Below are 54,462 nucleotides of genomic sequence, written 5' to 3'. Positions count from 1 at the left end.
CCCCTGCCGGCACCAGGTTCGGCCCGGCGGCCACCAGCGCTTCCACCACATCCGGCCGCATCGCCGCCATCAGCAGGGCCAGGTTGCCGCCGTCGGAAAACCCCACCGGGACCGCTTTGGCGATCCCCAGCCCCTCCAGCGCATCCAGCGCATCGGCGGCGAGCTGCTGCGGGGTCATGGGCAGTTTTCCCCTTTTGGACGCGCCGTGCCCCCGGCTGTCCAGCGTCACCACCCGGTACCCCGCCGCGGCAAAGGGTCCGATCTGGCGCTCAAAGCAGCGCCAGTCCTCGCCGTTGCCGTGCAGCAGCAGCAAGGTATGCGGCGCCGCGTTGTCGCCATAGTCCCGATAATAAAGATAAGTGTCCCCTGTCTGCAGATAGCCCGACTCGCGGGGCTCGATCGTCTGTTGTGCCACTGAGTAGATCCCCCCTCCTTTTGTTCTCCGACGCCCATCCAGGCACTGCGCGGCCTGAATTACTAGGTCACAGGATCGTTTTCAGTATAGCACATTGCCAGGCGATAGGATAGGCCCCGAAATAGGAAAGCCGCAGCCGTCCTTTCCGGGGCCTTTCCCTCAAAGGGTTGTTTTAAATTCCCGATATCTCTCTTTCATCATCTCCAGAGTATAATCCACATTGAATCTCACGTTAGGAGGAAGAAAGGGCTCGATCATCCCGACCCGGTAACCCAGTTCCATCATGCGCCCACTTTCTTCAAAGCGCTCCCAGCGGGGGAGGTCAGCTCCGTTGGGATCTCCGGTCTTTACAAAGTTTGCCCAGTACTCCGCCATTAAGTTGGACAGGTCGTAGTCCGTGCCGTCATAAGGTCTCCAGTCCCTCTCCAGTGTCTGAAAAATATAGTGATGTTCAGCAGAATGGAATGCCCCGCTGTCATCTCCTGGGGCTTTTTTCGTGAAATAGTACTGGTATCCGCTCTTACCGCTCCGCCATAGCTCAAACTCGTTCCAGGACAGACAAGAGGCAAACATACTTTCTCCAAAAGTGTCCACAGCGTCCTTAGATGAGCTGGAGAGAGATACTCCACAGGCTTTGAGATAGTCCTCTGCTCTGTCGCCATAGTGCACGGCCTGGGCAAAAACATCTTTTTCAAACGCATAGCCCTCATTGGCTGTGCAGCCGATCATAAAGGGAACCACATGGTTATGCCCGGAGATAAGGCAGTCCAAAATGGATTCCCGCAGGACATAACCGTCCTGATTGGGCCTAAACCCAAGCGCATCCCCCGTGCGGTCCATAGAGTACAGCTGGTCGATCAGCTGTTCCCCATCCATGGCCCGCGCCGCAGCGATATCGGGCAGACCCAAAGCTTCCAGTGTTTCCACACCTCTCTGTTCAGCTTCTGCCAAAGAGTCCAGATTCTGGATTCCCGTCACGGAAAAACCGCCGCCACTCTCATAGATCGCCCGTTGAAACAGCCCCTTGGCAAGTGGGCTGCAGTCAAGACACATACAGCTCCCAGCTCCGGCCGACTGCCCAAAAATCGTAATCTGATCCGGATCCCCTCCAAATGCGGCGATGTTTTCTTTTACCCATCGCAGGGCGGCAAGCTGGTCCAGCAGGCCATAATTTCCCGACACGCCGTTTTCATCCTGCGCGCTCAATTCCGGGTGCGCAAGGAAACCAAATGGCCCTACTCTGTAGTTGAAATCGACAAAAACACAGCCTCGTTTGGCAAATCCTTCCCCGTCAAACTCAATCTTATTTCCGTATCCGGTCGTATACCCTCCGCCAAAGATCCAAAAGGCAACCGGCAACCGCTCCTGGGCAGACTCGGCCGGAGTCCAGATATTGAGATAGAGAGAATCCTCGCTGCGGGGCAGAGATACCGGAAAAAATGATCGCGTATAAAAAGAGTCTTTGGGACGCCGGGGTTGCATGGGAATAGATGAAAACACGTAGCATTCCCGCTCGCCCTGCCAGGGCTCCGCCGGCTGCGGGGCTTTCCAACGCAACTCTCCAACGGGGGACTTTGCGTAGGGTATTCCCTTGAAAACAGACACGATATGGTTGCCAGCTGGTTGTCCTTTTACAACTCCCAGAGTTGTTTCAGCCCTTAAAATCGCCATTTTTTCTCCTTTCTTGTCAGGTCCTGCCACAAAAGTTCAATGTGCGCCGGTCCCCATATAAGCGGACACCACTCTCGGGTCATACCGCAGCTCTTCTGCAGGCCCCTCTAACAGGATACATCCCTGCTCCAGCACATAAGCGTAATTGGACACTTTCAGTGCCAGTTTTGCATTTTGCTCCACCAGCAGGATCGTGATACCGCGCTCCCTGTTAATCTCCACTATCTTTTCAAAAAGCTCTGCCACCACCAAGGGCGCCAGCCCCATCGACGGCTCGTCCAGCATCATCACTTTCGGCCGCCCCATCAAGCCACGCCCGATTGCGAGCATCTGTTGCTCTCCGCCGGACAGGGACCAAGCGAGCTGATTGCGGCGCTCCTGCAGACGCGGAAAAAGTTCGTACACCTCTGCCAGATCCTGGTCGTATCTCCCCTTGCCGAACAGACCGTGCCAGTTGACAGTACCGGTAAGTAGGTTCTCCTCCACTGTAAGGCCCGGAAAAACTCCGCGCCCTTCCGGGACGTGAATGACTCCTTGCCTGGCGATCTGAATATCTCTCAAATGTGAGAGGTCGACACCATCATAAATAATACCTCCAGTGCGGCACACCACGTTGGAGATGGACTTCAGGGTGCTGGTCTTCCCCGCGCCGTTGGAACCGATGAGGCAGGTGATGGCGCCGTCCTCGATCTTCATGTTAATGCCTCTCAACGCCTCAATCGCCCCATAATAGCAATGCAAATCGCGGATCTCAATCATCGTCGGCCCTCCCCAGATAAGCGGCAATTACCTCTTTGTTGTTGGAGACCTCTTGCGGCGTGCCGGATGCGATGATCTTTCCGAAATTGAGCACCTCGATCTGGTGGCAAGTGTTCATGACCAGATGCATGGCATGCTCAATAAAGAGTACGGCAATCCCCTTGCTCGCTACCAGCCGCAGCAGAGCCATGGCGTTTTCTCCTTCATTCTCATTCAGCCCAGCCGCGGGCTCGTCCACCAGCATGATTTTGGGGTTGGCAAGCAGGGAACGGATGATCTCCAATATCTTGCGCTGCCCAAAGGTCAGCTTAGAGATGTCATCTTCCAAGTCGATCGAAAAACCTGCAATTTCCATGTATTCTTCCAGTTCTTTTTCAAACGCTCGGTCTCTGCGGCTGAAGAAGCTTTTGGCATAGCCCATATCCTGTGCCACATCGGTACCTACCAGCAGATTGTCCCGAATATTCGCCCCTTTCAGCAGGCGCGGACTTTGAAAAGTGCGCCCAATCCCCATAACCGATCGCCGATGGGCGGGCATCTCCGCGATACTTTTTCCCGAAAGAAAGATCTTGCCGCTGTCCGCTTTATAGATTCCGCTGATGATGTTCATCATTGTGGTCTTTCCGGCCCCATTCGGCCCTATCAGGCCGTGGATCTCTCCGGGCATCACCGAAAAGGTCACATCACTGGCGGCAATCACCCCACCGAAAGCCTTGTTTATGTGCTCTAGCTCCAATACAGGTTTCATGGTTGCCTCGCCTCACTCTTCTTTTCTTTCGCCTTGCGTAGCCTACGCCCGGCTTTTTCCGCCGTGGACGACGCCAACCCCGCCAGACCTGTGGGCATAAAGATCATCAGCAGCACCACGATCACGCCAAAGATTAAGCGCAGGTAAGATTGTAAACTTCGCAGCGTTTCAGGCAGAACCGTGACAACAAAGGACCCAAAAACGGAACCTGCAATGCTGTTCAGGCCGCCGATCATAGTCATCATCATCATGTCAGTCGCCTTGGTGAACGTGAACATGGTGGATCCCACATAACCGTTCATAAAGGCATACAGAGCGCCGCATAGGCCACAGATGATCCCTTGGATGGTAAACGCATATACCCGCGTCATAAAAACATTCACGCCCAGCGTGACAGCAGCGGTCTTGTTGTCGCGGATACAGAAAAGCGAGCGGCCAAATTTCGTCTTTTTCAGCCGCGCCGTAAAAGCACCGACCACGAGGAGGAAAAACACCAGCACATAAAACCAGCTTTTATAATCCTCTACTTTAAATCCGAACAGCTCCAACTTAGCCACACCACTGATGCCATCCGGGCCTCCAAAAAGCGGCCGATACTGCGAAAAAAATGCCGCACAGACCTGGACGACGCCAATTGTGGCAAAAGTGAAAAAGGTTCCATCCAGTCTTTCCAGAAGAAGCCCCAGCAGAAAAGAGACTAGTCCCACCCCGACGACGGAGATGACGAGCGCCAGCAACGTATTAAAATTTTTGATTCCCATATGGCTGGAGCAAAGGTTGGCGGTGACGTAAGCCCCCAGGCCAAACATCGCCACGTTCGCCATGGACATCTGTCCGCCCATTCCCAGCACGATCACCGTGCTCAACACCATGATGCCGTAAAGAAGGGAAAGGTTGATGACTTTAAGGGTATAGCCGGAAAACAATTGGGGCACCAGAACGGCGCACAGCAGCACCAGAGCAAATAGCAGCAGAGTCGACACCCGAAATCGCCTCAAAGGCTTCTGAATCAATTTCATATCCACACCTCACGCCTTATCGCCAATCTTGCTGCGTACCAAGCCATCCGGTTTGACCAGCAAAAATACGATTAGGAGAATAAATACCACTGCATCTTTGTAATTGGACAGGTTGACTGTGGCAAAAGCTTCCACCAGCCCCACCAGCAGCGCACCGATCACAGCGCCTTTGATGCTGCGCGTGCCGCCGATGACCACCGAGGCGAAAGCCCGCAGCTGGAGAGAGCTGAGGCTCACGGAACAGTAGGTCACCGGGGAGACCATAAACCCACCGATGCATCCCAGCGAGATGGCAATCGCATAGGTGATGGCGATCGTGACCAACTTGGGGATTCCGATCAGCGAGGCAGTGTATTTGTCCTGCGCGGCCGCTTCCATCATTTTCCCCACGTACAGCTTGTCGAACAGTACATAGACCAAAAAGATCAGCACGACGCCCACGATGGTGGTGAGGATGTATTGCCATTGGATTGAAACGCCGCCGATCGTCAGATAGGCGCTCTTGCCCTCTCCGTTGGTAACCAGGTACGGCACCGACAATGCCTCGCCTCCCCAGATCAGAGTACAGGCTTCAGAGAGGATGGAGGAGGTCCCCATCGTGGCCACGACAATCGCCGCAGGGAATTTTGTATCTTTCAGCGGCAGATAGATACAAGCCATAAAAATGAGCCCGAAGACCACATAGGAAGCCAGACAAAGAGGGATCGCCGCATAAAGCGGCAGATCCGCCTGTACCTGGGTGGCGTAACTGATATATGCGCCGACGGCCAACATCATCCCCTGGGCGAAGTTCATAACGCCGGCAGAGCGAAAAAGCATGATGAGCCCCATCGCCAACAACGCGTATACCATTCCCATCGCCAAGCCGTTTACCAGCAGTGAAACAAATAAATTAAAGTTCATAATGACCCCGCTTTACCGGTGTTTCCACCGCATCTGTTTATCGATTACAAACCCTCTACGGCCTTCCACCGCGGTCTTTACGGCCTCCGGCCCTCCGCCAAAAGAATGCCCGTTCGCTGTTCAAAAGCGTTCCTCTGTCAGCGATACTCTACCGAGTTTAAAATCTTTGCCACGCCGTCCTCGACCACGCAGACATACATGTTGTTTCGCAGATTGCTGTCTCCCTCGCCCCAATATTTGTAGATGCCAGAGGGGGTGTCAAATTCCACCTCTTTGATGGCTTCATTGATGTAATCACGATCATAAGGATCCCCGGCTTTTTCGCAGAGAGCTTCAAGATAGAACAGGAAATATCCGCCGTACAGGTTGGTGGTAGGATAGTGTCCCGTCGCCTCATTGTAGATCTCTCGAAATTCCTGGTTCAGCTTGCCCTCATCCTCCGCGTAGGACTCCGCTACCGAATACCAGCCGTTGATCGAGGCGCCTGCCAGACTGAGGGTGGTCTCATTGATCACCTGTGCGTTGCCCATGCAGGGTACATCGCAGCCGGCGGCGTCCAGCGATTTTGCGAGCGCCGCAAGATCGGTTTGGTTGCCAAAGCAGAGGATGCCGTCGCACTCGCCCGCATCGATCAGGCTCTTGACCTGCGCTGCGTAGGTGTCAAAGTTTTTTTCCTCATTGGAATAGCCAAAAGTGTGTGCGTCGTCCACTTCGATGCCGCGATCTCCCAAGTATTCGATCATATACTCAGCGCCCGCTTGGGTGGAAGCCAAAGTGTTGTAGCAGATCACCGGCTTGGTATATTTCAACGTGTCTACCGCATAGGTGACGATGGTAGCCGACGCGGAGCTGTCCAGCGGTCGGTTCATCCAGATATAGTCGGCCCCCGTATTAATCGCGTCACCTGAGCCGCCCATAAAGGTAGGTATCTTGGCGGCGGTAGCTGCGTCCAATACGGCCAGACAGTTCTGCGAATAAGTGCTCATGACGATCGTTGAGAGTCGTTTGTCCTCTGTCGCCAACTCAAAGGCATTCATTGCGGTATCGATGCTGTCGCCCAGATCAAACCACACGACCTCCACTTCGTGGCCCATAATGCCGCCGTTGGCATTGAGATAGCTCAAGCAGACATCAAAAGATTCTTTGGCGTACTCATAAAGATAAGAATAGCTGCCGGAAAGGTGGCTGCAAACGCCCACATAAACCTTTTCGTCCTCCGCCACCGCCAGGTTTCCTGACCCGGTCGCGCCACCACTCCCGCTGACTTCTGCAGAGGAAGAGCTGCCTCCGCAGGCCGCCAAACTGAACGTTAATGTCAGTGCCATGATGAATGCCATGATCTTTTTCATTTTTCTCTCTCCATTTCTTCTGTCTGTTTTTTATTTCACAAGACGGAGTTCCCTCCGCTTGCCGGGTTCTTGCTATTTTCCCGCCCTGCGGGCAGCGGCGAGCGCGCTGCGGATCATTTTTTCAAAGGTTTGTGCCTGCCAAGCGCTGCGGCCCACGAACATCCCGTCAATCTCTGCGCAGGTGATGAATTCGTCGGCGTTGTCCGGGTTGACGCTGCCGCCGTAAAGGATCGGCACCTGTGCGCCGGCCTCACCCAGCAGCGCTTTGAGACAACACCGGATCACCCGGTGTTTCTCAGCGGCATATTCCGCCGTGGCGGGAACCCCCTCTACCCCAATAGCCCAGACCGGTTCATAGGCGATCCAGAGGTCCGGGGCCTGGCCGGGCCATATACCATCCAACCCGGCAAGCAGTTGGCCTCTCAGCGATGCGTCGCTGAGTCCGCACTCTTTTTCTTCCGCTGTCTCCCCGATGCAGAGCAAAGCCGTGAAACCGTGTTCCAAAGCGCTTCGCACTTTGCAGTTCTCCTCTTTATCCGTCTCACGAAAGACATGTCTCCGCTCTGAGTGGCCAGCCATCACCAGATCCAACCCCAGTTCCTGCAGCATCAGAGGACTGACCTCGCCTGTAAACTGGCCCTGCTCCTCCCAGCACATATTCTGTGCGCCCAACCGGATGAGCCGCCGGTCCGTATTGCGACAGGCGTCTGGCAGAGAGGTGAAAGAGGGCAGCACAAACAGTTCTATCTCCGCCCGAGAAATGTCCCGGGTGCGTGCCTCCAGGTCCGAGAGGTAGCGCTTGGTCTCGCGGATATCCTTGTACATTTTGAGATTTGTCCCAAAATAGATCTTTTTCATCTTTTCATCCTCGCGCTTCTTTCCCGTCCCTACTCAATGTCGCTGTTCATATTCGATGATAGCATCCACCTTTTTGCCGGAACGGTCGTTATAGATATAGGTGCATTCCAGATACTCGTGGATGAGTGCTTCCGCTTTTTTTTCTCCGGTGACCTGGGATCCCAGAGTAATGATATTGCAATTGTTGGACAGGCAGGCTCTCTGAGCGCTGTACACATCCCCCACCACTGCGGCGTAGGCGCCTTTCACCTTGTTCGCAGCCAGCATCATCCCAAGGCCGGTGCCGCAGAACAGGATGCCCCTGTCATACTTTTTTGCAGCCACTTGTTCTGCTACCTGGATGGCCACATGCGCGTAGATGGGGTCGTCTGAACCAAAATCCATCACCTCATGGCCCAAGCCCACCACATACTTCATCATCTTTTCCTTGTATTCGGTGGCGTTAGGATCACTTCCAAATGCAATTTTCATCTTATCTCCCCTCTTTCTGAAGCTCAGGACATCCGGCCAGCCTCTTTAAAAATCCTATCCACGATCACACAAGCAGCCTCGCTGCTTCCAGTCAAACCGCCTTTGCCAACAATGGGCATCCCCGCATATCTCCCCCGCAACCGCGCCAAATCCGCCTGCGGAAAGACGTAGTCCACCATCTCTAAGCAAGGTGATCCTAACGCCCGGCACACCTGTACCTCCGTATCGCCCCCGGTGCAGTAGAGCCCGGCGACGCGGTCCGCCCGTTCGTCCAAGATCCGGGCAACGATCCACCCCAGGCCCTTATTGATCAGTTCTGCACTCCTGCCCTTGGGGTATCCATGCTCTTGGTCCACCTGGTCCAGCTGCAGCCGTGTCCCGTGCAAAGCTGTCTCCAGCAGGACTACTTCCGGTGCATCCGCTCCTTTCAAAGCCGCCATCGCCTTTGCGGCCGCGGCCAGGCCCTCTTCCCGCGCCTCGCGGCCGTCAAAAGCCAGTCGGGCCGGGTCTATGCTGATTTGGAGGGTTCTTTTACGCTTCGTCAACACTTCCATCTGTTCCCGTGTGACCGGTGTGGCAGACCCCGCCGCCACCAGCACCGCCTGCCCTGGTGCCGCCTGCCCTAGTATCGCCGCGGGCCGGATGGGGACGGAACGTTCCTCCCCCAGCAGGCTTCGGCAACGCATCAGCTGCACCGTAAACGGGCCGGGATCAGCAGACAATATCCGCCACTGGAGATCGGCGCAGGCCCGGGCCACCGTACCTATATCCTCCAAGGTAACAGCGTCTACCACCAGGATCTCACACCCCCGCGCCCTCTGGCTGCGCAACGCTTCTGCCGTTTCCTCCGGACCTGTGAGCACTGATTTCAGCGGCACCAGCCCCACCTTGCGCTTGCTCTGCTCCTGCAGCAGGTCGGGTACATAAGCCTCCCTCACCGGGGTGAGGACATCCTGCGCCACAGGGGTCTGGGAAAGCACGACGCCGTCTATCACAGAATATCCGCCTACTAGGATGCGCCTTGACTGGGGCATGGCCGGTACGACGATCGCCACCGTACTGTCCCCCAGCATATCCAGCATAGCGTCGAGCTCCGCTCCGATCTGTCCGCGCAGGGTTGTGTCAATGCGTTTCGAAAAATACTGGGCTCTCGCCTCACGCAGGGCGCGGGTCGCCTGTGCGGCCTGGAAATAGGCCTGTTCCCGACGGAGCGAACGGCTGGAAGTGCTGATCAGTACCGCATCCGCCCGTTCTCCCTCCTCGCCCAGTTGGGACTGCCCATCATAAAAGACTGTGGCGCGAGCCCCGGAGCGAGCCAGCAGCACACCCGCAGTCGTCGCCCCAGTGAGATCGTCTGCCGCCACACCCAGAAAAGGCATTTTCCTCATCCCCCTTTAGCAAGCAGATCCTGCCGTTCGGCCCATCTCCTCTTTTTCATGTTGAAGAGCGGCATACTCTGAGACTACTTTGGTGGATTCGATCATAGATTCACCCTGGGCCAGCCCTTTTCCGGCCAGATCAAACGCCGTGCCGTGGTCTACCGAACTGCGAATAAAAGGGAGACCAAAGGTCAGGGTGACAGACTTTTCAAAATCCAGTGTCTTACAGGCGATATGGCCCTGATCGTGGTAAAGGGAAAGGATCGCGTCATACTTTCCCGATTTCCCAAGGTTAAACACCGAGTCCGCTGGGCAGGGTCCCACACAGTTGATCCCCAACTGGCACGCCTCTTCCACCGCCGGGATCAGGTCTGTCTGCTCTTCGGTGCCGAACAGTCCGTTGTCCCCTCCATGGGGGTTCAACGCCGCCACCGCGATCAGCGGCCGCGTGATCCCGATCTTTTTTAGCTCAGTATCAATATCAATGACATCCTGCAAAACATTTGCCTTATTGGCAAAGTGGCAGGCGTCAATCAGACTCATATGCCGGCTTACAAAAAAGACCCGCAGCTTGTGGCAGCTGAACATGGTCAGGGCATAGCGGCTGCCCGTCCTTTTCTGATAAATCTCGGTGTGTCCGGGCTCTTTGCAGCCGGCCAGTTTGATCGATTGCTTGTTGATGGGACTGGTGGAGACCGCATCGATCTTTTTGGCAAGCCCCAGTTCGATCGACTTATAAATGAAATCCAACGACATCCGACCCGCCAGCTTCTGCACCTTTCCCCAGACGATGGAATCCGTATCATAGTCGCCCGTCTCCAGGATATCGCAGACGCCTGGCAGATATTGAGCCTCTCGCGGATCGCTGATGCGGCGAAACTCCAGATGGGCCCCTTTACAGTCGGCCGCGCGCTGCAAAATAGGAAGAGAGCCTATCACAAAGGGGCGGCAGAGCTTGTGGACTCCCTCGTCCAACATCGTATCCACGCAGATCTCCGGCCCTATCCCGGCCGGGTCTCCCATCGTGATGGCAGTAATCGGTCTCCATTGTTCTGACATAGCGGCCACTCCTTACGCTTGATATCTTACAGTTTGTACAAGGTCCCAAAGACTCTCTTTCGACCTTTTTTAAAAAAGTTAAAAAAGAAAATTTTTTGTCTTTTAAAAAATAGCAAATTTTTTATTTTTGAATTCAAAAAACAATTTTTTATTTACTCTCATTTTAGCAATACAAAAGCAAAATCGCAATATTAAACAGTTTATTCCAACTATTTTCATTATATTTGTTATTTTTTATTTTATTTTTTTGAGCTTTTTCCCAAATAATATTTCTTTTCATTTTCGTTTTTTTAAAAAATCGCAAATATTCGACATTTTATCGAAACATCACCTCCTTTTTTAAACAAAACAGAGAGCCGCCCAGGATAAAAAACTTCCTGAGCGGCTCTCTGTTTTGTTTTGCGGAGGCAGGTTATACGATATCTATATAGATTCCCCGCTCCTTTGTCTCTTTTATGATCTCCTCGCTCACCTTGCTGTCGGTGATCACTCTGGTGACCTCGTCCATCCCACAGATATTGAACAGATTGCCGCCGTCAAATTTCGTGTGGTCCGCAAGGACATACACCTCGTTAGAGACTGAGATGATCGCTTTCTTCACATCCCGCTGGGGTGCCCCTAGCGAAAATAATCCGTCTCGCAGGCTGATTCCATTGGCACCGATAAAAGCCTTGGAAACTTTGAACTGATGAAAGGCGTCGATTGTAAAATTGTCCAGCGCCGCCGGAGGCGCCCCGATCACATGCCCGCTGACGACAAAAAGTTCCACGTGCTTTGCCGCAGACAGCTCCGCAGCCGCCAGAAGCGAATTGGTAATCACAATAATGTGCTTTTGTGGGTGCTGCCGGATCACTTTTGCCAGATAACCACCAGTGGTGGAATCATCGATGATGATGGAATCCCGATTGTTGATGTATTCATATGCGCAGGAGGCGATGCGCGCCTTTTCCTGTTGATTCCACATGTATTCGCCCGGCTCACACAGTACCTCTAACATGCGCACCTTATTGATCGCGCCCCCGTGGGTCCGTTTGAGCAGTCCCTCCCCCTCTAACCGCCGAATGTCACCCCGTATTGTCACCTCGGAACAGTTGAGACAGGCACTGAGTTCTTTCACCCGTACTTCCCCTAACTGTTCAAGCTGGTTCAAAATAAAATCCGCGCGTTCCTGATAGGATGTCATATCAAAACCTCAAATTTGATTTTCATACGAAATGATTTTCTTCTGGATAATTATACCAAACAAAAGAAATCAATACAATCCAAACAGAGAAATTATTTCTTTCCTGTACCTGTCGGGCCGCGCAGCATCCCGCCGGGAGCACGGTTAGAAATTGCCGCCGTCCCAGCCCCAATAGGGGGTCTGCGCATACCTCACATACACGCGCCCGGGCGCAAGGCCCAGCTCTTTTTCCAGCACGGCGGTGAGGCGGGCGGTCATGGCTTCATACGCTTCGGGGGCCGCTTTTCCGTACAGGTCCACCTGTACCATCGCGGCGGGCTCCCCGCTGCCCGCCATCCAAAGGCGGCAGCTGTCCTCAAAGCGCAGCATCAGCCAGTTTTCACTTTTGCCGATCAGGGCCGCCGCCTCGCCGTAAGCGGCTTTCAGTCTTTTTTCCGTTTCCTCCGGGATGGGCAGGTTGGTCATGGTATGGATAAAGGGCATTTTCAGTTTCCTCCGTTCTTCTGAAGTGCAGATCGCCGGCCGTCCGGTCGACCCGGGCCGGCAGAGCGGGCCGGACGCACGCCTCACCCGGGCCGGGAAACCAGCTCGTCCAGAGGCTTGCGGGTCTTGGGCCGCAGCGGATCCCCCTCACTGGGGTAGCCCAGCGCCAACACCAGCCGCACCCTTTTGTCGGTGTGCAGCAGACGCTGGAGCTTTTTTTCATCAAACCAGCCCAGAATGCAGCTGCCCAGCCCCAGATCCGCGGCCTGCAGCGTGAAATGGGCCGCCATGATGCCGATATCCACCGAGCGGTAATCCTGATCTTTGAGCTTTGCGCCCGCGGCGGCAGAGGGGTTGTAGCCCTCCTCTGTGACCACCGCGAAAACCGGGCAGCCGGCGGTGAATTTATTCATCCCCATGCTGCGCAGGCACTCGCCCACCTGCGCCGCCAAGCTGCCCTGGGCCAGCGTGATGTGCCAGGGCTGGCTGTTGCAGGCGGAGGGGGCCAGCCGCGCAGCCTGCAGGCAGGCCTCCAGCTTTTCCGGCTCCACCTGCCGGGCGGGGTCATAGGCGCGGCAGCTCTGCCGGCGCGCAGCCAGTTCTGCGAAAGAATCCATCTCTGCAAACACCTTTCTTCTCTCGGCCGCAAAAGCGGGGGTTCCGCCTTTTTTCGCCCCCCTACAGGGGACCTGCGGGCACTGCCGCATCCTCCAGCGGGGGGCGGGGCGCGGCCGCTTGCTTTTTTATCCAGTATATCATATTTTCAAAGCATCAAAACGCCAAAAACGACGAAAATTCTGCTCTTCGTTTACAATCCGCCCTGCGGCAGGTATAATTTTAGGCAGTTTACGGCGTCTTTCTTTCAGACGCTTCCTCTTCTGCCCGCGCCCGCTTTTGCCGGGCTGCCTGCGCCCCATCCTTTATCCTGTCCCGATAGGAGGTCTTTTTCATGCGCCATTTTCTCACGCCGCTCGACCTTTCCGTGGAAGAGCTGGACGGCCTGCTCGCCCTCGCGGACGATATCGCGCGGGACCCCGCCGCTTACCGCGGCGTCTGCGCCGGCAAAAAGCTGGCTGTCCTTTTTTATGAGCCCAGCACCCGCACACGGCTCTCGTTTGAGTCCGCCATGCTGAATCTGGGCGGCTCGGTGCTCGGCTTTTCCTCGGCCAGCTCCAGCTCCGTCTCCAAAGGCGAGACGGTGGCCGACACCATCCGCATCCTGTCCTGTTACGCGGATATCTGCGCCATGCGCCATCCGCTGGAGGGCGCGCCTTTCCGGGCCGCGCTCTACTCCCGCATCCCGGTGATCAACGCGGGCGACGGCGGCCACCAGCACCCCACCCAGACCCTCACCGATCTGGTGACGATCCGGCGGCGGCTGGGGCGGCTGGACCATCTGACCGTGGGCCTGTGCGGCGACCTGAAATACGGCCGCACGGTGCACTCGCTGATCGCCGCGCTCTCCCGCTATCCCGGCAACCGCTTTGTCTGCATCAGCCCGGAGGAACTGCGCCTGCCCGCTTTTGTCAGCGAGGAGATCGCAGACGCGCCCAGCAGCGCATTGACTGAGACCCGCTCCCTGGAGGAAGCCCTGCCCGGGCTGGACCTGCTCTATATGACCCGCGTCCAGCAGGAGCGGTTCAGCGACAAAGCCGTTTATGAGCGCCTCAAGGACTGCTATATCCTCACCGCGGACAAACTTGCGGCGGCCCGGGCTGCGATGCCGGTGCTGCATCCGCTGCCCCGGGTGAATGAGATCGCACCGGAGGTGGACGACGACCCCCGCGCCGCCTATTTTGAGCAGGCGCAAAACGGCGTTTACGCCCGCATGGCCCTGATGATGACCCTGCTGGGCCTGGGGCCCGTCCAGCTGGGAGAGGGCGCGCCGCTACTGCCGGCGGAAACGCAGAAAAATCTTCTGCGCTGCGGCGACAAGCGCTGTATCACCGCCGCCGAAGCCGGGATCGATCATCTCTTCGTCCCGGCCAAAGGCGGGACCTGCCGCTGCTTTTACTGTGGGCGGGAGGGGGAATAGAAAGCACTAATCCTAAATCATTTGGCTGAGACCCCAATACATTATTTTGCTTTTTTACCATTTTTTAATAAATAATAAAACGGATTCGCCTTTCTGGCGAATCCGTTTTATTTTGTCCCACTCCATTTTAATCCTTGACGTTTAGTTCCCTTTCTATTCTGTTTTTACCAGACAATAAGAAACTGGAAACAAAAACAAATTTCTATTTCATTTCAGTAATAGCGAACATTTGTTTTTTTCCATATCCTAATAATGCAAATTCCGGCCTTTTTCTCAGCAAAATTTATAAGACACCCCCTAATTGTATGTACAACACGATGAAAAATTAGCTGTTATAAAAATTTATACCAAAAACTATTGTATGTATCCTTTTTATTTTATATAATTTATTCGTACAAATTGTCTTTGCTATCTATTTCTCCCCATTTGAAAGGAGCGTTCTTCATGCTACATCAAAAAATTTATTTGACTGATGAAAAGGATGCCTATCTTATTACTTATCTTCACGATCGTTATGAGCAAGACTGGGAAGACGTAGGAGAATGGTTGCCTCCTAAGCGTCCCGCTCTTATCCTATTGCCCGGCGGTGGCTATAGCTACTGTTCAGACCGCGAGGGAGAACCGGTTGCCTACCCTTTCCTTTGCGCTGGTTATAACGTTTTTGTTCTGATTTATCGTACAGGTGACAAATCAGTCTGGCCTGCGCCATTGGAGGATGTAGCCAAAGCCGTCTGGACCGTCCGTCAGCACGCGGACGAATGGAACATCGATCCATGCAAAATTGCAGTCGGTGGTTTTTCTGCCGGTGGAAACCTAACTTCCATCCTTGGCACACAATGGCATCGCGGTGTGGAGGAACGCCTCGGGATTCCTCGGGGGGGAAGCCGTCCCGATGCCATGCTCCTTGCTTACGCACCGGTAGAAATGGAGCAACGTCCGTCTTCCAACACCCAACTTGGCACATTACTGAAAGATCGCCCAGAGGAGCTTAGCTCGGTTCGCTACGTAGACAACCAGACTCCGCCTGCTTTTATCTGGCACACGGTGAACGATGAAAAGGTTCCGGTTAAAAATGCGCTCCTATTTGCAGCAAAATGTTTAGAGTTCCAAATACCTTTCGAGTTGCACATTTTTGAACACGGTCCGCATGGACTTTCGCTTAACAGCGATCTCACAGCTTACCATCTGGAACATCCGGTAAACGTCAGCAGTTGGGTTCCTTGCTGTATCGATTGGCTGAATAAATTGTTCGCATTTTGAGATCTCCTTATTTCTCAATTCTAATCGTCCCTCATGCTCATTTTCGGAGGTGATAAAATGGAAAAAAGCGAAGAAATCCTAACAGTCGAAAACCTCACAAAGTCCTTTGGGCCTGTTAAAGTGCTGGATAATGTTCAACTCTCCGTAAAGAAAGGAGAGGTCCACGCTCTAGTGGGAGAAAACGGCGCAGGCAAATCCACCATGATGAATATCGTGTCCGGGGTATACCAGCGGGACAGCGGTCGTATTTGTTTAGATGGGGAAGAAGTTAATTTTATCTCACCTCGTCAAGCCTGTATGGCCGGAATTGGCTTTGTCCATCAGGAGATGTCTTTGTGTCCCCATATGAGTGTAGCGGAAAATGTCTTCATGTGGAACATTCCCACCAAGCGTGGCGGTGCGGTTGATTTTGTACGGCTATATGAAGAAACCAACTTGCTTCTGCGTCGCTTCGGTGCGGGCTTTGATGCCCGTACACGTACGGGAGAACTAAACGTGGCTCAGCAACAGGTTGTTGAGATCGCACGCGCCCTTTCCATGAATGTAAAACTCATTATTTTTGATGAACCAACTTCCTCTCTCACCGAAAGTGAGACGGAAAATCTTTATCATTCTATTGAAATGCTGAAAGACAGTGGCGTCGGCGTGATTTACATCTCACATCGTATGCCGGAGATTTTTCGCATCTGTGATCGCGCCACAGTATTGCGAGATGGAAAATATGTGGATACTTTGTCAATCCATGAAGTCACGCCAGATGATATCGTACTCAAAATGGTAGGACGTAGCCTTGGGGACTATTATCCTCCCAAAGCCTCTGTCCCGCCCGGTAAAGAACTGCTTCGTGTAGAAAATCTTTCTGGCAAACGCTTTCAAAACATCTCTTTTACTCTTAAAAAGCATGAAATTCTCGGTTTTTCTGGGTTGGTGGGCTCTGGACGTACAGAGGTAATGCAGGCTTTATGCGGTTTTTTGCCCTACACTCAGGGACAAATCTGGTTGGAGGGACAAAAATTCTGTGGCAAAGTAAAAAGTTCCGAGCTCATTCGTCTGGGCCTTTTTTATCTCACCGAAGACCGAAAAGCTAATGGCCTGTTTTTGAACATGACAACACGTCGCAATATCTCCGTCACCGTGCTAGAGGAGTTCTGCCATCACGGCTTTTTAAATAATGAGGAAGAAAAAAACCTTTCTTCTGCCATGATCCACGAGATGGATGTGCGTGTAGCTTCCGACCTTACCCCCGCAGGTGCAATGTCTGGAGGCAATCAACAGAAAGTCATGATCGCCAAATGGCTTGTCGCTCATCCTCGGGTGCTGATCATGGATGAACCTACCCGAGGCATTGACGTGGGTTCCAAAAGCGAGATCCACCACAAGCTCCGCAAACTAAGTGAAGAGGGAATCGGTGTGATTGTTGTCTCTTCCGAACTGCCAGAGATCATCGGAGTCTGCGACCGGGTAGTCGTGATGCACGAAGGCTCCGTGGTTGGAGAAGTCGTCGGTAAGGATATCAATGAGGAGACCTTGATGCTGATGGCCTCCAACCGAAAAAAAGGAGTTGATGCAATATGCGAAATGTAAAAAAATTTTTCGCTAACTTCCGCGAAGCCACTGTCCTCCTTATTGTACTTCTTGCGGGTTTGGTGCTCTCTTTAATTTCCCCTCATTTTTTTACATGGGCAAATCTTCGCTCGGTATTAATCGGCTTGAGCTGTACCGCCATTCTTGCAATCGGAACGACAATTGTTATGGCTGGAGGTGCTATCGATATCTCTCTGGGTGCACAACTCGCTATGTCCGGTTCAATCGTCGGTGTTCTCTTTATCAAAGGGGTTCCTATCCTGCTGGCTATCCTCATTGCTCTTCTTTCCTGCGCCGCAGTCGGTCTTTTAAATGGCATCATTATCAGTTATACCACCCTTAATCCCATGATTTGTACTCTTGGCACCCAATTTGTATGCCAAGGTATTGCCAATGTCATCACAACGGGGTCCCCCCAATCGCTCCGTTCTGCGCCAGAATTTTTTTCTTTCATCGGCAAAGGATTTGTCGGTGGATTTTTCCCGATGATTTTTTTAGAATTTCTCATCCTTGGCATTATTGTAGATGTCCTCATGCGTCGTTCCTCTATGGTACGTAAGGTTTATTACGTAGGGTCTAATCCTCAGGCGGCCACCTACTCCGGCATTAACGCCAAAAAGGTTAAGACCATGACCTTTGTGTTTGCAGGCGTTATGGCGGGTATTGCGGGGGTTTTGACCACCGCCCGTCTTTCAGTCGCGTCTCCCGCTGCCGGAGGGACCGTCACAATGACCGCTATGTCCGCCGCAGTTATCGGTGGTGCTTCTGCATCGGGAGGATCCGGGACGATTCTTGGTACTACATTGGCGTTGATCTTGCTCAGTCTTGTCGACAACGCACTGGTTCTTATGAGCGTGAGTGTCTACTGGCAGAATTTAATCAGTGGTGTAATTCTGCTTGCCGCCGTACTTCTGGATTACTTTTCTCATACAAAAAAAGGTTAACCATCTACAGTTTTTGAGGCGCAAGGCACAAAGCGCTTAAAATAAAAAGAAAAAAGGAGTAAAAAATGAAAAAATTATTGTCAGTATTATTAGCGTTCACGATGGTTTTCAGCCTGACGGCCTGTGGAGGGGGGCAGAGCGCTTCTGGTAATGCAGGGACTGAACCTGCCACTTCCGGTGCGTCTGATACAATTAACTCCCCCTTAAGGGCGCAAGAGGACGAGGTCTATTATATGCTGGCATTTTATTCCGGTATTGAATATTGGAAAGGGTGTTATAACGGCTTTACCAAGGCAGCGGAACTCTATGGTGCCAAAACGGAGTTTGGCGGCCCCACCGACAGCGATATCGCTTCTTATGTTAACTACATCCGTTCTGTGATCGCTAAGAACCCCGCCGGTATCGCTTTGACATGTAATGATTCCACAGGTCTTATTGATGTCATCAACGAAGCCCGTGCAGCCGGAATTCCTGTCGTGACCTACGACTCTGACTCTGCCCAGTCCGATCGATTGGCCTATTTGGGTACCGGCAACTATAACGCCGGTGCCGCTGCCGCAAAATTTATCGCTGAGCAAATCGGCCATGCCGGTGAGGTCGCTATTGTCGGCAGCCCTTCCGGCAGTGAAAGCCAGATTGACCGCATCGATGGTTTTGTGGAGTATATGGAAAAAAACGAACCTGATATTCAGGTGGTCGCGATAGAAGACGGCAAAGCCGACTCCGTTGAATCTTCTAAAGCAGCTGCTTCGATCATGCAGGCCTATCCTGGAGTGAAAGGATTTTATACTACCAGCGCTCAGATGGGTGCGGGCGTTGCCACCGCTGTCGAGGAATCCGGCAACACAGGTGAGATCAAAATTTGTGCCTTTGACACTGATAATGCGACTTTAGACTTCATCAAAGCGGGAGTCATCACCGGTTCAGTGGCACAAGGAGTTGAACTGATGGGGTATTGGTCTTTCCAATTTTTGTTTCAGACCCAGCACGATCTGGTCGTAGATGAATGGGAAGAAAATCGTCTTACCCCTCTCCCTACAACTGTCGACACCGGCGTTTCAATCGTTACTAAGGAAAATGCAGATCTCTTCTATGCAGAAAGCTAATCAAGTCTCACAGATATTTTTAAACAGCCTGGGGAATTCCCCAGGCTGTTTAAAAAATGATTGATACATAATAGTTTTATATAGGAAAGCATTCGCTTTAAAATTGCATTTTAATACTTTGGGCTGAAAACGGATTGAAAAGGTGGAGACCGCTTCGCGACCTGCGAGACAGCTGTCTTTCATTGCTACCAAGGTGGTCCGCAATTGAAAAAAGCAAAGAATATGGTACAATGGTAGAAAACGGTAAATAGGATGTAATTATATGAAACAGCAGCCCAAATACCAACTTCTCGCTTCCCAAATCAGTGATGAAATTACCCGAGGAATTTATAAAGAAGGGGATCGTCTTCCCACCGAAAATGAATTGACGGCAACTCATTGCTTAAGCAGGCAGACTGTGCGCCAAGCGCTCTCTATCCTGGAACGGGATGGACTTATTGAACGCCGCCAGGGCAGCGGTTCTGTTGTTCGGCATTCCCATGTGCAGTCTACACCCAGTTACAATATTGCCGTTATCACTACCTATATCAGCGAATATATTTTCCCCGATATCCTGCGCGGAATCGAGGAGGTCCTCTCTGCAGAAAATTACTCCCCCCTTGTGTTTGCTACCCAGAACCGAATCGACAACGAACGCAAAATACTGTTGGACGTTTTATCACGGCCGTTGGACGGACTGATCGTGGAGGGCACCAAGACAGCCTTGCCCAATCCAAACCTAGACTTATACCAGAGATGGTATGACATGGGACGTCCCATTGTCTTTGTTCATAGCTTCTATCCCGGCCTTGTCTCTCCTATTTACGTAGCTACTGACGATCGCAAAGGTGGCTATAACGCTACTCAGTTTTTGATGAGCAAGGGGCATCGCCAGATCGCAGGTATTTTTAAAAGCGACGACATTCAAGGACATCGACGCTGTACGGGTTACTATGAAGCGCTATTGCAGGGGGGCCTTTCCGTATCTGACGATCACGTCCTCTGGTATACAACTGAGGATAAAAAGAACATCGCCTCTCTTCAACTTATGGAAAAGTTGGAAGGCTGCTCCGCAGTGGTCTGTTATAATGATGAGATTGCCGTGCAGGTATTAGATGCTCTAAAGGCGGAAGGAATAGCAGTGCCCCAGCAGATGGCTTTGATCAGCTTTGATAATAGTTCCTACAGTAACTATGCCTCAGTAAAAATCACTTCATGTTCACAGCATAAAAAACAAATCGGCGAAACCGCTGCACAAAAGTTACTTTCTCTTATAGCTGGCATCCCTCAAGAGCCTACTGTTGTCCCCTGGAAAATTATTGAAAAGGAGAGCACTTAAACGCTTGAGAATACGCCTTGGGAGTATATGACACTTTATCACACAAATTATCCTAACGGGTGAAAGAGAAAAAAGACGAGGTGGCAGGACATTATAACCCGTTTTCTGTTCTCTGGTAAATCTGAATCTTTAATAGAAGAAATGACGTGGATCAACTTCTTTGGTGAAGTTGATCCACGTCATTTCTATTTTTTGCAAGAATTAAAAGCTGTCACTTTTTATCTTTTGGGGAAGTTCGTTATTATTAAAATAAAAGCATTCTAAAATTTGTATTACTATTATAATACGTATTTATTTTTTCATTTTTAGGAAAAGTTAAAAATATTTTTTGTGAAAACGATAAAAAAGCAAAAACATAGTTTTATTCCGCCGAAACTATGTTTTATTTTTTGTAAAATATGTATATTGCTAAAATAGAATAGATCATGTAGACTAAATTTATAATTGTTCGTACAATTTTGTTATTTTAGTTTTTTGTTTAATTTGTATGTGTCTTTTGTCAAATTGTCTATACTACCAGCACCTTATATGCTTCATCGTTTTAGTTCTTTTGCACCGCTTTTCCTGATTAAAAATCGTTCATAAAAATTTTGTAGTTTACTTCCAATCCAAATGTTAAAACCGTAATTAAAAAGGAGAGAGAAAAGTGTCTCACCCCCAGAAATTAATTAGATGCGGCGATACCGTTCTGGGCCTTGAGTTGGGGTCCACCCGGATCAAGGCCGTGTTGATCGGTCCGGATCACGCCCCGCTGGCTTCCGGCAGTTATGAGTGGGAAAATCGGCTGGAAGACGGGTACTGGACCTATCGTCTGGACGATGTCTGGACCGGCATTCAAAGTGCATACGCCAGCCTTGCCGGGGCAGTGGAGGCCAAATACGGCGTTCCCCTCTGCAGTGTCAAAGCGATGGGCTTTTCGGCAATGATGCACGGTTATCTGCCGTTTGACCGCGATGGGCGCCAACTGGCGGCTTTTCGCACCTGGCGCAACACCACCACCGGCCAGGCCGCGGCTGAACTGACCGGCCTGTTCGGCTTCAACATCCCCCAGCGCTGGAGCATCGCTCATCTGTATCAGGCGATCCTGAACAGAGAGGAACATGTCAAGGAACTCGCCTTTCTCACCACGCTTGCAGGTTATGTGCATTGGCAGCTGACCGGTGAAAAGGTGCTGGGCGTCGGCGAGGCCTCCGGCATGTTTCCCATCGACAGCGCAGCCTGCGATTTTGACGCGGGGATGAAAGCAAAGTTCAACGCGCTGCTGAAAGAGCGCGGCCTGCCCTTTCTCCTGGATGACGTGCTGCCGCAGGTATTGCCCGCCGGCGCGCCGGCGGGTCGGCTGACCCCGGAGGGGGCCCGCCTGCTGGACCCCAGTGGCCGCCTGCAGCACGGCATTCCCCTCTGCCCGCCCGAAGGGGACGCCGGCACCGGTATGACCGCCACAAACTCGGTCGCGGCGCGCACCGGCAATGTGTCGGCCGGCACTTCCGTCTTTGCGATGGCTGTGCTGGAGAGGCCGCTTTCCAAAGTTTATCCTGAGATCGACCTCGTCACCACCCCTACTGGTAAGCCTGTAGCTATGGTGCACTGCAACACCTGCACCTCCGATCTGGACGCCTGGATCAAGATGCTTGGGGAGATGGCGGACGCGGCCGGTGCGCCGCTTGAAAAGCCCCGTCTCTATGACCTGTTTTATGCCAAAGCACTGGAGGGGGAGCCGGACTGCGGCGGACTTGTCAACATAAATTATTATTCAGGCGAGCCCGTTACCGGATTGGAAGACGGCAGGCCGCTTTTTCTGCGGCGTCCGGACGCGCGCCTCACGCTTGCAAACTTCGCCCGCGTACAGCTTTACTCCACCATGGCCACCCTCAAACTGGGCATGGACCTGCTGTTCGATCAGGAACAGGTCCGTTTGGAGCGGCTTTTGGGACACGGAGGACTATTCAAAACGGCGGAGGTCGGCCAGCGGCTGTTGGCCGGGGCTTTAAAAGTACCAGTGACCGTGATGGAAACTGCTGGGGAAGGCGGCCCCTGGGGAATGGCCATACTGGCCGCCTATATGTGCGGACGCGATCAGGAGGAAACGCTGGAAGCTTATCTCGACTCAAAAGTTTTCAGCCAGACTTCCGGGATCATCTCTCAGCCCCGGAGCGAGGACGCAGCGGGTTTTGACTGCTTTATGGAAAATTATAAAAGCGCCCTTGCCGCGGAGAGGGCCGCCGTGACGGCGCTGAAATAAAAGCGGGGTTATCCGCAGAGATCGGATACCGTTCCCTCTGAGCCCGGGCCGGCAGGTGCATCCGACTTTCGCCGCAGGGCTTTCCGCGCCTGCTGAAAAATACCGCTGTTTTTCTGACATGATAACACCTGAAAAGGAAACGGCCAAACATCCCCATCACAGACGGGGCATCTATCATAACAAGGAGGATACATAAATGAGCATGAAAGATTATGAATTTTGGTTTGTAGTGGGCAGCCAGTTTTTATATGGGCCCGAGGTTCTTGAAACCGTGGCCGCCAGGGCAGAGGAGATGACGGAAAAGCTGAACGCTTCCGGCAATCTGCCGTGCCGCCTGGTCTACAAGGTCACCGCTAAGACCAACAAAGAGATCTCGGAGGTGGTGCGTGCGGCTAATTTCGACGATCGCTGCGCAGGCATTATCACCTGGTGCCACACTTTCAGTCCCTCTAAAATGTGGATCAACGGCTTTACGGACCTGCAAAAGCCCTGCTGCCATCTCGCGACGCAGTACAACCGGGAAATCCCCAATGAAGAGATCGATATGGATTTCATGAACCTGAACCAGGCCGCTCACGGGGACCGGGAACACGGGTTTATCGCCGCCCGGCTGCGGATGCCGCGCAAGGTGATCGCAGGCTATTGGCAGGACAAAGAGGTGCAGGACCGGCTCAGCCGCTGGATGCGTGCCGCCGTCGGCGTGGCTTTTTCCAAGCAGCTCAAGGTGATGCGCTTTGGCGATAACATGCGCGAGGTGGCAGTCACCGAGGGCGACAAAGTAGAGGTGCAGGCCAAGCTGGGCTGGCAGGTAAACACCTGGCCGGTGGGACAGCTGGTCGAAACGATGGACGCTGTCACAGACCAGGAGATCGACGCCCTCATGGAGACTTATCGTTCTTTGTATGACCTTGCGACCGATGATCTGGAAACCGTGCGCTACCAGGCCAGGGAAGAGATCGCCATGAAAAAGATGATGGACGCCGAGGGCTGCCGGGCTTTCAGCAATACTTTCCAGGATCTGTACGGTATGCGGCAGCTGCCCGGCCTTGCCAGCCAGCACTTGATGGCGCAGGGCTACGGTTATGGGGGCGAAGGCGACTGGAAAGTGGCGGCGATGACTTCGATCCTCAAGGCGATGAGCGAGGGCCAGACCGGCGGCACCGCATTTATGGAGGATTACACCTATCATCTGGTAAAAGGACAGGAGTACAGCCTGGGCGCTCATATGCTGGAAGTCTGCCCCAGCGTGGCAGCCACCAGACCCCGCATCGAAGTGCATCCGCTGGGCATCGGTGACCGGGAGCCGCCCGCGCGTCTGGTCTTTGAGGGACATGAAGGGCCGGCCATCGTGGTCAGCCTCATCGATATGGGCGGCCGCCTGCGGCTGATCTGCCAGGATATCGAGTGTGTCAAACCGATCATGGAAATGCCCAATCTGCCGGTCGCCCGCGTGATGTGGAAAGCCTATCCCGATCTCACTACCGGCGTAGAGTGCTGGATCACAGCGGGCGGCGCCCATCACACAGTGCTCAGCTACGACGTCACCGCCTCACAAATGCGGGATTGGGCCCGTATGATGGAGATCGAATTTGTCCATATCACAAAAGGCACTACCGTGGAGGCGCTGGAGCACGATCTGTTCCTCTCCGACCTGGCCTGGAAACTGAAATGAGGCGGCCTGTATGCTGGAAACATTAAAAAGACAGGTGTGGGAAGCAAACCTGCTGCTGCCGAAATACGGGTTGGTGACCTTCACCTGGGGGAACGTCTCGGGCGTTGACCGCAGCCGGGGGCTGATGGTCATCAAGCCGTCCGGGGTGGACTACGAGGACCTGAGGCCCGAGGACATGGTGGCGGTGGACCTGGAGAGCGGACGGGTGGTGGAGGGAAGCCTCAACCCCTCCTCCGATACCAGGACCCACCTGGAGCTGTACCGCGCCTTTCCCGCGCTCGGCGGGGTGGTACATACCCACAGCCCGGCCGCCGTCGCCTGGGCCCAGGCCGGCAGGGATATCCCCTGTTACGGCACCACCCACGCGGATTATTTCTACGGCCCGGTGCCCTGCGCCCGGCAGCTCACCCAGGCGGAGATCGACGAGGACTATGAAAAGAACACCGGGGCCGTGATCGCGGAGACGTTCCGCGCACGCGGGCTGGATCCGGCGCAGGTGCCGGGTGTGATCTGCAGCAGCCACGGGCCTTTCACCTGGGGCACGGACGCGGCCCAGGCGGTGTATCACGCGGTGGTGCTGGAGGAGGTGGCCAAAATGGCCATCCTCACCCGGGAGGTCGACCCCAGCGCAGCCCCCGCCCCCCGGCGCGTCCAGGACAAGCATTTCCTGCGCAAGCACGGCCCGAACGCTTATTACGGGCAGAACAGCGGCTGATCGCCTTTCTCCGGCGCCCGTTTTAATGCGCCCGTTTTAAAAAGTTTTTCCTTTTTGGTTTACCTTTCTCTCTGCCCTGGTCTGAGGCCGCCGCACCGGCGCCCCGGCCGGGGCCTTTTTTATCCGAGCGCTGCGCCCTTGTGCCCCATCCTTAAATATGATATGATGAGTCGTCAAAAAATTCACAGAGCCGCGGTGTTCCGCACCGCTGCCGGAGCAGGAGTCATCGCATGCCCGATCCCTGGCATCGCCGCCCTGTGCGGCCGCCACCGGCGTTTCCCGTCCGCCGGCATAAAAAAAATAAAACGGCGCGGCCAATGCCGCGCGATGGGAGTTAAAATTTAATATGTGGTTTGTATTCACCCTTGTCACGATCCTGTTCTGGAGCGGCTCGGACCTGTTCTCAAAGATGGGTTCCGCGCCCGACGACAAAAACAGTCACTGGAAGATGGTGCTGGCCGTGGGCGCCGTGATGGGCCTGCACGCCATCTGGCAGGTCACGGTCGGCGGCGTTGCGTATGACCCGATCAACCTGCTGAAATATCTGCCCGTCTCGGCCATGTACATCCTGTCGATGATCTTCGGCTACGCGGGCCTGCGGTATATCGAGCTGTCGGTCTCCTCGCCCATCTGCAATTCCTCCGGGGCCATCACGGCGCTGCTCTGCTTTCTGTTTTTGGGTCAGCGGATGACCGGCCTGCAGCTGGGGGCCGTGCTGCTGATCAGCGCCGGCATCCTGGCGCTGGCCGTGCTGGAAAAACGGCAGGCCGACGCCCAGCGCCTTCTCGCCGGCGAAACGCCGGACAAAAAATACACCCGCAGCGTTCTCGCCATCCTTTTTCCCATCCTTTATTGCCTGATCGACGGCCTGGGCACTTTTTCAGATTCTTTTGTGCTGGACGTGGTGATGGACGAGATCACGGCAAATCTCTCGTATGAATTCACTTTCCTGCTCATGGCTGTGTTTGCTTTCTGCTGGCTGACCTTTGTGAAAAAGGAGCGGTTCCACCCCCTGCGGGAAAAGACCAAATTCGCCGCCGCCCTCTGCGAGACCGCGGGCCAGTTCAGCTATGTGTTCGCGCTGTCCGGCAACGCCATCGTGGCGGCGCCCACCATCGCCTCTTACAGCATCTTCTCCGCCCTGTGGGCCCGGCTGTTTTTGAAAGAGAAACTCACCAAGGCCCAATATGCCGTGATCGCGCTGGTGATGGTGGGCATCGCCATCCTCGGCGTGGAGTGATGCCCCGGCCTCTGCGGGAAAGGCTGCGTTTTTCCCCGCTGTCCTGTTTTTTCGCGGCGCCCCGGCCGCCCGCCTCAGCGGCTTGTCCCGGGAAATCAAAAAGACCATCCCCGCGGGGATGGTCTTTTTTTCAGCCGGAGGCAGCCGGCTTTTCACTTTTCAGCCGGAGGATAGGGCCTCCGTTCCCCGGTCCGCCCCATGAGATAATCCACGCTGGTATTAAAAAATCCAGCCAGAACGATCAGCTCATGGTAATTGGGCCAGCGGTCGCCGCGCTCGTATTTGGAAATCATGCTTTGGTCGATCCCCACGGCCAATTGCAGCGCCACCTGCGTCATTTTTGCCTCTAAACGAAGCTTTTTCAAGTTTTCCATGCCATCTCCCCTTTATGACATTCTGTCATAAAAGGCCTTGACTTATAGGTCAAATAGCACTATTATGGAAACACCAGGGCAAAAGGAGACACATGTTTTTGGAGACCCGATCTGCAGCCCTTGTCCTCCGCGGGCCATCGGGCCTCTTCCGCTCCAGACGATCAAAAATCTGCGGATGAGATCGAAAAGCGCCGGAAAAACCCGCATCCTCTGACAGCTCCTCTTTCTCCCTGCCGGAAGAACTTGCGGACGCCTTTGGCCGTCAAAGCGCCGACTTCAGGGATGCCGCTTCTCGCCAGGGCCTGCGGGATGGGGCGCGCCGGTTCGGCGGACCGGCTGTGCTGCCGGGAAAATCAGCCTCAGGCGCGGGCGGTGACTCCCTGCTTGACCGCCCCATAAACCGGGGGCAGCATGCTGCTGCCGGCGCCTGCGCCGCCCAGCGCCCGGCCCGCGTTTTTCTTCAGGCGGGCGTTACCGGCTTGCCCGCTCTGCCGCGGCCGCGCGCAGGTGTCTCCTGCACGCTGGCCCGCAGCGCATCCCCCAGCTCGATGACATTGCTGGGCCGCTGCGGCCGGCTCAGCTTGGGCCGCTTGCCCGCGATCTTGTCCTCGATCATCCGCTTGAGCCGTTTGCGGTACTCATCGTGATACTGCTCGGGCTGAAAGGGCGCTTTCATGCGGCCGATGAGGGTCTTTGCCATCTTCAGCTCCCCCGCGCCCGGGGCCTCGGTGGGGGCGATCTTGGGCAGACGCCGCACTTCCTCGTCGTAAAAAAGCGTCTCCGCAAGGATGCCCTCCTCATCCGGCACCAAAAGGACCAGGGTGTCCCGATGATCCATCACCGTGCGGCAGAGGGCCGCCGTGTGGGTCCCGCGCATGGCGTCGGCCAGCACGCGGTAAGCTTTTTCGCCCCCCGCTGTGGGCGCGGCGTGAAAGGTGCGGTCAAAATAGACCGGCGACACCGCGCCCCGGTCCACAAACTGCAGGATGGTCACCGTGCGGTCGGCGGGCGTTTTGACGCGGGCCAGGTCCTCGTCGGTGATGATGACGAATTTATCGTCCGCGTACTCAAAGCCGCGCACGATATCCTTGCCGGTGACCTCTTTCTGGCAGTGGCCGCACACCTTTTTATAGCGGATGCGGCGGTGGTCTCCCCGGTGCAGCTGGTTGAAGCGCACATCCAGGTCGCGCGTGGCGGTGTGCAGCGTCACCGGGATCTGCACTAGCCCAAAAACGATGTTGCCCTTATATGCGACAGCCATTTTAAAGCGCCTCCTTTTTGGGGGAGGCGCACCGCTGCCGGCCGGGCAGACCGCAGGGCATAAAAAAGCCTCCCGGGGGTTAGCGTTCCCCGGAAGGATCTTTTTTATGTGCGATACACAGGCGGCGGGCCGTCCTCCTCTGCCCGGGCGGCGGCCGGGCTGCCGGCGCAGACGGCCCTCTGCCCGGCGCAGCCGCTGCGCATCGCTTCCGGGTCTTATACCGCGCGCCCGGCGCAGGAGCGCTTCCGCCCCAAAACGGTCCTGACGTTCCCGCGCGGTCCGCCGCGCTGCCCAGGGTGGCCGCTGCTGATCGCCGCCGTTAAGGATGCTCCGCGCTGGCGATCAGATACTTGAAGATCTGCGGTTTATATTTTTCATACAGGCCCAGGTTGGTATAGAGATCGCGGTAATAGCCGAACAGGTTCCGCTTGGTCTCCAGCGCGCTGCGCCAGTGGATCTGGGTGGCGGTGATGCTCTTCTCATTCTTTACATAATAGTAGATGGGGACGGGCAGCGCCGCAAACCGCTGCGCATAGCGGATATACTCCAGATTGAAGAGGAAATCCTCGCTCCAGCCCAGGTCCACATTGCACTGGATGCCGTAGCGGCGGATGATCTCCTGCCGGTAGAGCTTGTTCCACATGACGCCATAATAAAAGCTGGCGGGCTCCTCCATCAGGTTTTTGGCAAATTCCAGCTGGTCCATCACCGCGTCTTCACACAAAAAGCCGTGCGCGGTCTTTTCTTCCCCGATCACCCGCCAGTAATGGGAGATGACCATGTCCGCCCCCGTCGCCTGCGCCCGGTCCACCAGCAGCCGCGTGGCCTGCGGGTCAAGATAATCGTCGCTGTCCACAAATTGCAGATACTCGCCCTCCGCCTGGGCCAGGGCGGCGTTGCGGGCGGCCGACACGCCGCTGTTGGGCCGGTCGATCACCCGCACCCTGCCGTCCACCCGGGCATACATCTCGCAGATGGGCAGGCTGGCGTCCCTGCTGCCGTCGTTGACCAGCAAGACCTCGATCCGCTCATAGCTTTGCCGCCGCACGCTCTCAATGCAGCGCGCCAGATCGGGCGCGGCGTTGTACACCGGCACGACGATACTCACCAGCGGCTTCGTCATCTTTTATCCCCCTTTCTCCGCGCGGCAGAGCGCGCTTTTTCCGGCGCCCGCCGGCTGTGCCCCGCAGCACTTCCGGGCACAGGGCCGCAAGGCCCGGCCCGGGACAAAAGGCGGCGGTGGGCTTTGCGGCGTCCCCCAAAAGCCGGTTTTTCTCCGGCGGCCGCACGGGGAACGCCTGCCCGCCGGTCGGTATGGGGGCTGCCCTGCTGTCCCTGCGCCGGGGTGGCTCCGCTCCAGGCCGCTCGCTCCGGGCCGTCCTGGTGCAGATGCGCCACCGGCGTTTTGCTCCTGTCTCCCCGCAGCAGCGCCGCAGCGCGCCCGGCCTCAGCAGCCGAAGACCTCCTCAAACAGCACGCAGAACTCCTGGTACATCCCCGTGTCCTGCAGCGGTGCAAACGCGCGCAGCAGCCCGGCATAATACCAGCGCTGCTGGGCCCGGCCGCGCCTGAATCGGTCCCAGACCGCCTCTCCCTCGCTCTCATGATCCGCCGCGATACTGCGCAGGTTGGACAGCTTGTCGGCGCAGGCCAGCAAAAGTGCCTCATAGGGCGCGTCCCTCTGCAGATATTCCACTGTGTGGGCTTTGCGCTCCTCCCAGCTTTTTGTCTTGTCCTCCGACGCAGACAGCACCAGCAGGGCCACGGCGCGGCCAAATTCCTCTTCGATCTGCTCGGGCGCGATATGGGCGTCTTCCAGCGTGTCGTGCAGCAGCCCGGCGAGGATGAGCTCCTCCGGCGCGCCCTCTGCAGTGAGCAGCTGCGCCACCTCAAAGGGATGGACCAGATAGGGTATCTCGGTTCCCTTTCTCTTCTGCTGCCCGTGCGCCAGCGCGGCGAACTGGATCGCCGCGTGGATCTTGTTGACCGGCATTTTATCTCCTCCTTACAGACATTTTTCCATAACAAAATTGGGGAGCGTGACCCCGCCGCGCTCCACCTGCTGTGCGCGCAGCACCCGGTAGCCTCTGGCCTCAAAAAACGGCCGGGCTGTGACAGAGGCATGGGTGGTGACGGCCCGGCAGCCCGCATAACAGGCGCGGGTCTCCAGCGCGGTGCAGAGCACGGCGCCCACGCCTTTTCCCTGATGTGCGGCGTGTACGTAGAGCCGGTCCAGATACCCCGCGGCCTCGTCCAGGTCGGCAAATCCCAAAAGGCCGCCGGCCCCGTCCTCCGCCACCAGGGAAAAATGCGCCTCCAGCGTTTCATGCCAGCGGGCCGCGTCGATCTGCCCCGGCGCCCAGGCGTTCAACTGCTGCGGGTCATAGTCCCCGGCGTTTACCGTATGGACCGTATCATAAAACAGCTGTGCCAGCGCGGGCAGGTCCCGGTCCTCATAACTCCTCAGCCGTATCTCCACCTCTTCCGCCTCCCCCGTCTGCGGTCCCTTCCTGTTTAGTTTACCGCACCCCGGGGCCGGGCTCAAGCAATTTTTCCAAAAAGGCCCCGGCAGGCGCCAAAACGGGCCCGGCTGCGGGGCGCAGCCTTTTTCTAAAGGGAGGTGAAGAAAGCCGCGCGCATCCCCTTGTCCGGCGCCTCCGTCCGCGGGCGGGGGCCGGACAGGCGAAAAAAACGCAGCTTCAGGCCAGGGCTTTCGGAAACAGCGCAAATGCGGCCGGGGCGTGAACGCTTGCGGGTCGCCCGCAGGTCCGGGCCCGTCCTGCACCCCAGGCCCGGCCCCAAACCGCAGGCGCCGAAAAAAGGCTGCTGCCGCACGGGAGCCTCTATCACGAAACATGCCCGGCAAAAAGCGGGCAGCCTCAGCGCCTTAAACCGCCCGTGCGGGCCGCGTTTCAATGCCCGCTTTCGTCTGCCGTGACTTGCCGCGGCCCGAGTGCCTGACGGCCGCGCGGGAGGCCAAAAAACAGCCCCGGCCTGCCTTTATTGCTCCGCGTTTCTTCTTCATCGCATCGTGAGGATCGCTTTATAAACAGAACTTTATCGTCTATCCCAAAAATGAAAATGAAAAAGGAGTGCTTCAAAATGGCAAAAGATCGTTTTATAGAAGTTTATGACCAGGGGGTCACCAACGTCAGAAAAATCATTGTAGATACAGAAACAGGAGTAAACTATCTGCTGATGTCTTCCAACAAGACCAATGGCTGCGGCATCACCGTTTTGATGGATAAAGACGGTAAACCGATCGTTACGCCCCTCAACGGAGAAGATCGGTCATGACCCGGAAGCTGAGCGCTGTGCCGTCTGCCGAGAAATAACAAAAGAGAAAGGGCGGCGCATCTTTACAAAGCAGAAATTTTAACAGGGAGCGCGAAATAGAGTTCGGCAATGCAAATAAAGACGACCCACGATGTCAGACAAGCAGAGGGACGAAAACGCCGTCCTGACCAGTGCCTGTGACCTGCGATTCCAAGCAGTGCGCACGCCGATCAAAGGGACCATCCGCTGCTGTGTTCAGAAAATATCAGCAATTTTATACTGCAAGTATATGAAAATGCTCTACTCTGCATTTGTCCTGCTGTCATTTGCTCGGCTTCGCATCCAACGATAAAGCGGTCGATCCACGCGGATCGGCCGCTTTTTGTCAGAAAAAGGACGCCGGTCAGGCGTCCAGAAGCTGTCCCATCAAAACTTATGCCATCGCGGGGGATTTTGGAATAAAAAGGATCTTCTTCAATTTACAAATTGCGGATGAACACTGCCCTCCTGCGTTCCCTCTGCAACTTGTCTATAAAATTTTGTATTGTATAGTGATGATATGTTCTCTCAAGCGCTCCGGCCGCTTTTGCGCCCCCGATGCGGCTGAGGCGGGCAAGTGCCCTGGCGCCGCCGGCGTCCCCGCAGCCGGGCAGTTCCCCGCGCGTCGCCGCCGTCCGGCTACGCCCGGCAGAGCGGAATTGCAAAAAAGCGCTTCCCGCGCCGGCCGGCACAAGGGCAAGGCCGGCGCCGCGTTTACCCGCGGACGTCCCAGACTTCCGCCGGGGCCTTGCGGGGCCGGGCCGCGGGCTGCTCGGCCGGGTGGCCCAGTGGCGTGACTGCCACTGCCACCGCCTGGGCGGGCAGGCCCAGCGCCTCCTTGACCTGCTCCGCGTCAAAGGCGCCAAGCCAGCAGGTGCCAAGGCCCAGTTCCGCCGCACGCAGCAGCATAAAGCTGAGTGCAATGGAACAATCCACCGTGGAGGCCGACTGGCCGCAGGCCATGAGGGGGTCGTCCTCTGCCCAGACCACCAGTGTGACCGGCGCTTCCCCCACCTGCTTCTGATCCTTGCAGGCCGCCATCAGCCGCTCCCGCAGGGCCGCGTCCCGCACGGCGGTGAAGTGCCAGGCCTGCCGGTTGCGGGCCGAGGGGGCCAGCCGTCCGGCCTCCAGCACCGATTCCAGCTCTTGCTGCGTCACCGGCTGGCTGCTGTAGCTGCGCACGCTGCGGCGCGCCTGGATCGCTTCCATCACTGTCATACCGATCATCCTTTCCATTTTCAGCTCCCTATTTTTCACAGCAGGGGAAGCGGGTTTTCCTTTTCCTCTGCTGCCCGTACCTGTTTTTGCGGCGCGCCCGCCCCAGCGGCCGATGGAGAGAGGCTGCTCTTCCGTTTTCACGCATGGCCGCACAGAGCGCCCCCGAGCCCGCAGGCCTGCGGCGTTTTGTCCTGCGTCAGACCGCCGAAAAGCAGAGCTCCGCTTTCGCGGACACCCGCATCGGCTGTCGGCAGAGCAAATAACCTTTCACTCAGCGGCCGATGCCGCAAGTTTGCCATAGGCAAACTTCGATAGTGTTCTCTCCCGCTCAGCTGTCGGCAAAGCCAATAACCTTTCACTCAGTGGCCGATGCCGCAGCTTTCCTGCGGACAAACCTTGAAAGCGTCTTTCCCTTATCCGCGGCATCCTGCCGCCTGCCTGTGAAATGCGCCGCTCTCCGGCACGTTCTCTATGTAAAAGCTTTGCCGCGACACGCCCCCGCTCACGGCCCAGGCTTCGCTGCCTTTCCATCGAGTTCCGCGCGCAGTAGCCCGGGTCCCCGCTCATAGGGCAGGCTCACCTCCGCCAGCAGCGCCCGGTAAAAATCAGCTGCCGCCGCCCTGCGCAAATGGGCTAGCTGCGCGCCGCGCCGGGTAAAGAACCTGCCGTACAGCCCCTCCAGCTTATATCGGTATTCATGAAAAAAAGAGGGAGGCTCGTCGCCCGCTCCATCGGCCACCCGCCCCTGCGGCGTCATGGAATACAATGGCTGGCCGGCGCGGCCGAGATAAAGCAGGGTGCGGGCAGCGCCCAGCGCCCCCGCCGCCTCCAGTTTGTCGGCGTCAAAGAGGATCTTTGCCTCCAAGCTCTCGGGGGGCTGCTCTGCGCGGAAGCGATGGGTGCGGATGCAGGCCGCCGTCCGGCGGGCGGCGACTTCTCCAAAGCCGTGTTCCATCAAAAAACGCCGCGCCTTTTCCGCCCCCACGGCGGCATGGTCCAGGCGGGGGTCCTCAAACTGTTCCCGCCGCCCGATATCGTGCAGCAGGCAGGCGCAGATCAGCACGTCTTTGTCTGCTCCCTGTTCCGTCCCGGCGATGTCCAGCGCAGTGTACAGCACCCGGTAGATGTGCTCCTTATCGTGGGCGCTGTCTTTCATACAGTGGAGCATATAGTTTTCCAGCAGCTGATAGACTTCCTGTGTCATCTGTTTTCTCCCTTCTCACCGCTCAAAAGCGCAGCTGCTCGCCGCCGCCGGGGGGCAGCTGCGCCTCCCGCACCAGTTCGGGGCCCTGCTGGGCGGCCAGCAGCCGGGCCGAGGTCTCGTCAAACAAATACTCCTCTGCGTTCTCCGGCGCGATGAGCACCGGCATGCGGTCATGGATCTCCGCCATCGAGCTGTTGGCCGCTGTGGTCAGCACCACAAAGCGGTCCCCCTCGGGGCCGCGCTTCCAGCAGCCGGCCAGCAGCAGCGGCGCGCCGTCGGCGCGGGCAAAGGCGTACTTCGTCTTTGGCCCTCTGCCCCGGGGAGCCAGTTTATCCCACTCAAAAAACCCGCTGGCAGGCACCAGGCAGCGGCGCAGCGCAAAACTGTCGCGGAACATCGGCCGCTCCGCCACCGTTTCAGCCCGCGCGTTCACCACAGGCTGCCGCCGGTCCTGCCCGGCAAACCCCCAGCGGGGGACAAACAACTCCGCACTGTCCTGCGCAGCGCGCACCGCCGGCGCGCGCCCGGTGGGAAAGACCTCCCCCTGCAGCCCGGCCAGCCGCTGCTGCTCCACCTGGGGCAGCCCGTGAAACAGGTCGAACAGGCCGCGCATCAGGCTTTTATCAATATAATAACGGCAGCACAAGCTGACCCGCCCCCCTCTTACAATGTTGAGCCGGACAAGGGAGCCAGACCGTCCGTCCGGCTTTCTTTCCGCCTTTTGCCCGCGCTGCGGGCATAGAAATACTCAGTCGGTCCTTGCCCTCCTGGACCCTGCGGTCCAAAACCGGGGCTGTCCGCCCTCTTCTTGCCGCGGCATCCGGTTCCACCGGGCTGCGCTTTGTGTCCGTGTCACACAATGGTTCCCATCGGCAGCGCCCCGCACAGCTGCAAAGAGGCGCGGGGCAGCCCGCAGCCGCACAGCCTGGCCGCGCCTGTGCGGCTGTTCAATCCCGCATCAGCCACAGCAGCCCTTTGGCGATGCGGTGGGGGATGCCGGTGAAATGCCCGCCGTTGTTCCACTCCAGCACCGCGTTCTGCGGTCCGAGCTGCTGCAGCAGCAGGTCTGCGGCCGCGCGGGTGGCCTGTCCCACGCGGCCCATCCTCTCGTCCCGGCTGCGCTCTTCCGCCTTACCCAGCGAGAGGTAGCAGCGGCACCCCGGCCGCGCCGGATGAGCCGCCTGCCAGGAGGCCCAGCCGTCGTACCACAGCGAGCCAGAAAGGCTTGCCGCCCGCCCGTATCCGGGCCGGGAGAGCAGCCCGTACAGGGCCAGCAGCCCGCCCAGCGAATATCCGGCCAGGGCGGTGCTACGCGCGCCTGGGAGAACATCGAAGCGGGCAGCCACCGCCGGTTTTACTGTGCCCTCCAGCAGGTCGAGATATGCGTCCGCGCCCCCGGAAAAGGGCTGCCGCCCCTGCAGTGCAGGCGCGGGCCAGGGGGTATAGTCCCGCTCCCAGTCCGCCGGCGCGGTCCAGCACATCAAAAAGGGGGCGCAGCCCTGTCCCAGCAGCGGCTCCACTTCGCCCATGATCTGGGGCAGCTGCTCGCTCAGCGCATCTCCCGCCGCCATCTGCACCAGCGGCAGCGCCTGGCCCGCGCCCGGCGGCGCGTAGACAAAGACGCGCCGCCCGCCCGCCATAAAATCGCTCACTTTGCCCCTCATCCGTTTTTCCCCCCGCTGTGGGCGCCGTCCGCCGGACCGCGCCCCGCAGCCGCGCACCCGGCCCTGTCTCCCCTAAAAAGCCCCGCTCATCCCGCGCCGCGCACCCGGTCTTTCTGTCTCCAGTATACCACACCTTGGGCGGCGCGGCACAACAGCTCAGCGGTAAACTTTCACCCGCTTTTCCAGCGGCTCAAACGTCTTTTCGCCCGGCGCGCCTGCGGGCGCGCCAAACGGCATCTGGGCCAGCAGCTGCCAGCTGTCCGGGATCTGCCAAGCCTGCTTGACCGCCTCGTCAATGAGCGGGTTATAGTGCTGCAGCGACGCGCCGAGGCCCGCCTCTTCCAGCAGGGCCCAGACCGCAAGCTGCAGCATACCGGCCGCCTGCTGGGCCCAGACCGGAAAGTTATCGCGGTAAGCGGGGTTCTGCTGCGCATAGGCGCCGGTCACCGCCGCGTCGTCGAAAAACAGCACCGTCCCGTGACCGGCTGCAAAACCGGCGATCTTCTGTTCCGTGGCGGCAAACCGGTCCCGCGGCACAATGGCCGCCAGCGTCTCCAGCGTGATCTGCCACAGCTTGTCGTGATGGGCGCCCAGCAGCAAAACCGCGCGTCCGCTTTGCATGTTAAAGGCGGAGGGCGTGTGCTTCACCGCCTGGCGGATCAGCGTCTCCAGCGCCTCGCCGCTCACCGGCGACTCCTTTGAAAGCGCATAACAGCTGCGCCTTTCCTGCAGTGCTTTCAGAAAACCGTCCATTTTTTGACCTCCCCTGTTTCACATAAATTCCAAATCATATACTTAAATAGTATATTTTTATTATACCTCTTTCGCTCCGCCCTTTCAACCGGCGGGCGCGCCCGCTGCACGCCCGCACGGGGACCCGGCTGCAGCCGGGGGAAAGCGCCCCCGCCGCCGGCAGGCATGCACTGCGGGCTTGCGCCGGGCGGCCGGCGGCGGTATACTGGTAACAAACAAATGTCCCGCAGCCGCGGCCCGCTTTATCCGGCCCGGCCGGGCAAAAAGGAGTAGTTGCGAAATGGACAGCAAACAGTTAGCCGCACAGGTACAGGAGTATGTCGTCGCTTTCCGCCACGAACTGCATGAGCACCCGGAACTGAGCATGGAGGAAGTGTGGACCACCGACCGCATCGTCAAAGAGCTGGAGTCGATGGGCCTGACCGTCCACCGCTTTGAGCCCACCGGCGCCATGGCGGACATCAAGGGCGGCAAGCCGGGCAAGACCGTGGCCCTGCGCGCGGATATCGACGCGCTGCCGGTGGAGGAGCACACCGGCCTGCCCTTTGCCTCCAAGATAGACGGCGTCATGCACGCCTGCGGCCACGACACCCACGCGGCCATGCTGATGGGCGCCGCCAAGGCGCTGGTCAGCGTGAAAGACGAGATCCCCGGCACCGTGCGGCTGATCTTCCAGCCCGCCGAGGAGACCGTGCAGGGCGCCAAGGCCCTGGTGAAGCAGGGCGCGCTTGAGGGCGTGGACATGATCTTTGGCCAGCACATCGCCGCCATGATGCCGGTGGGCGCCGTCGCCACCGTCGCCGGGCCGTCCGCCGCCGCCTCCGACCACTTCGGCATCAAGGTCCACGGCAAGGGCTGTCACGGCGCGATGCCCAACACCGGCGTGGACGCCACCCTGGCCGCCGCCAACGTCGTCACCGCCCTGCAGAGCATTGTCAGCCGCGAGATCGCCCCGGCCGAACCCGCCGTGGTCACCGTCGGCCGCTTTGTCTCGGGCACCAAAAACAACATCGTCTCCGGCGAGGCCGAAATGGCCGGCACCGTGCGCACTTTTGACCGCGAACTGCGCAAAAGCATGCCCGAGCGCATCGAGCGCATCGCCAAGGAGATCGCCGCCGCCTACCGCTGCACCGCCGACGTGGAATACGAGTTTGCCGTGGACGTGCTGATCAACGACCAGCACGCCACCGACATCACGCTGGGCGCGCTGAAAAAGGTGGCCGCCGACCCGCGCATGATCCTCACCAATCTGCCCCGCCAGATGGGCGCGGAAGATTTTGCCGAGTACACCCCGGTGGTGCCGGGCTCGTTTGCGATGCTGGGCGGCGGCGGCGAGTACCCGCAGCACAGCGACAAGTTCTGCATCGACGAGCGCTGCTTTGAGACGGGCGTCGCCTTCCTCATCCAGGTGGCGTTCGACGCGCTGAATGCGTGATCTGCAGCCCTCTTTTCCGGGCGGCCGCGGAGGACGGCTTTGGGGCTGAAAATAATTTTTTCGATATTCTCTCTTGACATCCGTCTCACTTCGTGGTATTCTAATCTAGCCCCAAAGAGTGGGGCGGATATCGCGGAGTGGAGCAGTCCGGTAGCTCGTCGGGCTCATAACCCGAAGGTCGTAGGTTCAAATCCTGCCTCCGCAACCATGTTTACTTAAGACCGCTTTTAAGGTGCTTTGCATCTCGAAAGCGGTCTTTTCTTTTTCTTCGCCCTCTTTGGTGTCAATGCGCTCTATCAGCAGCCGCACAGCTTCCCGGTCCGGCGCCGCTTTAATGCTTTCCAGCCAGGATTTGATCGTATCCACCGTGAAGTCTTTCGGAGGTTCTGTCGCTTTCAGGATGGCAATCTCCTGTTTGACCTCCCGCATCTTTTCTCCCATGTCGGCCACGATCTCCGGCGGCAGCGCTCCGCTGGCAAGATTTTGCATGAGGGCGTCGTACTGCGCCTGTCGTTCTCTGATTCGCTTTTTCAGCGCTTGCTTAAACTCCGACATGCGCCGGCCCTCTCCTGCTTGATACTGGCGCAGCGCATCTGCGATTTTTTGCTGATTTTCCGTGTTGAGCAGCTCCTGAACATACTCCCGTGCAGATCTGTCTACTTCTTCCATATGCACGACCGGTGCGCCGCACTTTTTTGAGCAGGTGTAGTACTGGTACTCGTGGCCTTTGCGCCGGGTGGTGATTCCGTGCATCTTTGCCCCACAGCGGCAATATACAAGACCGCTGCACAGATATCGGTCGCGTCGGCCCGTCTGTTTGCGCTCGTCCATGATTTTCTGTACCTCCATAAATTGTGCCCTGTCGACGATGATCGGCAGGGCGTTTTCTTTTCGTATCGCGTCCGGCTTTGATCTCCGCTTTGCCCGTTTGTCGGCCTCTACAGGACTATATAAGTATACGCCGGTATATTTTTCGTTGCGGAGGATCTCATAAATTTGAGGGTATTTTATAGGCTTTCCTCGCTTGCCGGTTATGCCTGCTGCGGCCATCTCCTTGCACAGGGCCGCAAACCCCTCTCTGCGTTGAGCTGCGTCAAACATCTTTCGCACATAGCCCGCTTCCAACTCATTGACCACATACTGCTGATTCACAATATCATAGCCAAAGGGGGCATATCCCCCCGTATGCAATCCTTTTTCTGCGACCTCTTTCAGGCCTTTCCGCGTCTCCTGGGCCAAATTATCAACGTAATATTCCGATAGCGACCACATGAGAGCTTTCATGATTTTTGCCTCGTTGCTCTCCCCGAAATCCTGAGCCACAGCCACCAACCGCGCACCGCTTTTTTTCAACCGCGCTTCCAGATTGACGTGTTCCCCCAAATTTCGGGCCACACGATCATATTTATGTACCAGGATGACGGAGACCGCGCCCTTTTCACAGTCCCGCAGCAGCTTTTGATATTGCCGCCTAGACGCCGTTTTTGACCCCTTTCCACTGATTGCCTCATCTGCATAGACCTCGGACACCAAAAGCCCGTGCTGGGCCGCGTAGTCGCGGCAGGCGCGTATCTGAGCCTCTATGCTCAGTTCCGTTTGTTTGTCGGATGAAAAACGGGCATAGATTACTGCCTGTTCGATGATCTTCACCTCCCTTGACGATTTTTACAGATTACGGTCGGTGGGGGATTTTTCCCGTTTCACTATTGCGGCGGATGACATTTGGAACAGGGGGTATACCCTTGCGCCTTTGCATCATCCAAACTGATAGGCACTTGACTCTTTCGCAGATACTGACAACCAGCGGCATGATATTTTGCCCCTGTGTTGGTCACGTACACTGTCACCGAAACAGGCTGTTCCACCGGGGCGGCAGCCGGAGAGGGCGCCTCGGTGGGGGCTGGCGTGGGCTCTGTGGTCGGTTCGGGGGAGGGCGTCGGCTTTGGTGTGGGTGAGGCCGTTGCGATGGGGGTAGGCGCTGCGGTGGCGGCCGCAGTACTCAACGGCTGAGATACTGACGAATCCGGCCCGGCATCAACGGGGCGCGGGACGCTGAACAGTCCGACCACAAAAAGCAGCGCAAAAAGGGCGATGCGCAGATTTTTGGCCGAGCCTATGTATTTTGCCAGACTTGCAGGCAGGTCAAAATCAAAAAGCTTTTTTATTGGGCCGATAGGCGAGGAAAAAATGCCGACAATCAAAAACAGAAAACCGCTGAAGCTGCCAAAATAGGCAAGGAATCCGAACAGGCAGAACACAGAAAAGATCCAGTTCAAAATTCTGAAATTTTTTTGTTTGTTTCCCATTTTATTGATCTCCCCTTACTGAATCAGAAAAATCAATGGCACACGCTGCAGGGCGCATAGTCAAGTTGTTCTGCCCCCGAGACCGAATAAATCCGCAGGGATTTTGCCGCTTTCAAATATTGGCACCCGGGCGCATGATAGACCTCTCCATTGGGCGTTACGATGGCAACATGCAATTTTGAAAAACCTATGATAGTATTTTCCCACGGATCGCCGATTTTGGGTTCATAGGAAAGAGAGGCAAGAATGTCCAGGACTTTTTGATTTTCTTTGATCTCATTGCTCTGTTTTACAGACACAACCCCCAAAATGATATTTCCCACAAGAGAAATGATCAACAGTGCGGCCAGAAGAGGAACATGGGGCTTGCTGGGTGAAAAGTATCTTACTCTCTTTCCGCATTTGGGACAAACAGTATCCTGTGGCCCATATTCAGCTCCACAGTATTTACAAAATCTGTGCTGGGCGGAGGATGAGGGGACCGCTTCGGCCTGCGGTACTGAGGACGGAGAAGTCGCAACGGATGTGGCGGCACTTGACTCGCTGGGAGCGGCCATCGGAACTGAAACAGGGAGTTCTTCCTGTGCAGGCTGGGGCGTTACGGCTTCCGGCGGGGATGGGGGCGACACACTTTCAGCGGCGGCCGGTGCATCGGGTGTTTGAGGAGAAGAGGAGCCATCGGCTGCCCCGGCCGGGCTCTCGGCGGGGGTGACGGGCGCCATACCCTCGAAAGAGAAAAACGGAGGTTTATATGGCGTAAAAGCGTGGGCGAAATTTGAGGACCGATAAAAATAAGCAGCCCAGATCGTCGGCAGCACCAGGGGGGTGAGGAAAGAGGCGGCGGGCCCGCCCATCACGAGGACACAGAGCAGGGAGAAGACCCGGCAGCCGTAATCGACCCAAAAGCAGATGAGAAATGTACGTTTCCGCAGAGCAATAAAGACCAGCATCCCCACATACATTGCAAGCTCGATAAGGCGCAGCCCGATATCGATCGCGGCAATACTCGCGTATTCGGTGCCCCAGAAAGCGTTATAGTCAACAAACATTTCATAGGTGGTCCACAGCTCGCGCAGCAGACCAACAACCAGGGTAAAGACGAAAAAAAACGTTAAACCCGGCAACTCGGACTTTTTCTTGCTCTCCATGATTTCATCTCCTGGTTACCGCCATTTTACGATGGCGTTTTTTTGACTTCGCTTCTTCAATCGGCAGCAGCCCCATCAATGCAGTTGCGCCGTATCCCCAGACGTAATCTGAGAGACCATGCGAAAGCAAACTGCTGACAGCGCAGAGCCCAAAATAAAGGATAATAAGCCCGCCCAGAACAAGGCATCCCGTTTTTACTCCTTTGCTGCTAGGGAGACAGACTTTACCTGCGATTAAGGTGCCAACGCCCACCCCTGCCAGCCCCATGCCGAACAGGGCATACAGCAGAGGGGTGGACGGCCAGCTCAAAAGAGCTGCGAGCCACCTCACGGACAGAAGAAAGCCGAAAAGTACCCCTGTCACAAAATAGGCGGCATAGCCCAGCACCGCTCCCAGCACGAACCCTATGATGTTTCTTCCCCACACCGCTGCATTTTTCTGTTGTCCCTCCATTTTTTTCACGTCCCTATTCCTTTTTTAATTTACAGTAACAGATTGAACGGATAGTCGATCAGCTCCATGCGGTAGCGCGCCAGCTCTGCGGGGAGGCCGAGGCAGCGGCTAACGGTTTGGATGTCGCGATCTATATAGGCATATAGATCGGCGTCGTCTGGATAAAGACAGCAGACGGCAAATTGGTCGGCCTCCCGCTCATACGGAGATGTTTTGAAAAAGGTTCGGCTGTCCATAAAAATACGGTTGACCTCCCGATGCATCAAAAAATGACCGATTTCATGAAATAGCACAAAGCGGCGCGAGAAGTCGTCCAGATCATCCGCGATAAAGATCAGGTTGCTGCGTTTCATACGGACCAGAAAGCCCCGCAGATCGACAAGGGAGGATGGGAGGATGCGGATATTCAGAGCGGCGCAAAGCTCGTCCGGGTCGGCGGTGTGCAACCTTGTTATGACGGCCTCGGCCAGTTCTTTCGGCTTCATGGATCACTCCTCCTGATCCTTGCTTTTTCGATATTTTTTGGGTGTGTATTTTTCTTTGTTTAACTTCTTGGCATACTCCAGCCCCATTGCAAGTGCATTACGGATGCTTTCCCGCGCTTCGGGGCTGGCGGGATCGCCATCAAACATGAGGGTGTCCTGTTCCTCCAGATCCCGCATTATTTTTTCGAGATCGCGGGCAATGTCCCGCCGGTCCCGTGCCGTTAACCCGTCGCTATCTGCGGCGGGCTCTTTTTTTGTGTCGTTGCCGAGGAGATAGTCTACAGATACGCCGAAGTAAGCGGCTATCCGCTGCGCTTTATCAAGCTTAATAGTGGTGGAGCGTCCATTTTTTAGGGCGGTCATGGTGTTCCTGGAATATCCCAGGTCATTACACATTTTCCCAGGAGATACCCCCTTTTGCTGGCACAACTCCAAAATTTTTTCATATACAGATGCCATAAAAGAGTCTCCTTTTTTGTGCAGGCCTACAAAGTACAACTAGTTGTCCAAAATCTATTGACTTGTACAACGCATTGTACTATCATATAGTCATGAAATGTACAACGGATTGCACTTAATGATGTTTGCAATTTCATAATAGTACAATCATTTGTACAAGTCAATGACTTCTTGAAGGAAAGGAGGGTTTTCGGCAAGATGGCTGAATATACCACGTTTGGCTTGGTAGTTAAAACGAAACTTCTTGGGCCTCCTGTACGCACACAGGAATGGCTTTGTGCGGCGGTGAATGCGGACACGGGCTTGAAAATCGACAGTGCGTACATGAGCAAAATATTGACAGGCCAACGCACATCTGCGCGTGTTGCACAGAGCATCTGCAAAATTCTGGGCATCGAAGCGGATGAAAAATAAAAACCGCCCCAGAGGGCGGCGGGAAAGAGGAGCACATGAAAAAGGAAACAGGAACTCAGCACGATCTGTTGAACGCCAACAATGCCTGTCACATACCTGTCGTAGGGTACATGGTGCAGGACGAAAACGGAAACTGGCATATGGACAAGGAGCGCAGCCAATGGGCCGACATTCCGGCTGATACTATTGCGCAATTCCTCATCCAGCGTATGGGCGGCAGTATTCCCGAGGCCGATGTACCGGCCGTAGAGGTGAGCTGATGCGGCGCTATCAATACCGCCTGCTGATGCTCTCGCTGGCTGCGGCGCTGGGCGTTGCGCTGCTGGGGGCCGGATGGGCCATCGAGGCACAGGCCGCCCGGAGAGACGTTGAGCTGGCCGGGCGGGACGCGGAGATCGCGGGTCTTGCAGCACAGGTGGACGAGCTGTCGTCCCGGGCGCTGCTGCCGGCAGGGATGGGAGCCCAATATATCGGAAACTTTCGGTGCACCTCTTATTGCACCGAGCGATACCCGCACATCTGCGGCACAGGTGACGGGATCACGGCCAGCGGAGCGCCGGTAACAGCAGGGCTGACCATCGCCGTGGACCCGGAGATCATCCCGCTGGGGTCCGTCGTGTATGTGCAGGATGTAGGCGTAAGGGTGGCCCAGGACATCGGCGGCGCGGTGCAGGGTTACTGCATCGATGTGGCGGTCGAGGGCAGCCACGAGGACGCGCTGCGGTGGCCGGGGTATGGATGGCATGATGTCTGGCTGCTGGGAGGTGACACATCATGCGCTGGCTGATCTCGGCCCTGCTGGTCCTGTCCACCTGTCACCCGCTGTTTTTTCTGGCGGCGGCAGTGGTATTGGCAATTTGGGCCAACGGGCAAAAAGAAAGTGCCTGCCAGAGTAGCAGCTCTGACAAGCGCAACAGCTAAGGGTTCTTAACCACCCTCAGCATAATCAAATTTCGATATTTTGTCAAGGAGGGTTTGAAATGGAGAGCAACGACGCTGCCGCACGGCGGCGGAATCAGGGGCAGATGCTGCGCCGGCTGGCCCGCATCCAGCGGGAGATCCATGGCGCGGTGGAGAGTTGTGGGGGCGTACTGGACGTCACCCATGACGGTGTGCTGCTGTCCGAAAGGTTGTTCCACACCTGTTTTAGAGTTTGGCGCAAAGAGCCGCTGGAGGATAATCCCTACGCCTGTGCAAGGCTGGAAGCCTATGCGGGCGGGGTGCGGTTTTATGCCTACATAGAGGGGGCCGCAGATGCTGGGCACCGTTGAGGACGTGCGGTTTGATCTTGCCGGCTACGATGACGCGGTGGAGAGCTGGGACGAGTATCTGGCCCGGATTTTAAAAGAAGAACAGGACACAAATCAGGAGGCACAGTATGATTTTACAACCAAGTGAGATGGACTTTTCCAACAAGAATTTTTCCATGATCATCAGCGGCAGCCCCGGTATTGGGAAAACGACGCTGGCGCTGTCTGCGCCGGACCCGGTACTGATCGACTTTGACAAGGGCATCAGCCGGGTGCGGGCACAGCACCGCAAGGCCGCCATTGTCTGCGACACCTACGAGGAAGTACTGAAAGACATACAAAGCCCGGAGGTCAAGGCTGCCAAGACGCTGGTGCTGGACACCGGCGGCGCTTTTATCACTTATCTGCAGGACTGGGCCATGCGGGATAACCCCGCTCTCAACCAGCAGAAAAACGGCGCTATTTCTCTAAAAGGATTCGGCGCGGTAAAGTCCGAGTTCGTGCGCTTCACCAACGTCTTGCAGTACACAATGAACAAAAACATCATATACATCTTTCACACCATGGAGGAACGGGATAAAGACATCACAAAGCAGCGCCTGATGTGCGAGGGCGCTGCGCGGAACATTGTATGGCAGCCCTGTGACCTTGGATGCTTTGTGCAGATGGTGGGAGACAAACGGTTTTGTGGATTTTCTCCCACAGAGGAGTATTTCGCTAAAGGCTGTTACGGGATCACCGGGCTGATCGAAGTGCCGGAACTGTCCAGTGGGACACCGAACGATTTTATCACCCGGCTGTTTGATCGGGCCCGGGAAAATATTGCGGCCGAGAGCGCCCAAAATGCCAAAGAAATGATGGGATATGACCAGGCAATGAAAAATGTCCGAGCTATTATGGCCGAGGTCGTGGACGCGGAGACGGCAAACCAGGCGGCCGGCCAGATGAGAGATCTGCAACACCATCTGACCAGCGAGCGGGAGGGGCGTGAACTGTTTCGCGCAAAGGTGAAAGAGTTGGGGCTGACATATAACAAGCAGGAACAGAGATATGAGTAATCGCTTTCTGGTGACCCAAAGCTTGCTGTCAAGCTGGCTGTGGCTGTATAAGGCGTCCGACCCGGAAAAATCCCAGATGGATTTCCTACGGGTACTGGAACGCCGAAAAGAACGTCCTACCGGTCCGATGCTGGACGGCATCCAATTTGAAAATATGGTCACCGCCTGCTGCACAGGCAGCCCGCCGGCTACAGAACACAAGTGGGCCGCGGGAGTGGAGGCGGTTAGCGGGATCGTGCAGGGCGGACAATTCCAGGTCGCGGCCTCAGTGCGGAGGCGGATCGAGGATACTGATTTTGTCCTTTATGGACGGCTGGATGCACTGAAAGCAGGTGTGATCTATGACATCAAGTTCAGCCGCAGCTATGAGCCGGGCAAGTTTTTGGACAGCCCACAGCATCCCATGTACTTTGAATGCTGTCCAGAGGTCCAAAAGTTCGTCTATCTTGTCAGCAACGGCACAGACCTCTGCCGGGAGGAATATCTGCGTGAGGATACTCCGCCCATTGAACTGACGATACGTCAGTTTATCCGATATTTGAAAAGCGCGGGCCTTTTGGCGACCTATTACAACAACTGGAGAAGCAAATATTAAGGAGGAAAACAGGTATGAGCATTATGGATGGATTCGAACGGGAAGCGCCGGCAAAGCGCGAGGGAGATTACCGTGCAAAGATCAGTGCAGTAGAAGAAACAGTGAGCAAAACGAGCGGCAGCCCGATGCTGGTTGTGACTGTGGCCCCGGACGGGCTGACCAATTTTAGAGGTGAGCAGATCACGATCAGGATTTACATTGTCAAAAACGAGAGGTACAACCAAAACGTGACACGTCTGCTGGACTGTTTTGCTATCCCCGACGAACGGGCGCGGACGATCTGGGGCTGGACGGGCTTCAGCGGCGGCGTGCGGCTGGGAGAAGATGACCAGGGCTTTCTGAAAGTCAGACGATATCTCACCCGCGAGCAGTTCGACAAGCTGCCTCCCTGGAGCGGCGAGGAACCGCACCCGCAGGAGATCACCCGGGACTTTGCAGATACGTCGGATGATGAAGACATGCCTTTTTGAGGTGCGCTTATGAAGACAGAATATAGCGAGGCGCAGGTACGCAGGATCTTGAAACAGATGCAGATCGTGGGCGACACACGGGAGCAGGTCTGCGGACATGTGGAACGGGCCCTGGCCGACCTGGGGTGTCCCCTGGTCCGTGGAAAGCTGGACCAGGGAGACTATACCGCCCTGTTGCCGATCGCGGCGTTTCCGGGGTTTGAAAGAATCGATGGTTTTACCAGCCTTGCGGATGAGGTCGTGATCGAGAGAAAGGCGAATCTGGATGAGATCGCCGGGAACTTTACGGTGGATCGGCCGCGATTTGAGCGGGAATTTCTGCGCGCCAAAGCCGCGGACATAAAAGTTTTCCTGCTCATCGAAAACGCCAGCTGGCAGGCGATCTGGAGCCACGATTACCGCAGCCGCCTCGCCCCCAGCCCCTTTGCGGCCAGCCTGATGAGCTGGCAGGTAAAGTACAACGTGACCATCAATTTTTGCCGGCCGGAGGAGACCGGGAAGCTGATTTACGGCATCCTGTATTATTGGCTGCGCTGCCGGTTAGAAGATGGCCGGCGCCCTGTAGCGGGAAAACTATAAAGTGAGGCGGTGAACACATGCCGAACAGGATCATCAAGGAAAGTATTTGCACAAGCGAGACTCTGAGCGGTCTAAATTGGTTCGAAGAGGTCCTTTTTTACCGGCTGATCGTAAATTGTGATGACTTTGGCCGGTTTTACGCCGACAGCAGGATCATAAACGGCAAGCTGTTCGCCTTAAAAGAGGTCACGAACAAACAAATAAACGCCGCGCTTGTCAAGCTTTCAGAGAGCGGTTTGCTGCGAATTTACGAAATAGACAAAAGAAAATATCTTGAGTTGTGCACATGGTCGAAACACCAGAAAGTGAGGGCGAAAAAGAGCAAATTTCCGGCACCTGCGGACAATTGCAGGCAGTTGAATCCAGTTGAAAACAATTGCGAACAATTGTCTGCAAATGTTCCCGTATTCGTATTCGATAACGTATTCGATAACGATATCGATAACGCGGACACATCTGCAGACAAAAATATTTTTGGCGAGTTCAAAAACGTTGAACTGACGGGCGACGAGCATGAGAAGCTGGTGGACAGCTTGGGCGACCGGGGCGCTGCCGAATATATCGACCGCCTCTCCGCCTATCTCGCACAAACCGGTAAAGCGTATAAGAGCCATTACGCCACGATGTTGAACTGGTGGAGAAAAGATGGAAAGCCGGTGAACCGGTCCGCTGCGGTGGTCCCAAAACTGGAACCGGACAAAGCGCGGGATGTGGAGCATATGACAGCCCGGGAGGTGTTCGGGGGTGACTACTGATGGATACCCTATTGGCGGAGGAGAGCGTGCTGGGATGCATGCTGCTGTTCCCGGAGGAAACGGAGAACATCCATGAACGCTTAAAAGCGGAAATGTTCTCAGAGGCGCCGCTGCGCCGCATTTATGAGGCCTGCGGCCAATTAAGGGCAGAGGGCAAGACGCCGGATTTTGTGACCGCGCAGAGCGTGCTGGGGAGCTCTTATCAAAAGCTGATGCTGGAGTGCTGTGAGACGGCGCCCAGCGTGTCGCGCCTGGCGGATTATGCCGGAATCGTGCTGGAGGGCTGGCGGGTCAGAGAGTTGACGGCAGTCGCTGTAAGCGCACAAATAGAGGGCGGCACGTCCGCGGAGCTGATTGCCCGTTACAGGGCGGCGTTGGACCGGCAGGAGGCTATCACGGCGGCTCTGAAAGAGGCAGGCATCAAGGATTTCGTGGAGGCGGCGACGGAGTATCTGCAAAGTCTGTATGAGCCGGATAAATCGATCAAAACCGGTTGGCGAGACTTTGACCGCGTCGTGGGAGGGCTGCAGCGCAAAAGTGTGGTCGTGATCGCCGCGCGTCCGGGCAAGGGCAAAACGGATTTCGCGCTGCAAATGGCAACTCAGGTCGCGCTCGATCACCAGGTGAACTACAACAGCATGGAAATGCCGACCGACCAGCTGCTGCAGCGCGTAGTGAGCCGCGGAACGAAGATCAATTCTATCCGGCTGCGGGACCGGGACCTGACAGAGGAGGACCGGGCAAAAATCGCAAAAGTGCTGGATCTGCAGGCAAAATGTTTGAAGATCAATTTCGATGAGACTACGCACATCGATGCTGAAGTGGTGGAGGGCAAGATCGCTCGCTATCACCCGGATGTGCTGTTCATCGATCATCTCGGTCTTATGTCTGCGCGGGAGCAGAAGAAAAATCAGTGGGAAGAGATCGCCGCCACTACCCATGAACTGAAAGCGCTTGCCATGAAGCATGACCTGTGCATTGTGGAGCTGGTGCAGCTATCCCGTGCCACCGACGGGCGGAGGCCTACTCAAGGCGATCTGTACGGAGGCGCAGCGGTGGAACAGGACGCGGATGTGGTGATCGCCCTGGAGGTGGAGAAATTCGAGGGGTTCTTATCCGGGGACCGCAGCGCGGAGGTTACGGCGAGCATCCTCAAGAATCGGCACGGGGGTGTCGGAGAGTTGAAGTTTGCCTGGCAGCCGCAGTATCACAGCTATGTCAGCTATGAGACAAGATATGAAAGCTGAAATTGGGTCGGGTTTACGGGGGTGGCTACCTGGAAATCAAGGAGGTCGACAATGGATAAAGAGATGATCGTCACGGAGCTGCGGTGCTTCGATTTTCGCGCCGATTGCAAGAGCTGTCATTATCACGAGGCTGGCGCTCCCTACCCGTATAGATTATATTGGGACGCGGCAGATCTGATCAAGGAGCAGGCCGCAGAGATCGAGCGGCAGGCCGCAGAGATCGAGCGGCTGACGGCGGAGAGGGACGCGGCGCAACGAGCACTCCGGCTATCGATCGAAACGTACTCTGTTGATACGATGCAAACAGAACGACTTGAACGATATTACATAAAGCGGGCTTATCGCCTCCTGGGGGCCGAGGAGGGAGAAAATCATGAGTAAACATATAACTCCGATATGCAAAATTTGCAGTTACATGAAACTTACTGGGTATTGTGCGGTAAACAGAAATAACAGGGGAAATCCCAGAGGATCTTGTTTCTGCGAACACCCGGATGCTGAGGAAACATTTTATAAGGTTTGCCCACATAGTCCGAGGATGGCAAAGTTCATCGGATTCACGGTAATGGGTGGGAATGTCCCTCAGCTCAAAAGTTCGCCCAGATGGTGTCCGCTGCGCATGGAGTGCGAGGAGACAAGGGAGGCCGCCGATGAGTAAAAAGCTAGAGCAGAGCCTAACAGAGACACATCGTGTTATCATGCCAACAGATAAGGCGCTGGAATACCTGACAGCACTCAAAGACTACGCAAACGCAAAGTTACCAGACCCATGTTTTGCAATTGCTCTGAGCATGGCTATTGACTGCATGAACCGCGCCGAGACCGCGGTCACCGAGCCGCTGACGCTGGAACGGTTTGAAGAAATCTGCGAGGCAGTACACAACGGCTGGTGGCAAGAAAAAGTCAATCAAGGTGTAACAGACCACCCGGACATGAAACCATATGCTGATTTGGCAGAGGCCACCAAAGACTATGACCGGGCGACTGTTTGTCGAGTGCTGGATGCACTCGGGATTGCCTACCGCCAGCCGGAAGGGGGCGAGGGGTAATGGTCAAAAACTGTGATAGCTGCGCAGGGGCAAAGGATGGCGTTGACTGTATTGACTGCCGTGCGGGGCATACGCCCAGCAAATGGAGACCAGGAGCGAACTATATCCCGCCTACAAATGCTGACCGCATCCGGGCCATGAGTGATGAGGAGCTGGCAGAGTTTCTGACATACTTCGACAGGTGTGAAATCTGCGACAATAACAAATACCGCTGCATCGAGCGGTGCATCGGAAGAGTGCTGAACTGGCTCACCCAGCCCGCGCAGGAGGAGGGATAGACGATGGTAACTATTGACGAAATGAAAGAGTGCATCCAGGAGTGGATGGGACAGACACGTGCTCCCGTTGAACTCGCGCGTACCTATGCAGAAATATACCGAGAGCTGGACCGGCAACTCGAAATCTGCATGGATTGTTTGACCGTGAATTGGAGTGAGTAGACGATGGAAAGATTGACCGAACACTATGGCGACAGATGCATCCGCATCAAGGGATGCACCAGCGCCTACCTTAACAAGGAGCGCAAAAGCGCGCCTGCCAGTAATGCCGTGGTACGCCTCGCTGCCTACGAGGACACGGGACTGGAGCCGGAGGAAATCATCGAGTTGAAAGCCAGAATGGAGGGGCTGGAGAAATGAAATTGGAAAGACTGACAAACCCCATTGACAAGCCATATTACAGCGACATGGAGGAGCGCCTGCTGGACATCGAGAACATCCTGGGCGACGACTACGACCTTGACCGCCTCCGCGAACTGGCCCAGGCTGACCGGGAGGGGCGGTGCGTGGTGCTGCCGTACAAGCCGCCGAAGCCAAGGCGGATTTGGAAATCAAAAAAGGAGTAGGCCATGGAAAAACTGAGCAATAAATGCCCTTGCAATACGCCGGATTGCCCACACGGAGGTCAATGTGACTACGGGTGCGAAAAGTATGTCGAATGGATGACCCAAATAAGAGCATCGCTTGAGGCCTACGAGAACACGGGGCTTACGCCTGAGGAAATCGAGCGCATTTTAGACGCTTATGGGCGTGGAATGACTTTGCGGACGGAATCAGGCCAACGGCTGGAGATCATCCGAGATATTCCAACGAGCCGCCTCCGAGAACTGGTCAGGGCGGATTGGGAAGTAAAAAAAGAGCAGTACATGACGGAAATTGAACAGCATATCCAGACCCTTAACGTGATGCAGGCCCAGTATAGCCACATCCGCCGCAGTGAGGCGGAGTGGCAGGCTGTCGAGGCTGCAAAGGATGCCTTCCGCGAGAAGCAGGAGCGGGAGAAGGGTTGCGAGTCATGCTGTACGGAGCATACCGATTGGGGCGAAGGAGGAGCACACGACTTTCGCATACACGGGGACACGCTGTCCTACTTTGACCATGCATTCGGTTGGGAGGGTGTAAATATTAGATTCTGCCCCATGTGTGGCCGCATGCTGACCGAAAAATAACATCCGGCCTGAGCCGGGGGAGGCAGATATGGAAAGCCAAGAGAAATACTGTTCCGATTGCGAGTACTGGAATTATAACGCTTTCACCGAGCGCAAATATGGAATGGGCGTGGGCCTGTGCAGACAGGACAACCATGAGCGGTTTTGTAATCGGTGCGCTTGCATTGTGTTTGTCACGAGAAAGGAGGCCCAGCATGGATGATCTGATCAGCCGTGAGGCGCTGAAAGAAAGGATGAACCTAACGGAGGAAAAAGAGAAAATATGAGACTGATTGATGCCGATAAAATTCCATACGTGAAAAGTGAAGACGGTGTACTGGAAGATTTCGTTTACCGCTACGATATCAATGCACTTCCCACCGTTGAAGCCGCGCCGGTGGTGCACGGGCGGTGGATATGGAGTCCCAAATATTGCAAATGGATATGCTCCGCATGTGCAGGTCGAGAGGGCGAGTGCGTCACACCCATCTGTAAGTGGTGCGGAGCTCGGATGGACCTGATGGAGGGAGACATGACGTGAAACTCGTAGACAAATCCAAAAAATCAAACCGTCGCTGCTGTAATTGTGCGCATTGGTCTGGCGGGTCCAGCGATGAGTATATCCCTTGTCTAAAGTTAAGCGAGATAAAAAGCTACTGGAACTGCTGTAAAAACTTTAGGTGGAGCAGAGACAAGCAATATGTGGCAGAGGAGGCGCGGGACGATGGGTCAGTGGATCAGTGTCAAGGAGAGGCTGCCGGAAGATGACCTGACTATAAAAAAACATATTGAAAGAGAGGAATTCTGTTTTTTGACCGTGCTTGTGTATAACGGCGTGGTAAAGCAAACTAATAGATATTTTTGCAATGCTCCGAAGTTTGGGCTTCTTAGAACAGATGGATGGGCGTGGGCGTCAAGCAATGTCACTCATTGGATGCCACTGCCGGACCCGCCGGAGGATCTCCAGCCATGACCCGTGCAGAGTTGGATCGGCAGACGGACCTCCAAAACGGGATCACCGTCTGCAAGGGCTGCTATTATTACCGCGGTGCCGGTGGAGTGCCTGGCACGTACATGATGTGCCATTATGCTTGCGATACTGGTACGCTGCGAGGCATACGCCCGGCGGACTGCTACAGGCATGTGGGCACGCCATATCGGGCAGCGGCCTACAGGGGCCGGCACGGGCCGGATATCAAGGTCAGGAGGAAGAAAAAAACAAAGGTGGGAGAGTAAAAAAATATTATAAATTTTTTAAAAGGTCCAGTTTTCTGAAAAAATTAGACGCATAGTGTTGAAGTTAGGATAAATTTCTTCTAAGGTTCGAAACTTTCTTAAAAAGTAAAATATATTTTTCATCCAGATATTGGTTCCAAAAACATCTTCAAGAAAAACATCATTAAATTCTAGGGGGTATATATCCTTCCATACAGATATGCGACCTAAAAGTTGCATTATAATATACATTTCACTTTCTGCATTTTTTGCCGCATGATACTCTTTAAAAGTAACCTCAATAATATATGGAAATGCTGTTGTTAATATATACTGTAATTCTTCTTTTTTATTGGCAGAATTCTTCTCAGAAAAGGTTAAAAGAAATTTAAGGCCTAATTCTCTTGCGTGATATTCAGACCACATTTGAAACATTAAATAGTCATCACTTGATAACAAGGGATCATAGGATTTTAATTTTTCTTTTTGTGCCATCAAGTAAAAATCTATAGCATGTGTTAATTCATGAAGATATGTACCTATTGGGGTTAACTCCGTGTCCTTATGAGAAAAATATTCTATAATTTTGTTTTTATTCAGAAGTATATGAATAGGTTCGCCAACTAGTGGGGGGAGAACCATTTGACCGTTGTAGTTGTCGAAGTCTTCAATTTTCTGAACAGTTAACGTGTCTTTCAAATCTGGACGCAGAGCAAGATGTGATTTGCTGAGGCTTGAAGTGATATTTATGTTAATAATTTGGGAGGGGGCTAGAATTTTCATATCAGGATATAAGTTATAGTACAAATTTGTTAAACTTGGCAAAGTTTTTACAAAGGTTTCAAGATTCAAGTCTTTCATTGTAGCTCCCCTTTTCGTTAAACAAAAAGCATTTAATTTTTTTCAACCACACTTTAAATCATAATTTTTGTCATTATAACACCTGATAGCAAACAATGCCACAAAAAATAGAATGCTTCTGGGCTGCTAAAAAGGATTAAAGAAAATGATTTTTGATGAGATAGCAGATATCATGAATAAAGAGAGTGCACGTAGTATTGCTCAAAAAACGGGGTTGTCTAAAAGCAAGGTTTCTCGACTTCAAAAGGGCTTGCCATTTTATTTTGACTACAATACTGTGTTCGCTCTGCAACGAAGGGGATACGAAATCAAACTTGAGAAAATGTCCCACGAAAAGGACACCAAATGATTTACACTGAACTTAGGAGAAATCCTAAGTTTTTTTATTTAAGGGTAACGCAGAAGAGAGGAGGGCCCAGCATGACCGTGAAACAGGAAGCTTTTGTGCGGGGCCTGGTAGAGGGCAAGAGCCAACGTGACGCCTATCGGGATGCCTATAACTGCACGGAGGCAACAGACAGGACCGTGGACAACAAGGCGTCCAAGCTGTTTGCGCGGGCCGAGGTGCGGGCTAGGTACGATGCATTGATGGGCGAGGTAAGGGCCAAGGCAGACGGCGAGACGATCGCCACCGCTGCGCAGGTGCTGGAGGAACTCACGGCGATGGCGTTTGGCACAAAGACTTATCCGGGCCTTGATATGTTCGGTAACCCGGTGGAGCGCCCGGTGAGTGTCACGCAGCGGCTCAAGGCGCTGGAGCTTTTAGGGCGCAAGCACAAACTGTTTACCGACAATGTGGCGGTCGACAGTGAGGGCGCGCTGGAGGTCAAGCTGAGGGTGATCCGGTGACGCTGGACATCGACATCACGGCGCGGCAGCTGGCATTTGTGCGGGCAAAAGCGTTTGAGGTGCTGTTCGGAGGCGCGGCGGGCGGGGGCAAAAGCTATGGACAGCTGATCGACGCGCTGCTGTATGCGCTGCGGTATCCGGGCTCAAAGCAGCTCATCCTGCGCCGCACCTACCCGGACCTGGAGCGGTCGCTGATTTTGGAGCA

At 55.4% G+C, this 54,462-nt stretch carries 66 protein-coding genes, 1 tRNA gene and 1 pseudogene (1 of these 68 only partly in view); 37 read left to right on the top strand and 31 right to left on the bottom strand.

Annotation, left to right across the window (positions count from 1 at the left end; translation table 11 throughout):
• The 14 genes from H8S23_RS05450 to H8S23_RS05385 all read right to left on the bottom strand — a co-directional run.
• On the bottom strand, positions 1–415 hold the start of the coding sequence (locus tag H8S23_RS05450; protein ID WP_186887319.1) for an alpha/beta fold hydrolase. The gene continues 455 nt to the left of window position 1, outside the view; only the first 415 of its 870 coding nucleotides appear in the window; it begins with the start codon at positions 413–415; the stop codon falls past the left edge of the window.
• Between the two features lie 159 nt (positions 416–574).
• Positions 575–2,086 (bottom strand): carboxylesterase/lipase family protein, encoded by a 1,512-nt coding sequence (locus H8S23_RS05445; protein ID WP_186887318.1) that lies wholly within the window; start codon positions 2,084–2,086, stop codon positions 575–577.
• A 36-nt stretch (positions 2,087–2,122) separates the two neighbouring features.
• Positions 2,123–2,845 carry an ABC transporter ATP-binding protein gene (locus tag H8S23_RS05440; RefSeq protein WP_186887317.1) on the bottom strand — a complete coding sequence of 241 codons (723 nt, stop codon included), beginning with the start codon at positions 2,843–2,845 and terminating at the stop codon, positions 2,123–2,125.
• Positions 2,838–3,593, bottom strand: coding sequence for an ABC transporter ATP-binding protein (locus H8S23_RS05435; RefSeq protein ID WP_186887316.1), 756 nt, complete (start codon positions 3,591–3,593; stop codon positions 2,838–2,840). Before H8S23_RS05435 ends, H8S23_RS05440 begins: the two co-directional genes overlap by 8 nt.
• The gene (locus H8S23_RS05430) at positions 3,590–4,612 is read right to left on the bottom strand and encodes a branched-chain amino acid ABC transporter permease (protein WP_186887315.1); all 1,023 of its coding nucleotides are present in this window, start codon (positions 4,610–4,612) and stop codon (positions 3,590–3,592) included. Before H8S23_RS05430 ends, H8S23_RS05435 begins: the two co-directional genes overlap by 4 nt.
• A gap of 9 nt (positions 4,613–4,621) precedes the next feature.
• On the bottom strand, positions 4,622–5,515 hold the full coding sequence (locus tag H8S23_RS05425; RefSeq protein ID WP_186887314.1) for a branched-chain amino acid ABC transporter permease: 894 nt from the start codon (positions 5,513–5,515) through the stop codon (positions 4,622–4,624).
• A gap of 137 nt (positions 5,516–5,652) precedes the next feature.
• Complete coding sequence (locus H8S23_RS05420) at positions 5,653–6,840, bottom strand: ABC transporter substrate-binding protein (RefSeq protein WP_186887313.1); 1,188 nt, start codon at positions 6,838–6,840, stop codon at positions 5,653–5,655.
• 96 nt (positions 6,841–6,936) lie between these two features.
• The gene (locus tag H8S23_RS05415) at positions 6,937–7,722 is read right to left on the bottom strand and encodes a triose-phosphate isomerase (RefSeq protein ID WP_186887312.1); all 786 of its coding nucleotides are present in this window, start codon (positions 7,720–7,722) and stop codon (positions 6,937–6,939) included.
• A 33-nt stretch (positions 7,723–7,755) separates the two neighbouring features.
• Complete coding sequence (locus H8S23_RS05410) at positions 7,756–8,193, bottom strand: RpiB/LacA/LacB family sugar-phosphate isomerase (RefSeq protein WP_186887311.1); 438 nt, start codon at positions 8,191–8,193, stop codon at positions 7,756–7,758.
• 23 nt (positions 8,194–8,216) lie between these two features.
• Positions 8,217–9,572, bottom strand: a complete 1,356-nt coding sequence (locus tag H8S23_RS05405; protein ID WP_186887310.1) for a four-carbon acid sugar kinase family protein — start codon at positions 9,570–9,572, stop codon at positions 8,217–8,219.
• A gap of 15 nt (positions 9,573–9,587) precedes the next feature.
• A complete protein-coding gene (gene pdxA, locus H8S23_RS05400) occupies positions 9,588–10,631 on the bottom strand; it encodes a 4-hydroxythreonine-4-phosphate dehydrogenase PdxA (protein ID WP_186887309.1) in 1,044 nt (347 codons plus the stop codon).
• Positions 10,632–11,043: 412 nt separating this feature from the next.
• Entirely contained in the window at positions 11,044–11,814 is a 771-nt protein-coding gene (locus H8S23_RS05395) for a DeoR/GlpR family DNA-binding transcription regulator (protein ID WP_186887308.1), read from the bottom strand.
• A 144-nt stretch (positions 11,815–11,958) separates the two neighbouring features.
• Positions 11,959–12,297: a phenylpyruvate tautomerase MIF-related protein gene (locus H8S23_RS05390; RefSeq protein ID WP_186887307.1), complete on the bottom strand. Its 339-nt coding sequence runs from the start codon at positions 12,295–12,297 to the stop codon at positions 11,959–11,961.
• 83 nt (positions 12,298–12,380) lie between these two features.
• The gene (locus tag H8S23_RS05385; protein WP_186887306.1) at positions 12,381–12,914 is read right to left on the bottom strand and encodes a nitroreductase family protein; all 534 of its coding nucleotides are present in this window, start codon (positions 12,912–12,914) and stop codon (positions 12,381–12,383) included.
• A gap of 332 nt (positions 12,915–13,246) precedes the next feature.
• Between H8S23_RS05385 and pyrB the strand changes: the two genes are divergently transcribed.
• The 10 genes from pyrB (at position 13,247) to H8S23_RS05335 (ending at position 26,413) form a co-directional block, all read left to right on the top strand.
• Positions 13,247–14,332, top strand: a complete 1,086-nt coding sequence (pyrB, locus tag H8S23_RS05380; RefSeq protein WP_186887305.1) for an aspartate carbamoyltransferase — start codon at positions 13,247–13,249, stop codon at positions 14,330–14,332.
• A 444-nt stretch (positions 14,333–14,776) separates the two neighbouring features.
• On the top strand, positions 14,777–15,592 hold the full coding sequence (locus tag H8S23_RS05375) for an alpha/beta hydrolase (protein ID WP_186887304.1): 816 nt from the start codon (positions 14,777–14,779) through the stop codon (positions 15,590–15,592).
• Positions 15,593–15,649: 57 nt separating this feature from the next.
• Positions 15,650–17,176 (top strand): sugar ABC transporter ATP-binding protein, encoded by a 1,527-nt coding sequence (locus tag H8S23_RS05370; RefSeq protein WP_186887303.1) that lies wholly within the window; start codon positions 15,650–15,652, stop codon positions 17,174–17,176.
• Positions 17,164–18,120: an ABC transporter permease gene (locus tag H8S23_RS05365; RefSeq protein WP_186887302.1), complete on the top strand. Its 957-nt coding sequence runs from the start codon at positions 17,164–17,166 to the stop codon at positions 18,118–18,120. Before H8S23_RS05370 ends, H8S23_RS05365 begins: the two co-directional genes overlap by 13 nt.
• Before the next feature lie 65 nt (positions 18,121–18,185).
• Positions 18,186–19,226, top strand: coding sequence for a substrate-binding domain-containing protein (locus H8S23_RS05360; RefSeq protein WP_186887301.1), 1,041 nt, complete (start codon positions 18,186–18,188; stop codon positions 19,224–19,226).
• Between the two features lie 262 nt (positions 19,227–19,488).
• On the top strand, positions 19,489–20,544 hold the full coding sequence (locus H8S23_RS05355; RefSeq protein WP_186887300.1) for a GntR family transcriptional regulator: 1,056 nt from the start codon (positions 19,489–19,491) through the stop codon (positions 20,542–20,544).
• A gap of 646 nt (positions 20,545–21,190) precedes the next feature.
• Entirely contained in the window at positions 21,191–22,786 is a 1,596-nt protein-coding gene (locus H8S23_RS05350) for an FGGY-family carbohydrate kinase (protein ID WP_186887299.1), read from the top strand.
• A gap of 196 nt (positions 22,787–22,982) precedes the next feature.
• Positions 22,983–24,458 (top strand): L-arabinose isomerase, encoded by a 1,476-nt coding sequence (gene araA / locus H8S23_RS05345; protein ID WP_186887298.1) that lies wholly within the window; start codon positions 22,983–22,985, stop codon positions 24,456–24,458.
• A 10-nt stretch (positions 24,459–24,468) separates the two neighbouring features.
• Entirely contained in the window at positions 24,469–25,173 is a 705-nt protein-coding gene (locus H8S23_RS05340; RefSeq protein ID WP_279289063.1) for an L-ribulose-5-phosphate 4-epimerase, read from the top strand.
• A 346-nt stretch (positions 25,174–25,519) separates the two neighbouring features.
• The gene (locus tag H8S23_RS05335) at positions 25,520–26,413 is read left to right on the top strand and encodes a DMT family transporter (RefSeq protein ID WP_186887297.1); all 894 of its coding nucleotides are present in this window, start codon (positions 25,520–25,522) and stop codon (positions 26,411–26,413) included.
• A 152-nt stretch (positions 26,414–26,565) separates the two neighbouring features.
• On the opposite strand, the gene H8S23_RS05330 is transcribed toward H8S23_RS05335, so the two are convergent.
• The 5 genes from H8S23_RS05330 to H8S23_RS13940 form a co-directional block, all read right to left on the bottom strand.
• The gene (locus tag H8S23_RS05330) at positions 26,566–26,778 is read right to left on the bottom strand and encodes a helix-turn-helix domain-containing protein (protein ID WP_186887296.1); all 213 of its coding nucleotides are present in this window, start codon (positions 26,776–26,778) and stop codon (positions 26,566–26,568) included.
• Between the two features lie 469 nt (positions 26,779–27,247).
• Entirely contained in the window at positions 27,248–28,048 is an 801-nt protein-coding gene (gene ku / locus H8S23_RS05325) for a non-homologous end joining protein Ku (RefSeq protein ID WP_186887295.1), read from the bottom strand.
• A 319-nt stretch (positions 28,049–28,367) separates the two neighbouring features.
• A complete protein-coding gene (locus H8S23_RS05320; protein ID WP_186887294.1) occupies positions 28,368–29,171 on the bottom strand; it encodes a glycosyltransferase family 2 protein in 804 nt (267 codons plus the stop codon).
• Between the two features lie 324 nt (positions 29,172–29,495).
• Positions 29,496–30,041, bottom strand: coding sequence for an HD domain-containing protein (locus tag H8S23_RS05315; RefSeq protein ID WP_186887293.1), 546 nt, complete (start codon positions 30,039–30,041; stop codon positions 29,496–29,498).
• 12 nt (positions 30,042–30,053) lie between these two features.
• Positions 30,054–30,527 carry a GNAT family N-acetyltransferase gene (locus H8S23_RS13940; RefSeq protein WP_423717503.1) on the bottom strand — a complete coding sequence of 158 codons (474 nt, stop codon included), beginning with the start codon at positions 30,525–30,527 and terminating at the stop codon, positions 30,054–30,056.
• Positions 30,528–31,150: 623 nt separating this feature from the next.
• Between H8S23_RS13940 and H8S23_RS05305 the strand changes: the two genes are divergently transcribed.
• Positions 31,151–31,345, top strand: a complete 195-nt coding sequence (locus H8S23_RS05305; protein ID WP_186887291.1) for a DUF6440 family protein — start codon at positions 31,151–31,153, stop codon at positions 31,343–31,345.
• 732 nt (positions 31,346–32,077) lie between these two features.
• Here the strand turns inward: H8S23_RS05305 and H8S23_RS05300 are convergent.
• From H8S23_RS05300 to H8S23_RS05280, 5 genes are all read right to left on the bottom strand, one after another.
• Positions 32,078–32,599: a nitroreductase family protein gene (locus tag H8S23_RS05300; protein WP_243165905.1), complete on the bottom strand. Its 522-nt coding sequence runs from the start codon at positions 32,597–32,599 to the stop codon at positions 32,078–32,080.
• A gap of 484 nt (positions 32,600–33,083) precedes the next feature.
• The gene (locus H8S23_RS05295) at positions 33,084–33,785 is read right to left on the bottom strand and encodes an HD domain-containing protein (protein ID WP_186887290.1); all 702 of its coding nucleotides are present in this window, start codon (positions 33,783–33,785) and stop codon (positions 33,084–33,086) included.
• Between the two features lie 22 nt (positions 33,786–33,807).
• Entirely contained in the window at positions 33,808–34,431 is a 624-nt protein-coding gene (locus tag H8S23_RS05290; RefSeq protein ID WP_186887289.1) for an SOS response-associated peptidase, read from the bottom strand.
• A gap of 301 nt (positions 34,432–34,732) precedes the next feature.
• Positions 34,733–35,449: an alpha/beta hydrolase gene (locus H8S23_RS05285; protein ID WP_186887288.1), complete on the bottom strand. Its 717-nt coding sequence runs from the start codon at positions 35,447–35,449 to the stop codon at positions 34,733–34,735.
• Positions 35,450–35,605: 156 nt separating this feature from the next.
• Positions 35,606–36,202 carry a nitroreductase family protein gene (locus tag H8S23_RS05280; RefSeq protein ID WP_186887287.1) on the bottom strand — a complete coding sequence of 199 codons (597 nt, stop codon included), beginning with the start codon at positions 36,200–36,202 and terminating at the stop codon, positions 35,606–35,608.
• A gap of 280 nt (positions 36,203–36,482) precedes the next feature.
• Between H8S23_RS05280 and H8S23_RS05275 the strand changes: the two genes are divergently transcribed.
• Together H8S23_RS05275 and H8S23_RS05270 are read left to right on the top strand one after the other, a co-directional pair.
• On the top strand, positions 36,483–37,637 hold the full coding sequence (locus H8S23_RS05275; protein WP_186887286.1) for a M20 metallopeptidase family protein: 1,155 nt from the start codon (positions 36,483–36,485) through the stop codon (positions 37,635–37,637).
• A gap of 131 nt (positions 37,638–37,768) precedes the next feature.
• Positions 37,769–37,845: transfer RNA gene (locus H8S23_RS05270), tRNA-Met, on the top strand.
• Here H8S23_RS05270 and H8S23_RS14185 read toward each other — a convergent pair.
• Genes H8S23_RS14185 through H8S23_RS05240 form a run of 6 tightly spaced genes read right to left on the bottom strand, consistent with a single transcriptional unit; the run spans position 37,824 to position 42,489 of the window.
• The gene (locus H8S23_RS14185) at positions 37,824–39,287 is read right to left on the bottom strand and encodes a recombinase family protein (protein WP_186887285.1); all 1,464 of its coding nucleotides are present in this window, start codon (positions 39,285–39,287) and stop codon (positions 37,824–37,826) included. The two genes, H8S23_RS05270 and H8S23_RS14185, sit on opposite strands and share 22 nt — an antisense overlap.
• 53 nt (positions 39,288–39,340) lie before the next feature.
• Positions 39,341–39,943: a hypothetical protein gene (locus tag H8S23_RS05260; protein ID WP_186887284.1), complete on the bottom strand. Its 603-nt coding sequence runs from the start codon at positions 39,941–39,943 to the stop codon at positions 39,341–39,343.
• Positions 39,944–39,975: 32 nt separating this feature from the next.
• On the bottom strand, positions 39,976–41,091 hold the full coding sequence (locus H8S23_RS05255) for a zinc ribbon domain-containing protein (RefSeq protein WP_186887283.1): 1,116 nt from the start codon (positions 41,089–41,091) through the stop codon (positions 39,976–39,978).
• 4 nt (positions 41,092–41,095) lie between these two features.
• Positions 41,096–41,554 carry a hypothetical protein gene (locus H8S23_RS05250; protein WP_186887282.1) on the bottom strand — a complete coding sequence of 153 codons (459 nt, stop codon included), beginning with the start codon at positions 41,552–41,554 and terminating at the stop codon, positions 41,096–41,098.
• 20 nt (positions 41,555–41,574) lie between these two features.
• Complete coding sequence (locus H8S23_RS05245) at positions 41,575–42,030, bottom strand: ImmA/IrrE family metallo-endopeptidase (RefSeq protein ID WP_186887281.1); 456 nt, start codon at positions 42,028–42,030, stop codon at positions 41,575–41,577.
• 3 nt (positions 42,031–42,033) lie between these two features.
• Positions 42,034–42,489 (bottom strand): helix-turn-helix domain-containing protein, encoded by a 456-nt coding sequence (locus H8S23_RS05240; protein ID WP_186887280.1) that lies wholly within the window; start codon positions 42,487–42,489, stop codon positions 42,034–42,036.
• Between the two features lie 198 nt (positions 42,490–42,687).
• Here H8S23_RS05240 and H8S23_RS05235 point away from each other — a divergent pair, with 198 nt between their 5' ends.
• The 21 genes from H8S23_RS05235 (at position 42,688) to H8S23_RS05135 (ending at position 52,305) form a co-directional block, all read left to right on the top strand.
• Complete coding sequence (locus H8S23_RS05235; RefSeq protein WP_186887279.1) at positions 42,688–42,903, top strand: XRE family transcriptional regulator; 216 nt, start codon at positions 42,688–42,690, stop codon at positions 42,901–42,903.
• A gap of 35 nt (positions 42,904–42,938) precedes the next feature.
• On the top strand, positions 42,939–43,163 hold the full coding sequence (locus H8S23_RS05230) for a hypothetical protein (protein WP_186887278.1): 225 nt from the start codon (positions 42,939–42,941) through the stop codon (positions 43,161–43,163).
• A complete protein-coding gene (locus H8S23_RS05225; protein WP_207721102.1) occupies positions 43,163–43,690 on the top strand; it encodes a 3D domain-containing protein in 528 nt (175 codons plus the stop codon). Before H8S23_RS05230 ends, H8S23_RS05225 begins: the two co-directional genes overlap by 1 nt.
• The gene (locus H8S23_RS05220; protein WP_186887277.1) at positions 43,678–43,824 is read left to right on the top strand and encodes a hypothetical protein; all 147 of its coding nucleotides are present in this window, start codon (positions 43,678–43,680) and stop codon (positions 43,822–43,824) included. The genes H8S23_RS05225 and H8S23_RS05220 overlap by 13 nt, the downstream gene beginning before the upstream one ends.
• Before the next feature lie 59 nt (positions 43,825–43,883).
• Entirely contained in the window at positions 43,884–44,174 is a 291-nt protein-coding gene (locus tag H8S23_RS05215) for a hypothetical protein (protein WP_186887276.1), read from the top strand.
• Entirely contained in the window at positions 44,158–44,301 is a 144-nt protein-coding gene (locus H8S23_RS05210) for a hypothetical protein (RefSeq protein WP_186887275.1), read from the top strand. Before H8S23_RS05215 ends, H8S23_RS05210 begins: the two co-directional genes overlap by 17 nt.
• Positions 44,282–45,211: an ATP-binding protein gene (locus H8S23_RS05205; protein ID WP_186887274.1), complete on the top strand. Its 930-nt coding sequence runs from the start codon at positions 44,282–44,284 to the stop codon at positions 45,209–45,211. The genes H8S23_RS05210 and H8S23_RS05205 overlap by 20 nt, the downstream gene beginning before the upstream one ends.
• Positions 45,204–45,806: a hypothetical protein gene (locus tag H8S23_RS05200; protein ID WP_186887273.1), complete on the top strand. Its 603-nt coding sequence runs from the start codon at positions 45,204–45,206 to the stop codon at positions 45,804–45,806. Before H8S23_RS05205 ends, H8S23_RS05200 begins: the two co-directional genes overlap by 8 nt.
• A gap of 23 nt (positions 45,807–45,829) precedes the next feature.
• A complete protein-coding gene (locus H8S23_RS05195; protein WP_186887272.1) occupies positions 45,830–46,276 on the top strand; it encodes a hypothetical protein in 447 nt (148 codons plus the stop codon).
• 9 nt (positions 46,277–46,285) lie between these two features.
• Positions 46,286–46,855 carry an ERCC4 domain-containing protein gene (locus H8S23_RS05190; protein ID WP_186887271.1) on the top strand — a complete coding sequence of 190 codons (570 nt, stop codon included), beginning with the start codon at positions 46,286–46,288 and terminating at the stop codon, positions 46,853–46,855.
• Between the two features lie 17 nt (positions 46,856–46,872).
• Complete coding sequence (locus H8S23_RS05185; protein ID WP_186887270.1) at positions 46,873–47,610, top strand: transcriptional regulator; 738 nt, start codon at positions 46,873–46,875, stop codon at positions 47,608–47,610.
• Positions 47,610–48,857: a replicative DNA helicase gene (locus H8S23_RS05180; RefSeq protein ID WP_186887269.1), complete on the top strand. Its 1,248-nt coding sequence runs from the start codon at positions 47,610–47,612 to the stop codon at positions 48,855–48,857. The genes H8S23_RS05185 and H8S23_RS05180 overlap by 1 nt, the downstream gene beginning before the upstream one ends.
• A gap of 51 nt (positions 48,858–48,908) precedes the next feature.
• Entirely contained in the window at positions 48,909–49,238 is a 330-nt protein-coding gene (locus H8S23_RS05175) for a hypothetical protein (protein WP_186887268.1), read from the top strand.
• 269 nt (positions 49,239–49,507) lie between these two features.
• Positions 49,508–49,906, top strand: a complete 399-nt coding sequence (locus H8S23_RS05170) for a hypothetical protein (RefSeq protein ID WP_186887267.1) — start codon at positions 49,508–49,510, stop codon at positions 49,904–49,906.
• 137 nt (positions 49,907–50,043) lie between these two features.
• A complete protein-coding gene (locus tag H8S23_RS05165) occupies positions 50,044–50,184 on the top strand; it encodes a hypothetical protein (RefSeq protein ID WP_186887266.1) in 141 nt (46 codons plus the stop codon).
• A gap of 165 nt (positions 50,185–50,349) precedes the next feature.
• Entirely contained in the window at positions 50,350–50,544 is a 195-nt protein-coding gene (locus H8S23_RS05160) for a hypothetical protein (RefSeq protein WP_186887265.1), read from the top strand.
• A complete protein-coding gene (locus H8S23_RS05155; RefSeq protein ID WP_186887264.1) occupies positions 50,541–50,750 on the top strand; it encodes a cysteine peptidase family C39 domain-containing protein in 210 nt (69 codons plus the stop codon). The genes H8S23_RS05160 and H8S23_RS05155 overlap by 4 nt, the downstream gene beginning before the upstream one ends.
• Before the next feature lie 3 nt (positions 50,751–50,753).
• Complete coding sequence (locus tag H8S23_RS05150; protein ID WP_186887263.1) at positions 50,754–51,353, top strand: hypothetical protein; 600 nt, start codon at positions 50,754–50,756, stop codon at positions 51,351–51,353.
• Between the two features lie 28 nt (positions 51,354–51,381).
• Positions 51,382–51,555 (top strand): hypothetical protein, encoded by a 174-nt coding sequence (locus H8S23_RS05145; RefSeq protein WP_186887262.1) that lies wholly within the window; start codon positions 51,382–51,384, stop codon positions 51,553–51,555.
• Positions 51,556–51,615: 60 nt separating this feature from the next.
• The gene (locus H8S23_RS05140; RefSeq protein WP_186887261.1) at positions 51,616–51,873 is read left to right on the top strand and encodes a hypothetical protein; all 258 of its coding nucleotides are present in this window, start codon (positions 51,616–51,618) and stop codon (positions 51,871–51,873) included.
• A gap of 183 nt (positions 51,874–52,056) precedes the next feature.
• Complete coding sequence (locus H8S23_RS05135) at positions 52,057–52,305, top strand: DUF551 domain-containing protein (RefSeq protein WP_186887260.1); 249 nt, start codon at positions 52,057–52,059, stop codon at positions 52,303–52,305.
• Positions 52,306–52,586: 281 nt separating this feature from the next.
• Here the strand turns inward: H8S23_RS05135 and H8S23_RS05130 are convergent, their stop codons facing one another.
• Positions 52,587–53,408 (bottom strand): hypothetical protein, encoded by an 822-nt coding sequence (locus tag H8S23_RS05130; RefSeq protein ID WP_186887259.1) that lies wholly within the window; start codon positions 53,406–53,408, stop codon positions 52,587–52,589.
• A gap of 145 nt (positions 53,409–53,553) precedes the next feature.
• Between H8S23_RS05130 and H8S23_RS05125 the strand changes: the two genes are divergently transcribed.
• The 3 genes and pseudogenes from H8S23_RS05125 to H8S23_RS05115 all read left to right on the top strand — a co-directional run.
• Positions 53,554–53,757 carry a hypothetical protein gene (locus H8S23_RS05125; RefSeq protein WP_186887258.1) on the top strand — a complete coding sequence of 68 codons (204 nt, stop codon included), beginning with the start codon at positions 53,554–53,556 and terminating at the stop codon, positions 53,755–53,757.
• Positions 53,758–53,828: 71 nt separating this feature from the next.
• Positions 53,829–54,257: a terminase small subunit gene (locus H8S23_RS05120; protein WP_186887257.1), complete on the top strand. Its 429-nt coding sequence runs from the start codon at positions 53,829–53,831 to the stop codon at positions 54,255–54,257.
• Positions 54,254–54,462, top strand: a pseudogene (locus H8S23_RS05115) (hypothetical protein); the annotation flags it as partial. The gene H8S23_RS05120 and the pseudogene H8S23_RS05115, both read left to right, overlap by 4 nt.

Source organism: Anaerofilum hominis (genome assembly GCF_014287275.1).
Lineage (GTDB): Bacteria > Bacillota > Clostridia > Oscillospirales > Ruminococcaceae > Pygmaiobacter > Pygmaiobacter hominis.
This window is presented reverse-complemented; position numbering and strand designations above follow the sequence as displayed.

Excerpts from the sequence above, each read along its gene's own strand:
- H8S23_RS05260 (WP_186887284.1), bottom strand. The coding sequence starts at position 39,943 with ATGGGAAACAAACAAAAAAATTTCAGAATTTTGAACTGGATCTTTTCT.
- araA (WP_186887298.1), top strand. The coding sequence starts at position 22,983 with ATGAGCATGAAAGATTATGAATTTTGGTTTGTAGTGGGCAGCCAGTTT.
- H8S23_RS05390 (WP_186887307.1), bottom strand. The coding sequence starts at position 12,297 with ATGCCCTTTATCCATACCATGACCAACCTGCCCATCCCGGAGGAAACG.
- H8S23_RS05135 (WP_186887260.1), top strand. The coding sequence starts at position 52,057 with ATGGGTCAGTGGATCAGTGTCAAGGAGAGGCTGCCGGAAGATGACCTG.
- H8S23_RS05335 (WP_186887297.1), top strand. The coding sequence starts at position 25,520 with ATGTGGTTTGTATTCACCCTTGTCACGATCCTGTTCTGGAGCGGCTCG.
- H8S23_RS05445 (WP_186887318.1), bottom strand. The coding sequence starts at position 2,086 with ATGGCGATTTTAAGGGCTGAAACAACTCTGGGAGTTGTAAAAGGACAA.
- H8S23_RS05230 (WP_186887278.1), top strand. The coding sequence starts at position 42,939 with ATGAAAAAGGAAACAGGAACTCAGCACGATCTGTTGAACGCCAACAAT.
- H8S23_RS05360 (WP_186887301.1), top strand. The coding sequence starts at position 18,186 with ATGAAAAAATTATTGTCAGTATTATTAGCGTTCACGATGGTTTTCAGC.
- H8S23_RS05300 (WP_243165905.1), bottom strand. The coding sequence starts at position 32,599 with ATGGAAAGGATGATCGGTATGACAGTGATGGAAGCGATCCAGGCGCGC.
- H8S23_RS05180 (WP_186887269.1), top strand. The coding sequence starts at position 47,610 with ATGGATACCCTATTGGCGGAGGAGAGCGTGCTGGGATGCATGCTGCTG.
- H8S23_RS05305 (WP_186887291.1), top strand. The coding sequence starts at position 31,151 with ATGGCAAAAGATCGTTTTATAGAAGTTTATGACCAGGGGGTCACCAAC.
- H8S23_RS05145 (WP_186887262.1), top strand. The coding sequence starts at position 51,382 with ATGGAAAGCCAAGAGAAATACTGTTCCGATTGCGAGTACTGGAATTAT.
- H8S23_RS05435 (WP_186887316.1), bottom strand. The coding sequence starts at position 3,593 with ATGAAACCTGTATTGGAGCTAGAGCACATAAACAAGGCTTTCGGTGGG.
- H8S23_RS05440 (WP_186887317.1), bottom strand. The coding sequence starts at position 2,845 with ATGATTGAGATCCGCGATTTGCATTGCTATTATGGGGCGATTGAGGCG.
- H8S23_RS05430 (WP_186887315.1), bottom strand. The coding sequence starts at position 4,612 with ATGAAATTGATTCAGAAGCCTTTGAGGCGATTTCGGGTGTCGACTCTG.
- H8S23_RS05175 (WP_186887268.1), top strand. The coding sequence starts at position 48,909 with ATGGATAAAGAGATGATCGTCACGGAGCTGCGGTGCTTCGATTTTCGC.
- H8S23_RS05150 (WP_186887263.1), top strand. The coding sequence starts at position 50,754 with ATGGAAAAACTGAGCAATAAATGCCCTTGCAATACGCCGGATTGCCCA.
- H8S23_RS05340 (WP_279289063.1), top strand. The coding sequence starts at position 24,469 with ATGCTGGAAACATTAAAAAGACAGGTGTGGGAAGCAAACCTGCTGCTG.
- H8S23_RS05280 (WP_186887287.1), bottom strand. The coding sequence starts at position 36,202 with ATGGACGGTTTTCTGAAAGCACTGCAGGAAAGGCGCAGCTGTTATGCG.
- H8S23_RS05385 (WP_186887306.1), bottom strand. The coding sequence starts at position 12,914 with ATGGATTCTTTCGCAGAACTGGCTGCGCGCCGGCAGAGCTGCCGCGCC.
- H8S23_RS05215 (WP_186887276.1), top strand. The coding sequence starts at position 43,884 with ATGGAGAGCAACGACGCTGCCGCACGGCGGCGGAATCAGGGGCAGATG.
- H8S23_RS05205 (WP_186887274.1), top strand. The coding sequence starts at position 44,282 with ATGATTTTACAACCAAGTGAGATGGACTTTTCCAACAAGAATTTTTCC.
- H8S23_RS05320 (WP_186887294.1), bottom strand. The coding sequence starts at position 29,171 with ATGACGAAGCCGCTGGTGAGTATCGTCGTGCCGGTGTACAACGCCGCG.
- H8S23_RS05120 (WP_186887257.1), top strand. The coding sequence starts at position 53,829 with ATGACCGTGAAACAGGAAGCTTTTGTGCGGGGCCTGGTAGAGGGCAAG.
- H8S23_RS05355 (WP_186887300.1), top strand. The coding sequence starts at position 19,489 with ATGAAACAGCAGCCCAAATACCAACTTCTCGCTTCCCAAATCAGTGAT.
- H8S23_RS05190 (WP_186887271.1), top strand. The coding sequence starts at position 46,286 with ATGAAGACAGAATATAGCGAGGCGCAGGTACGCAGGATCTTGAAACAG.
- H8S23_RS05140 (WP_186887261.1), top strand. The coding sequence starts at position 51,616 with ATGAGACTGATTGATGCCGATAAAATTCCATACGTGAAAAGTGAAGAC.
- H8S23_RS05255 (WP_186887283.1), bottom strand. The coding sequence starts at position 41,091 with ATGGAGAGCAAGAAAAAGTCCGAGTTGCCGGGTTTAACGTTTTTTTTC.
- H8S23_RS05370 (WP_186887303.1), top strand. The coding sequence starts at position 15,650 with ATGGAAAAAAGCGAAGAAATCCTAACAGTCGAAAACCTCACAAAGTCC.
- H8S23_RS05185 (WP_186887270.1), top strand. The coding sequence starts at position 46,873 with ATGCCGAACAGGATCATCAAGGAAAGTATTTGCACAAGCGAGACTCTG.
- pyrB (WP_186887305.1), top strand. The coding sequence starts at position 13,247 with ATGCGCCATTTTCTCACGCCGCTCGACCTTTCCGTGGAAGAGCTGGAC.
- H8S23_RS05315 (WP_186887293.1), bottom strand. The coding sequence starts at position 30,041 with ATGCCGGTCAACAAGATCCACGCGGCGATCCAGTTCGCCGCGCTGGCG.
- H8S23_RS05420 (WP_186887313.1), bottom strand. The coding sequence starts at position 6,840 with ATGGCACTGACATTAACGTTCAGTTTGGCGGCCTGCGGAGGCAGCTCT.
- H8S23_RS05295 (WP_186887290.1), bottom strand. The coding sequence starts at position 33,785 with ATGACACAGGAAGTCTATCAGCTGCTGGAAAACTATATGCTCCACTGT.
- ku (WP_186887295.1), bottom strand. The coding sequence starts at position 28,048 with ATGGCTGTCGCATATAAGGGCAACATCGTTTTTGGGCTAGTGCAGATC.
- H8S23_RS05225 (WP_207721102.1), top strand. The coding sequence starts at position 43,163 with ATGCGGCGCTATCAATACCGCCTGCTGATGCTCTCGCTGGCTGCGGCG.
- H8S23_RS05200 (WP_186887273.1), top strand. The coding sequence starts at position 45,204 with ATGAGTAATCGCTTTCTGGTGACCCAAAGCTTGCTGTCAAGCTGGCTG.
- H8S23_RS05130 (WP_186887259.1), bottom strand. The coding sequence starts at position 53,408 with ATGAAAGACTTGAATCTTGAAACCTTTGTAAAAACTTTGCCAAGTTTA.
- H8S23_RS05405 (WP_186887310.1), bottom strand. The coding sequence starts at position 9,572 with ATGCCTTTTCTGGGTGTGGCGGCAGACGATCTCACTGGGGCGACGACT.
- H8S23_RS05170 (WP_186887267.1), top strand. The coding sequence starts at position 49,508 with ATGAGTAAAAAGCTAGAGCAGAGCCTAACAGAGACACATCGTGTTATC.
- H8S23_RS05240 (WP_186887280.1), bottom strand. The coding sequence starts at position 42,489 with ATGGCATCTGTATATGAAAAAATTTTGGAGTTGTGCCAGCAAAAGGGG.
- H8S23_RS05165 (WP_186887266.1), top strand. The coding sequence starts at position 50,044 with ATGAGTGATGAGGAGCTGGCAGAGTTTCTGACATACTTCGACAGGTGT.
- H8S23_RS05235 (WP_186887279.1), top strand. The coding sequence starts at position 42,688 with ATGGCTGAATATACCACGTTTGGCTTGGTAGTTAAAACGAAACTTCTT.
- H8S23_RS05410 (WP_186887311.1), bottom strand. The coding sequence starts at position 8,193 with ATGAAAATTGCATTTGGAAGTGATCCTAACGCCACCGAATACAAGGAA.
- H8S23_RS05375 (WP_186887304.1), top strand. The coding sequence starts at position 14,777 with ATGCTACATCAAAAAATTTATTTGACTGATGAAAAGGATGCCTATCTT.
- H8S23_RS05195 (WP_186887272.1), top strand. The coding sequence starts at position 45,830 with ATGGATGGATTCGAACGGGAAGCGCCGGCAAAGCGCGAGGGAGATTAC.
- H8S23_RS05160 (WP_186887265.1), top strand. The coding sequence starts at position 50,350 with ATGGAAAGATTGACCGAACACTATGGCGACAGATGCATCCGCATCAAG.
- H8S23_RS05245 (WP_186887281.1), bottom strand. The coding sequence starts at position 42,030 with ATGAAGCCGAAAGAACTGGCCGAGGCCGTCATAACAAGGTTGCACACC.
- H8S23_RS05395 (WP_186887308.1), bottom strand. The coding sequence starts at position 11,814 with ATGACATCCTATCAGGAACGCGCGGATTTTATTTTGAACCAGCTTGAA.
- H8S23_RS05275 (WP_186887286.1), top strand. The coding sequence starts at position 36,483 with ATGGACAGCAAACAGTTAGCCGCACAGGTACAGGAGTATGTCGTCGCT.
- H8S23_RS05220 (WP_186887277.1), top strand. The coding sequence starts at position 43,678 with ATGCGCTGGCTGATCTCGGCCCTGCTGGTCCTGTCCACCTGTCACCCG.
- H8S23_RS05415 (WP_186887312.1), bottom strand. The coding sequence starts at position 7,722 with ATGAAAAAGATCTATTTTGGGACAAATCTCAAAATGTACAAGGATATC.
- H8S23_RS05285 (WP_186887288.1), bottom strand. The coding sequence starts at position 35,449 with ATGAGGGGCAAAGTGAGCGATTTTATGGCGGGCGGGCGGCGCGTCTTT.
- H8S23_RS05210 (WP_186887275.1), top strand. The coding sequence starts at position 44,158 with ATGCTGGGCACCGTTGAGGACGTGCGGTTTGATCTTGCCGGCTACGAT.
- H8S23_RS05125 (WP_186887258.1), top strand. The coding sequence starts at position 53,554 with ATGATTTTTGATGAGATAGCAGATATCATGAATAAAGAGAGTGCACGT.
- H8S23_RS05155 (WP_186887264.1), top strand. The coding sequence starts at position 50,541 with ATGAAATTGGAAAGACTGACAAACCCCATTGACAAGCCATATTACAGC.
- pdxA (WP_186887309.1), bottom strand. The coding sequence starts at position 10,631 with ATGTCAGAACAATGGAGACCGATTACTGCCATCACGATGGGAGACCCG.
- H8S23_RS05365 (WP_186887302.1), top strand. The coding sequence starts at position 17,164 with ATGCGAAATGTAAAAAAATTTTTCGCTAACTTCCGCGAAGCCACTGTC.
- H8S23_RS05425 (WP_186887314.1), bottom strand. The coding sequence starts at position 5,515 with ATGAACTTTAATTTATTTGTTTCACTGCTGGTAAACGGCTTGGCGATG.